A 57076-nucleotide genomic window follows, 5' to 3' on the forward strand; every position below is an offset into this window, starting at 1 on the left:
GTCATTGCTAACCTGTTCAAGCTCTATCCGTGGGAATTCATGCTGCGCGAAATGTTCTCCACCAAGCTGGAAGACGCTGGCGTTCGCTGGCTGGAACCAGCCTGGAAGAGCATCATCTCCAACAAAGCGTTATTACCGCTGTTGTGGGAAATGTTCCCGGATCATCCGAATCTGCTGCCTGCGTATTTCGCCGAAGATGACTATCCTCAGATGGATAAATTCGTCGTAAAGCCGATCTTCTCACGTGAAGGCGCGAACGTTTCCATTATCGAAAACGGTAAAACGATCGAAGCAGTGGAAGGGCCGTACGGCGAAGAAGGTATGATCGTGCAGCAATTCCATCAGCTACCGAAGTTTGGCGACAGCTATATGTTGATCGGCAGCTGGCTAATCAACGATCAACCAGCTGGCATTGGCATTCGCGAAGACCGCGCGTTGATCACGCAGGATCTCTCGCGTTTCTATCCGCATATTTTTGTCGAATGACTGAGAGTGCCGGGTGGTAGCTGCGTCTTACCCGGCCTACAGCACGAACTGTAGGCTCGATAAGCGCAGCGCCATCAGGCGCATTTATCATCCGACCTGCACCGACAACATACTCAAACTTCCCATCTCAATCCCGTCAACAGGAATAGTCACCGGCTCTTTGCCGTCCCAGGCACCTAATACGTACAGCAGCGGCAGATAGTGATCCGGTGTCGGATTCGATAACGATCCCCCTTCATGATCGAGATAGTTCACCAGCGGGTGCTGTTCAACCGGTCCCTGCCATGTCAGGTTTGCTTTAACATATTCGTTGAATGAGGTCGCCCACGGATATGGCGTGTTCTCACCGTGCCAACGCGCAGTGCGCAGGTTATGCACCACGTTGCCGCTGGCTACCAGCATAATGCCCTCATCACGCAGTGCCGCCAGCTTGCGGCCAATTTCAAAATGCCAGGCCGCAGGTTTGGTACTGTCAATGCTCAGCTGCACCATCGGAATATCCGCATGCGGGTACATCTTGATCAGCACGCCCCATGAACCGTGGTCAAAACCCCACGCCTCTTTGTCTAAGGTAACGGGCACTGGGGCCAGCAAGTCAACCAGATGCTGCGCCAGTTCCGGTGATCCAGGAGCCGGGTAATGGGTGTCATACAGCGCCTGCGGAAAACCGCCAAAATCGTGGATTGTTTTAGGCGCTTCCATCGCCGTCACGCCCGTGCCACGAGTGAACCAATGCGCCGAGACCACCACAATGGCTTTCGGGCGCGGCAACGTTTCCCCCAGTTGCTGCCAGGCGCGGGTATAAACGTTATCTTCCAGAACATTCATCGGGCTACCGTGACCCAAAAACAATGCTGGCATACGAGTTGAAGACATGATGATATCCTTACTGAGGGAGTCATTTTGATACCACCACAATACGCTTATTCGGCTGATGAAGAACTCAGATAACCATGATGAAGATCATCAGTTATTTTGACGATCCGACCCGGACAGCAGATTGATAAGGAGTTTTATTTGTCGATGTCAGTACCTTTACTTCTGACTTTACTGGCAGGCGCCGCCACGTTTATCGGCGCATTTCTCGGCGTGTTAGGGCAAAAACCCTCCAACCGCGTGCTCGCCTTTTCGTTAGGCTTCGCCGCAGGGATTATGTTACTGATCTCACTGATGGAGATGCTCCCAGCCGCACTGGCTGCTGAAGGTATGTCGCCGGTATTGGGCTACGGAATGTTTATCGTTGGCTTACTGGGATACTTTGGCCTGGACCGCCTATTGCCGCATGCGCACCCTCAGGATCTGGTACAGAAAACCACGCGGCCTCTGCCCGGCTCCATTAAACGTACCGCGATTTTATTAACGCTCGGCATTAGCCTGCACAACTTCCCGGAAGGGATAGCGACGTTTGTTACCGCCAGCAGCAATCTCGAGCTGGGCTTTGGTATTGCCCTTGCCGTCGCATTACACAATATTCCTGAAGGATTAGCCGTTGCGGGTCCAGTCTATGCAGCCACGGGCTCCAAACGTACGGCGATATTCTGGGCCGGGATCTCGGGCATGGCGGAAATCCTGGGCGGCGTACTGGCGTGGTTAATTCTGGGAAGCTTGATCTCACCGGTAGTGATGGCGGCAATAATGGCAGCAGTCGCAGGAATTATGGTGGCGCTGTCCGTCGATGAGCTAATGCCGTTGGCAAAAGAGATCGACCCGAATAATAATCCCAGCTATGGGGTACTTTGTGGAATGTCGGTGATGGGGTTAAGTCTTGTCATCCTCCAGTCCATGGGGATCGGCTAATTCAGAGGGCGGATGCCACCCTGCTAATTTACAGCATCCGCTCATCCATAGCAGAACGTGAAGGACTATTCCTGTTCCTTAACCGCGCTGTTATCTTCGCCAGAACGACGGAAGAGTTTGTTTCGCGCCTCGAGTAAAGCATCCCGGTCTTGCCGAAATGCCCGACAATAACGCTTCATATGGCAATAATAACCAACTGCAACGAGTGCAATTAATACAATCCAGTACCAGGCGATAAACATTCTTTTACCCTTAAAATTTAACATCATTAAACATTTAACGTTAAAATTTTACACAACCTTATTCTGACATACTCCTATAGTGGCATATTCCAGAAACAAATATATGATTTCGATCATATAAACCAGCAGCTATGCAAATAGTTAACACCGTTATAAAAAATAAAACAATGTCGACAAGATCACACTGCGCAATAATAAATATTGCCCTTAAAATAACGCACTCATACCATCCAAAAAATAATAAAAATTAGCGCCTGCAAAATAATACACCACATCAATATTAATATATTCACCATAAAAGTAGCATCGGCAATACCATTTTTTATTATATTCACATCGTAAAAACATAATATATTCAGCACTGTTATATCTAAAGATAATATAAGGAGATATATCCATGTTTACACAGTACCGAAAAACACTTCTAGCCGGAACGCTTGCACTGACGTTTGGCTTTGTCGCAGGTAATTCATTTGCCGCTGGTTTCCAACCAGCCCAGCCCGCAGGAAAATTGGGTGCGATAATCGTTGACCCATACGGAAACGCCCCTCTTACCGCACTGGTTGAATTAGATAGTCACGTTATTTCGGATGTTAAAGTTACCGTTCATGGTAAAGGTGAAAAAGGAGTCCCAATTACCTATACCGTCGGCAAAGAATCCCTCGCCACCTACGATGGGGTTCCTATTTTTGGCCTTTATCAAAAGTTCGCTAATAAGGTCACTGTTGAATATAAAGAAAATGGCAAGGCCATCAAGGAAGATTACGTGGTGCAAACATCTGCCATCGTTAATCACTACATGGATAACCGTTCTATTTCCGATTTACAGCAAACAAACGTTATTAAGGTCGCACCTGGCTTTGAAGACCGTCTCTATCTGGTGAATACCCACACCTTTACCGCGCAGGGCGCAGAATTCCACTGGCATGGTGAAAAAGATAAAAATGCCGGTATCCTGGATGCTGGTCCGGCCGGTGGCGCATTACCCTTTGATATCGCACCCTTTACCTTTGTCGTTGATACGGAAGGCGAATATCGTTGGTGGCTGGATCAGGACACTTTCTATGACGGTCATGACATGGATATCAACAAGCGCGGTTACCTGATGGGGATACGGGAGACACCGCGCGGCACCTTCACCGCCGTACAGGGCCAGCACTGGTATGAGTTCGATATGATGGGCCAGATTCTGGCCGACCATAAGCTGCCGCGCGGATTCCTCGACGCATCGCATGAGTCCGTCGAAACGGTGAACGGCACCGTACTGCTTCGCGTGGGTAAACGTGATTATCGTAAGGAAGATGGCATTCACGTACAAACTATCCGCGACCAGATTATTGAAGTCGACAAATCCGGTCGTGTTGTTGACGTGTGGGATCTGACAAAAATTCTCGATCCGATGCGTGATGCACTGCTGGGTGCGTTGGATGCGGGCGCGGTATGCGTCAACGTGGACCTCGCTCATGCCGGCCAGCAGGCAAAACTGGAGCCAGATACCCCCTACGGTGACGCCCTCGGCGTGGGTGCTGGTCGTAACTGGGCGCACGTTAACTCCATCGCCTTTGACGCCAAAGATGACGCCATCATTATCTCTTCCCGCCATCAAGGGGTTGTCAAAATCGGTCGCGATAAACAGGTGAAGTGGATCCTTGCACCGTCTAAAGGCTGGAATAAGGCTCTGGCAAGCAAGCTGTTAAAACCGGTTGATGATAAAGGCAACGCACTGAAATGTGATGAAAATGGCAAGTGCGAGAATACCGATTTTGATTTTACCTACACTCAACACACCGCATGGCTCTCCAGCAAAGGAACGCTTACCATTTTTGACAACGGCGATGGCCGCGGACTCGAACAACCGGCGTTACCAACAATGAAATACTCCCGTTTCGTCGAATATAAAATTGACGAGAAAAAAGGGACCGTCCAGCAAATTTGGGAGTACGGAAAAGAGCGCGGTTATGATTTTTATAGCCCTATCACCTCGGTTATCGAATATCAAAAAGATCGCGACACCATGTTTGGCTTTGGTGGTTCGATTAATTTATTTGACGTTGGACAGCCAACCATCGGCAAAATCAACGAAATTGACTACAAAACAAAAGAAGTCAAAGTCGAAATTAATGTCCTGTCCGATAAGCCAAATCAAACTCACTACCGTGCATTGCTGGTTCATCCACGCCAAATGTTTAAATAATTACATTATATTAAGGATTAATTATGTCATCTAAATGGATCACTTCATTATTTAAAAGTGTGGTATTAACCGCCGCGCTTGCCTCACCGTTTGCAGCATCAGCGTTTACTGAAGGCACTGATTATATGGTTCTGGAAAAACCAATTCCCAATGCTGATAAGACGTTGATCAAAGTATTCAGTTACGCCTGCCCATTTTGCTACAAATATGATAAAGCCGTGACAGGGCCCGTGTCAGACAAAGTCGCCGATGTCGTTACTTTCACTCCGTTTCATCTGGAAACCAAAGGGGAATACGGTAAACAGGCCAGCGAAATCTTTGCCGTAATGATTGCCAGGGACATGGCTGCAGGTATTTCATTGTTTGACGCCAAATCACAGTTTAAAAAAGCCAAGTTCGCTTATTACGCCGCCTACCACGATAAGAAAGAGCGCTGGTCAGAGGGTAAAGATCCCGCCTCATTCATCAAAACAGGGTTGGATGCAGCGGGCATGAGCCAGGCTGATTTTGACGCGGCATTGAAGGATCCAGCCGTCCAGCAAACGCTGGAGAAATGGAAAGCAGCATATGATGTCGCCAAAATCCAGGGCGTTCCGGCTTACGCCGTCAATGGTAAATACCTGATCTACACCAAAAATATCAAATCTATTGATTCCATGGCTGAGCTTGTCAGAGAGCTCGCGAAAAAATAAACAGGGACCCGGCTATGGCTTTCATAAAAGGATCGTGGCGAGACTTACGCAATACACCGGTTGATACCCTGGTGAGATGGCAGGAACAGCGCTTTCTGTGGCTGTTGATGGCTTGCGCAATGGGTGGATTGATTATTCTGGCGCACTCGTTCTTCCAAATCTATCTCTACATGGCCCCCTGCGAGCAATGTGTCTACATTCGTTTTGCCATGCTGGTGATGGTTTTTGGCGGATTGATTGCGGCAATCAACCCCAAAAATGTTGTTCTGAAGCTCATCGGCTGTATTGCGGCATTTTACGGCAGCATCATGGGCATTAAGTTCTCCATCAAACTTAACGGCATTCATTATGCTGTACATAACCCGGACCCGGATTCGCTGTTTGGCGTACAGGGATGCTCCACCGATCCGACATTCCCTTTTAATTTGCCTCTGGCCAACTGGGCACCGGAGTGGTTTAAACCCACAGGAGATTGCGGCTATGACGCTCCCATTGTTCCCGACGGCGTGGCGCTCAGCAGTACGCAAAAGTGGTTTGTCGATCTGTACCAGCAGTCAGAAGGCTGGTATCTGATCCCGCCTTGGCATTTTATGAACATGGCGCAGGCCTGTTTGTTGGCCTTTAGTTTGTGCTTACTGTTGCTCGTCATTATGAGCGCCGCATGGGCATTAAAGCGGGTGAGAACCAAATAATCGGAGCAAGAAACAAAAAAACCGAAGCCTGGAAGATGGCTTCGGTTTTTTATACTTACCGCGACTAACGTGGTAATTTGCGATTAGCTGGCTTTGCGCTCATGCGCCTGACGATAAGCCACCAGGTCTTCGATAGTAACTACCGCCATATTATGCTTGCCGGCAAATTCGATACATTCTGGCGCACGCGCCATGGTGCCATCGTCATTGGTCAGTTCGCACAGCACGCCTGCCGGTTTAAACCCTGCCAGCGTCATCAGGTCGATGGTTGCTTCAGTGTGACCACCGCGGGTCAACACGCCACCTGCCTGAGCACGCAGCGGGAAAACGTGCCCCGGACGGTTAAGATCGGAAGGTTTAGCGCCATCCTGAATTGCCGCACGCACCGTAGTAACACGGTCCGCAGCGGAAACGCCGGTGGTCACGCCTTCTGCGGCTTCAATGGTGACGGTAAAACCGGTACCGTAAGCGCTGGTGTTATTTTCCACCATCATTGGCAGATCGAGCTGTTTGCGTCGGTCTTCAGTGATGCACAGGCATACAATACCGCTGCCGTGACGAATGGTCAGAGCCATCTGTTCAACGGTCATGGTTTCTGCCGGGAAAATCATATCGCCTTCGTTTTCACGATCTTCGTCGTCAAGCACCATCACACCGCGTCCTTCACGCAGCGCAGACAGCGCAAGTTCAACACGTTCGAAAGGCGTACCAAAAGAGGAAAGTAGCGTCTGATTCATGGTAAAAAAACCTCACTAAAATTATGGTTACCAGAATCAGGGCAGTCTTAGGAGTACCGTCTAAGCGGCAAAAAAATAACGTGAGCGGGTCCATGCCCGACTGGATCGTTACTCTCTCCCATCCGGACTCTAACCGTCGGCCCCGGAATTACACCGGATCTGCTGACCTTTGAGTTTGCACCCAAAGCGCTCGCGGGCTTTCAACCTGAGTTGATTTACCGCCGGTGGGGAATTTCGCCCCGCCCTGAGAATAAGCGGGTTAACTATAACGCTATTGATTACCTTCATCAACGCCTTTGCTCGTCTTAGCTTCACACAATTCTGGTTTATGCCTGTGCCAGTTCGCACTACAATAGGCAACAACACGTACCAGTTCAGGGAAACCACAATGATTGACCCGAAAAAAATTGAGCAGATTGCTCGTCAGGTTCACGAGTCGATGCCGAAAGGGATCCGCGAGTTTGGCGAAGACGTCGAGAAGAAAATTCGTCAAACGCTGCAGTCACAGCTGACCCGTCTGGATCTGGTAAGCCGTGAAGAGTTTGATGTACAGACTCAGGTTTTGCTGCGTACCCGTGAAAAGCTGGCGCTGCTTGAGCAACGTCTGACTGAGCTGGAATCGCGTGAAAAAACGGCAGAAGTTAAACCTGCTCCCGCGATCCCGTCAGTCGATCCGCAAGAGTAAAAACGACAACGGGCCGCAAGGCCCGTTTTTTCTGTTAGTGTTCCAGTTCTAGCTTCCTGGCCTCCGTCGCCTGCTGGCAGTACAGCGCATAGCGTTTGCAAAACCAGCTACGATGTTCTTCATCCATATTCCCAGTTATCGCCTGGATATCTACGGGATGGCCCTCAGCTTGCATCCTGGCAAAACTACGGGCCAGGAAATCGAAATTGTTCATTGAATACATATTGCTGTTCATGAGCATACCCTCCAGTTATTGAATATCTGTTAAGGCCATATGCTTTTTCTAATTTCAGTATTTCCCTGGATGCGAAGTTATTCTGTACATATTGTGCGCAAAACCACTGCGCTGGTTCACAGTTTCCCACGAAATCTAAGAGGGGTCGGATTTAAGGTCAGCGTGACGCACGCTTATTGTAACGTCATGTAAAAGTAAATCGGGGGGAGAAATCCCCTCTCCCCTTATTCCTTTACTCTGGGTTGAAGAAAACAGCAGCATCAATAGCAAGAAACGTATCGCATCCAAAAGTTCGATACGTTTCCAGCATTTGTTATTTATCGCTGTCTTTTTGGATCTTCTTGATGATATTGGTCGTTGAGCAGCCATCTTCAAAGTTCAGCACCAGCACTTCACCGCCGTTCGCCCACACTTCTTTGCTGCCCGCAATATCTTCCGGCTTATAGTCGCCGCCTTTTACCAGCAGATCCGGCAGGATGCCGGCAATCAGACGCTGTGGTGTGTCTTCTTCAAAAGAGACCACCCAGTCGACGGCTTCCAGCGCGCCCAGCACGATCATGCGCTGTTCCAGCGGGTTGACCGGACGCGTTTCGCCTTTCAGACGTTTGGTCGAAGCATCGCTGTTTACCGCCACGATCAGACGATCGCCCAGCTTGCGCGCATTCGCCAGATAGGAAACGTGGCCAGCATGTAGGATGTCGAACACGCCGTTGGTCATCACCACTTTCTCACCGCGCTTGCGGGCGCTGGCAACGGCCTGTTTCAGCTCAGACTCGCTCATCACGCCAAAGCCAGTGTCGGCCCGACCGCGCACGGCGTTTTCCAGTTCAATCGGGGAAACGGTGGAAGTCCCCAGTTTACCGACGACAACACCCGCTGCGGCATTAGCAAAATAGCACGCCTCTTCCAGAGTGTTCCCCGCCGCCAGCGTCGCTGCCAGCACGCCGATCACCGTATCGCCCGCCCCCGTCACGTCATACACTTCCTGCGCCTGCGTCGGCATATGCAGTGGCGATTTGCCCGGTTGCAGCAGCGTCATACCCTGTTCGGAACGCGTGATCAGCAGCGCGGAAAGGTCGAAATCTGCAATCACTTTCATGCCGCGCTCAACCAGTTCATCTTCGCTTTTGCACTTACCGACCACCGCTTCAAATTCAGACAAATTCGGCGTCAGCAGCGTTGCGCCACGATAGCGTTCAAAATCGGTCCCTTTCGGATCGATAAGCACCGGCACCCCAGCCTTACGCGCCAGAGCAATCATCTGCTGCACGCTTGCCAGCGCGCCTTTGGCGTAATCGGAGAGCACCAAAGCGCCAATGGAGCCCAGAGCCTGGTTAATACGCTCATGCAGTGGCTGCGGATCCACGCCTTCAAAACCTTCTTCGAAATCCAGGCGAATCAGTTGCTGGTTGCGGGAAAGCACGCGCAGTTTGGTGATCGTCGGATGAGTTGGCACAGAAACGAAGTCACATTTTACGTTCACATCCGCCAGCGTTTTGCTCAGCGCACGCGCCGCGTCGTCAATCCCAGTCAGGCCAACCAGACGCGAATTCGCTCCCAGAGAGGCAATGTTCATCGCCACGTTTGCTGCGCCACCGGGACGTTCTTCAATGGTATCAACCTTCACCACCGGAACCGGCGCTTCAGGTGAAATACGGCTGGTAGGACCGTACCAGTAGCGATCTAGCATCACATCACCGACAACCATGACTCCTGCACGTTCAAACTCTGGCAGCGTTACTTTCATTCCTGTCTCCTGAGAGATTCTCTGAGGGTCTTAAAATTTGCGCGCGATAATAGCACACTTCACTCGGCAACCAGCCACTTCTGCCAGCTGTCACGCACCAGCGTACGTTCAGCGTCGAAGTGCTCCGGCGCCACATGGCCCGGAAGTTCCTGCAATGCAAGATGATGAAGTTCATCGCGCAGCGTCGTATAAGCACGGGTAAGCGCCAGCGCTTCCTGCTCATCCATAATGTCGTTTTGCGCCAGTAACTCCAGAATGCGCACGTTATCCGACCAGCGCGTCAGCTTCGGTTTTTCATGCGCATAGCGCAGCACCAGGTATTGCGTAATAAACTCAATGTCGGTGATGCCGCCTTCATCCGCTTTGATATCAAAACGATCGCGATGCTTATTGCCCAAATGGGCCCGCATTTTCTCACGCATTTCGCGCACATCGGTCTGCAAGGTTTTCGCATCGCGGACGAGGGTCATGATATCGCGACGAGTCGCATCAAACTGAGAGGTCAACCGAGGGTCGCCGTACACCACTCGAGCGCGCACCAGCGCCTGATGCTCCCACGTCCAGGCTTCGTTGCGCTGGTAATCAGCGAAAGCCTCGGTTGATGTCACCAGCATTCCCGCCGCGCCGGACGGACGCAACCGCGCATCCACTTCATACAAAATACCGGATGAGGTGCGGGTGCTGAAAAGGTGCATAATGCGCTGCGACAGACGCAAATAGAACTGTCGCCCGTCAATCTCACGCTCACCATCCGTCATCACGTCCATAGGACAGTCATGCAGGAAGATCAAATCAAGATCCGAACTGTAGCCCAGCTCCCAGCCGCCCAGTTTGCCATACCCGACGACGGCAAAACCGCGCCCCTCGCGCCCGTCAAGATGAGTGGGTTGCCCGTAGCGAGCGACCATCTGCATCCACGCCTGCTGGACTACCGCATCAATAATAGCTTCCGCCAGCCAGGTTAAGTGGTCGCTCACCTTCATCACCGGCAGCGTACCAGCGATATCTGCCGCGGCAATGCGCAACAGCTGCGTTTGCTTAAACTGACGCAGCGCTTCCAACTGCTGCTCTTCGTCATCTTCCGGCACGCGCAGCAAATACTGGCGCAGTTCATCACGGTAGGCATCCGTCGCGGTGGGTTGATACAGGGTGTTCGGATCCAGCAGTTCATCGAGCAACAGCGGATACCGCGCCAGTTGGCTGGCGATCATCGGCGAAGCGGCACATAACGAAATCAGATGCTTAAGCGCTCCGGGGAATTCGCTCAGCAGCTCCAGATAGGTCGTACGGGTCACAATGCCTACCAGCAGCGGTGTGATACGCGACAGCGGGACTGAGGCGTCGTCACGCGAACAGACATCGCTCAGCAGATGTGGCATTAAGTGATCCAGCACCTGGCGTCCGCGTGGGCCAATGGTGCGTTTATCCAGCTCTTTGCGAAAATCGGCAATCAGAGACAGCACGCGCCGGCGATCGTCATCCGCCAGATGCGTCAGCACCGGCGTGGTGTCATCTTCCTGTAATGCGTCCTGCCACAGTTCACGCCACTGTTCTGAGAGCGACTCTTCCTGGGTTTCTGCTTCGTCATCGCCAATCAACTCGTTAAACACCCGGCGCACGTTGTCCATATGACTGGCCAGCACATCGGTTAGCTGCTGCCAGTCATCGACGTTCATCCCCCACGCCAGCCGCGCGCGGTTCAGTTCATCGCCTGGCAACGTCTGGGTCTGCTCATCATTGATACTTTGCAGCAGGTTCTCCAGACGACGTAAATAGAGATAGGCTGCTCGCAGTTGTTCCGCGTCGGTGTCTGACAGCAGGTGCAACGCATTGATGGCGCTGAGCGTGGGTAACAGCGAGCGGGATTGCAATGACGGCTCGCGCCCACCGCGAATAAGCTGGAATACCTGCACGATAAATTCGATTTCACGAATACCGCCCGCGCCCAACTTAATGTTGTCTTTCAGACCACGGCGGCGCACTTCGCGGGCAATCATTCCTTTCATGTTACGCAGAGACTGGATCACACTGAAATCAATATAGCGGCGGAAAACAAAAGGCCGCAGCATAGCGCGAAGCTCACTGACGTAGGTACCGTCGCAATCGCCCATAATGCGGGCCTTGACCATCGCATAGCGTTCCCAGTCGCGCCCTTGTTCCTGGTAATAATCCTCCAGCGCGGAGAAGCTCAGCACCAGCGGGCCGCTGTCGCCAAACGGGCGTAAACGCATATCTACCCGATAGACAAATCCATCCATTGTGGGCTGATCCAGCACTTTGATGAGCCGCTGGCCCATACGGGTAAAGAACTGCGCGTTATCCAGCTCGCGACGTCCGCCCTGCGTACTACCGTGCTCCGGCCAGGCAAAAATCAGATCGATATCAGAGGAAAAATTCAGTTCGCCGCCGCCCAGTTTCCCCATACCTAAAATCAGCAGCGGTTGCGCAACACCTTGTGGATTACAGGGCGTACCCCATTCACGACAGCAGGCGGCGTATAACCAGTCACGCGCGGCGACGATCAGCGTTTCAGCCAAATGGCTTAGCTGCTGCAAGATACTCTCTTCCGTCACCAGCGACAGCGTCTGCGCCCAGGCGATACGCACCATGATGCGACGGCGAAACAGGCGCAGCTCACGCATCAGCGTGTTTTCGTCGCTAACGTCGACCAATGCTTGCTGTAACCAATCAGCATAGTGTTGCCATTCATCCGCCTCGGATGGCGTGCTTTCCAGTTCGACCAGCCATTCGGGATGGGCAATAATGCTGTCGCGAAAAAAATCACTGAATGTAAGCACTGACTTCGCCTGAATGCTAAGCGAGGACTCAGATATTGCTGCTGGCAGCCGCTCAACAACGGTCGGCCAGTAATGCTGTAACGGTGAAGAGAGCTGCTTCATTTATGGATTATCCTTTGAATAGTACCGGGCAGCGGCATGTTGCCTTATCCAGCCTACATGACGCTTCCGCCCATCGCGTAGGCCTGATAAGCGCAGCGCCATCAGGCATCCCGGCCTCACCCTGATTATCGTTTTCCGCTGTGCAACCAGAACGGTTCCAAAGCGATCGCCTCGTTGCGGAAGTGTTCAATTTCAATGTATTGGTTGGCCGCAATGGCGTGACGTAAACCCTGCCAGGTGGCGATCCATTCCGATGCGACCTTTTCGTCGTAGTATCCCGCCAGCATCAGCATGCTATCAATGTTGCGCGTCAGGCGCGGAAGTTGATCGGCGTACTGATCGCCCAGCGGCTGAGCAAAAGCTGTTTTCAGTTCAGCAGCATGGCGCGAGAGATGGGTATCTGAGAAACGCTTAAAGGAGTCGGCTATTTTACCCTGCGCCTTCGCATCAAGGAACGGCTGCCACCCTTTGGTCACCAGCCATTCGGTCAGCGCCAGCTTGGCCATCGCCGTTTGCGTGCTGTAAACCGCGGAAACGGCAGAAACGTCAGACGCAATGATCGCTTCCGACTGGGTAAGCAAATCACGTAAGTGAGCACTCGCTTTTCGCGGCACATTACCGCCAAACAGCATCAGAATGTGACGCACCAGGCCCATCGCAGCCAGCACCTCGGCTTTCGCCCCTTTGACGCCACGCACCCACAGCTCTTCATGGTACTGCCACTGTGATAATGCCAGCTCCAGCGCCGCTTCCAGCCCTTGCTCAATACTCGCTTTTGCCGGAACCTTCAAAATGCGCGTCGGTTTGAGTTCACGCGGCGCATTCCCCTGAGCCAGATGATAGCCGCGCGCCGCTTTACTCAGGCTGCCCTGGCGTAAACCGGTTTGCGATACCAGCTGGTTTGCCAGCTTCAATACCGCACGGGTATCGCCGCTTAACAACTCCAGTTCAAGCTCACAGATAGGTTCAGCCAACTCGCCCGCTTTCACTTCCCCGAGATCGAGGGCCATTTCAATGCGGCTACCGTCGATATCAAGGTGCCATTTCTCACGGTAAAAATCGGTGCTGAAGAGCGGCTGTACCTGAGAGGCAAGTTCAGCGGGCAGTTCGCCATCAGGCCAGACTTCCGTTGGAAACAGGGAGAGATCCAACTCTGGCGCGTTCAGCGCAACGTTAAACTCCGGCCGCTGATGCAGGCCACCCGTCACTCGTCCGGCAATTTTCATGGTCATTTCGTAATGACCGTTCTCACCGCGAATACGCAGCCCCATATCGTGACCACGCAGCCACGCATCGGGCGTTTCGTAGTAGATATTCAGCAACTGGCTGGGCGCATGATGCTCTCCCCCCAGCGTATTCAGACGTTCACGTAGCGCATCTACAGCGTCACTATTGACGATAAATTTTAATTCGATTTCCTGGGCCATGGTCTTGTACTTATGGGTTATGTCACAGTTGAGAAAACTGACTGCGAACTAAGCTCGTTCTTTATGGTCAGTAGATAGTATTTTGCGCCAAATTGCCATGCAACGAGCAATTTGACGGGCGTAAAAGTTTCGAGTGGTGGCAAAAAGGACACAGATGATTCCGATTGATGTCGAATGCTTTGCGTAGAGACACTGATGCCACTACTATCGTTCCACTTTCTATGACAATAACGACAGCCTGATGCCAAAATTACGCCTGATTGGATTAACTTTACTCGCACTTAGCGCCACTGCAGTCTCTCATGCCGAAGAAAAGCGCTATGTTTCTGACGAACTGAACACCTGGGTCCGCAGCGGTCCGGGAGATAATTATCGCCTCGTGGGTACGGTTAACGCCGGCGAGGAAGTCACGCTATTACAGACCGATGCCAACACTAACTACGCCCAGGTGAAAGACAGCACCGGACGTACCGCCTGGATCCCACTGAAAGAGCTGAACAGTACGCCGAGCCTGCGTACCCGCGTTCCCGATCTGGAAAACCAGGTCAAGACCTTGACCGATAAGCTCAATAATATCGACACCACGTGGAATCAGCGCACCGCCGATATGCAGCAAAAAGTGTCGCAAAGCGACAGCGTAATCGACGGGCTGAAACAAGAAAACCAGAAGCTGAGGAACGAGCTTATCGTGGCGCAAAAGAAGGTCAGCGCAGCCAACCTTCAGCTTGATGACAAACAGCGCACCATCATCATGCAGTGGTTTATGTACGGCGGCGGCGTGCTAGGTCTTGGTTTGTTGCTCGGCTTGGTTCTGCCACACATGATCCCCAGCCGTAAACGCAAAGATCGCTGGATGAACTGAATCGCCTTCTCCGCCACACTGACATATGATTAAGGGATCATAATTTCAAAAGGAAAGTGGTGTGAAGATTTATCTGGTCGGTGGTGCTGTTCGGGATGCGTTATTAGGGCTACCGATTAAAGATAAAGATTGGGTTGTTGTCGGCGCCACGCCGCAAGAGATGCTCGACGCGGGCTACCAGCAGGTAGGCCGCGATTTTCCCGTGTTTCTGCATCCGCAAACCCGGGAAGAGTATGCGCTGGCGCGTACCGAACGCAAATCAGGCTCGGGGTATACCGGATTCACCTGTTACGCCGCGCCGGATGTGACGCTGGAGGCCGATCTTCAGCGTCGCGATCTGACCATCAACGCAATGGCCCGCGATGACGACGGCGAGATTATCGATCCGTATAACGGACGCGACGATCTGGAAAACCGTCTGCTACGCCATGTGTCCCCCGCCTTTAGCGAAGATCCATTGCGCGTGCTGCGCGTGGCGCGCTTTGCTGCCCGCTATGCGCACCTCGGTTTTCGTATCGCTGAAGAAACCATGACGCTGATGCGCGATATGAACGCCGCAGGGGAACTGGAGCACCTGACGCCAGAGCGGGTGTGGAAAGAAACAGAAGGTGCTTTAACCACCCGCAACCCACAGGTATTTTTTCAGGTCCTGCGCGACTGCGGCGCACTGCACGTCCTGTTTCCGGAAGTAGATGCCCTGTTTGGCGTTCCCGCGCCCGCGCAATGGCACCCGGAAATTGATACCGGTATTCACACGCTGATGACGCTGTCGATGGCGGCCATGTTAAGTCCGGAGGTCGACGTGCGTTTCGCCACGCTGTGCCACGATCTTGGCAAGGCATTGACGCCAAAAGCACTGTGGCCACGCCACCACGGTCACGGTCCGGCTGGCGTGAAGCTGGTCGAGCAACTGTGCCAACGCCTGCGCGTGCCGAATGACATCCGTGATTTAGCCAAACTGGTAGCCGAGTTCCACGACCTCATTCATACCTTCCCGATCCTGCAGCCGAAAACCATCGTTAAGCTGTTTGATTCCATCGATGCCTGGCGCAAACCGCAGCGCGTGGAGCAAATCGCCCTGACCAGCGAGGCCGATGTGCGTGGGCGAACCGGTTTTGAAGCGGCGGATTATCCGCAAGGCAGGCTGTTGCGTGAAGCCTGGCAGGTTGCGCAGGCGGTACCAACGAAAGACGTCGTTGAGGCGGGATTCAAAGGTCAGGCTATTCGCGAGGAACTGACCCGGCGTCGGATCGCGGCGGTGGCCGCCTGGAAAGAACAACGTTGCCCAAAAGCATAGACAGTGCATTGCCGGATAAGCGTTAACGCCGCTATCCGGCAAGCTAGCAAAATCAGAAGAACACGACGTAAACGGCTGCCGCCACAATAAAGCGGTAAATCGCAAACGGAATAAACGAGATGCGCTTAATCAGCTGCAGGAAGGTTTTGATCGCCACCAACGCCACGATAAACGCCGTCACGAAACCAACTGCAAACATCGGAATATCTGATGCGCTGAGGAACGTCCAGCTTTTGTAGAGATCCAGCGCCGTTGCGCCCATCATCATCGGCACGGCCAGCAGGAAGGAGAATTCGGAGGCCGCGTAACGGCTTACTCCCATCAGCATACCGCCAGAAATCGTCGCCCCGGAACGAGAAAAACCCGGCCACAGCGCCAGACACTGGAAACAGCCAATCATAAACGCCTGGCGATAGGTCATATCATCCAGACCCGGCGCACGCGGCTCTTTCGGCTTCAGGCATTCTGCGGCAATCAGCAGCACGCCCCCTACCACCAGCGCATACATGACGTTGATCGGGTTAAACAGCGATTTAATGATGTCGTGGAAAATCAGTCCCAGTACGACGGCAGGAACCATCCCCAACAGGATATGGCCCAGCGTCAGCCGACCTTTGCCAGTGCCTTCATGTGGGACCTTACCGAAGTGAATGCCAATCAGGCCAAACAGACGTCGCCAGAACATCACCACGACCGCCAGGATAGAGCCCAACTGGATAACCACCTCAAATGTTTTTGCGGTGTCACCCTCAAAACCCAGCAAGTGGCCAACAATAATCATATGGCCGGTACTGGAAACGGGTAAAAACTCCGTCAATCCTTCGACCACACCCAAAATTGCCGCCACCAGCAGCGAGTGCATATCACTCATTAATGAACCTCTAGATAGATAAACCACGGCGAAAACGAGCCGACATAAAGACCCTTTTATACCCGTTTGGTTTAGATATTATTATTTTAATTATTTTCTTTCAGATTATTGCCACGCTCAATGATAACCCCGACGTTCGCCGCACGGGCTACCGCGCCAGGTTTACTGAGTTTGATCCGCACCCATGGAGAATTAAAACGGCTCAGCAGCAGATCCGCCACCTCTTCCGCCACGCGTTCGACCAGCGCAAAGCGCCCGCCTTCCACATGATTAACAACCGTTTGAGCAATATCAGCATAGCTCAGGCAATCAGCCACATCATCGCTTTTAGCCGATTTACGGTTGTCCCACGCCATTTCGATATCGAACACCAACTGTTGTTCGATCGTTTGTTCCCAGTCGTAAACACCAATAGTGGTGATTACAGAAAGTTGCTCTATAAATACAATATCCATCACGACCTGCCTGCTTTTTGGCTAACCCGGATACCACTTCCGGCGAAATATGCGTATTATCCACAGAAGTAGCGTTTTACACGACATTTTCAAAACGGAACAGCTTATGAGTGCAATCGCGCCTGGAATGATTATCTTCGCGTACCTCTGTGGCTCAATTTCCAGTGCTATTCTGGTATGCCGCCTTGCTGGATTACCGGACCCGCGTGACAGCGGATCTGGGAATCCGGGCGCGACAAACGTATTGCGCATCGGTGGCAAAGGAGCCGCCGTCGCGGTGCTGATTTTCGACGTCCTGAAAGGTATGTTACCCGTCTGGGGTGCCTATGCGCTAGGCATTAGCCCCTTCTGGCTGGGATTGATCGCGATCGCCGCCTGTCTGGGTCACATTTGGCCGGTCTTCTTCGGCTTTAAAGGTGGGAAAGGCGTTGCCACCGCCTTTGGCGCAATTGCGCCGATTGGTTGGGATTTAACCGGCGTGATGGCCGGAACCTGGCTGCTGACCGTCTTATTAAGCGGCTATTCATCACTAGGCGCTATCGTCAGCGCGCTGATCGCCCCCTTTTACGTCTGGTGGTTCAATCCCCAGTTCACTTTCCCGGTGTCCATGCTGTCGTGCTTAATTCTGTTACGCCACCATGACAACATTCAGCGTCTGTGGCGTCGTCAGGAGCCAAAGATCTGGACCAAGCTGAAGAAAAAACGCGAAAGAGACCCAGAGTGATTTTAATGTCGGATAGCGACGCAACAGCGTCTTATCCGGCGTGGGGAATGTGATACCCCTCTACCGGTTTGCCTAATCGGTGCTGGCACCACGTCGCCAGAAACTCCACGCACACCCGAAGCTTCACGCTGCGATACAGCGGCTCCTGATAAACCGCCCAGATATTGGCGCTTTGCGCATAGTCCGGCAGCACGCGCACCAGTTCACCGCTTGCCAGAAACGGCTGCAGGTCCCATTCGGAACGCAGCATAATCCCTTTTCCCTGTAGCGCCCACTGCAACACAATCTCGCCGCTGTTAGAGGAAAGATGTCCCGCCACCTTGACCGACTTTTTCTCCTGGCCGTTATCCAGCTCCCACACCCCGTGGGTCATATCGCGTTCTTTAGTGACCAGGCAATCATGACGACTTAATTCCTGCAGCGTTGTCGGCTCACCGTATTTTTGTAAATACGTCGGCGCTGCACATAATATTCTTCTATTTTTCGTTAACAAATGCGCAATATAATAATCCGGAATCTCGTCATTAATACGAATATCCAAATCGATATTATCCTGCGCCAAATCAATTTGCCGATCATAAAGTTCAAAATGCACCTGTAATTCAGGATAGCTATGCATCAGTTCGGTAATAGCCGGTGCAATATAACTGCGCCCAAAGCCAAAGCTACAGCCGATACGAATCATCCCTGCCGGGCGCGTTTTGAGTTGCGTGACGTCATCGACCAGATGCTGATAGCCCGCAAGAATAGCCTGCGCATGTTCATAACAACGTTGACCACTCTCCGTGAGTATCACGCCGCGCGCGGAGCGGCTTAGCAGCGTCGTCCCCAGCGTGGACTCAAGGATCTGAATGCGTTTCGTCACAAACGCGGGTGTTTGGCCCAGCGCCGCGGCGGCGGCACTGAAGCTGCCGCTATGAACAATTTCAACCAGGACCTGCAGGTCTTTCGCGAGGGGATACGTGTTCAGCATGATAGGTATATCCGTAAAGTTGTTAACCGCAGTGTAATTCCCTCATGCGTATTAAACCCTGCCTTTGCGCAATTTTTATTGCTTATCTGAACATCATTCACGATCTGTTAATTGGATATTCACAGTGGCAAATAATATAAACCCACATTTTTAGTGGTAGTTTGTGGCGGAGAATTTATTTCCAGACAAATAAAAGAACTGGAGTTAACAAGATGAGCAATCAAAATAACCAAAATGCGATAACTACGCTGACAAACATTGTCGCCGATTTTACCGCCATGATTTCTACCCGCATGCCTGACGACGTCGTAGATAAATTAAAACAGCTGCGTGAAGGCGAAACTTCACCGATGGGTAAAATCATCTACCACACCATGTTTGACAACATGCAGAAAGCTATCGACCTGAACCGTCCGGCCTGTCAGGACACCGGCGAGATTATGTTCTTTGTGAAGGTCGGCTCCCGTTTTCCGCTGCTGGGCGAACTGCAAAGCATCCTGAAACAGGCCGTTGAAGACGCCACGGTAAAAGCGCCGCTGCGCCATAACGCGGTCGAGATTTTTGACGAAGTGAATACCGGCAAAAATACCGGTACCGGTGTGCCGTGGGTCACCTGGGACATCATCCCTGATAACGACGACGCGGAAATCGAAGTCTACATGGCAGGCGGCGGTTGTACGCTGCCGGGACGTTCAAAAGTGTTAATGCCTTCTGAAGGCTACGAGGGCGTGGTGAAATTTGTCTTCGAAAATATCTCCACGTTGGCAGTCAACGCTTGTCCGCCGGTGCTGGTGGGCGTAGGTATTGCCACCTCTGTGGAAACCGCCGCCGTCCTTTCTCGTAAAGCGGTGCTACGTCCTATCGGATCACGTCATCCGAATCCAAAAGCGGCCGAACTGGAACTGCGTCTTGAAGAAGGGCTGAACCGTCTGGGCATTGGCCCGCAAGGGTTGACCGGGAATAGCTCGGTGATGGGCGTGCATATCGAATCCGCCGCACGCCATCCGTCGACTATCGGCGTTGCCGTTTCTACCGGCTGCTGGGCACACCGTCGCGGCACACTGTTAGTTCATGCTGACCTCTCCTTCGAAAACCTGTCTCACACCCGGAGCGCGTTATGAAAAAGATCCTCACAACCCCGATCAAAGCCGAAGATCTGGCCGACATTCGCGTTGGCGATGTCATCTACCTGACCGGTACGCTGGTGACCTGTCGTGACGTGTGTCACCGCCGCCTGATCGAACTGAAGCGCCCGATTCCTTATGACCTGAACGGCAAAGCCATTTTCCACGCGGGGCCCATCGTACGTAAGAACGGTGAAAAATGGGAGATGGTCTCCGTTGGCCCAACCACCAGCATGCGTATGGAAGCGTTTGAGAAAGACTTTATCGAGCAGACGGGCGTCAAACTGGTGGTCGGCAAGGGCGGCATGGGACCGCTAACGGAAGCAGGCTGCAAACAGTTTAAAGCGCTGCACGTAATCTTCCCGGCAGGTTGTGCGGTCGTGGCGGCAACCCAGGTTGAAGAGATCGAAGAGGTACACTGGACCGAACTTGGCATGCCGGAGTCCCTGTGGGTATGTCGGGTTAAAGAGTTCGGCCCGCTGATCGTTTCCATCGACACCCACGGCAATAACCTGATCGCCGAAAACAAAAAGCTGTTCGCTGAACGTCGCGATCCTATCGTCGATGAAATCTGCGAGCACGTGCACTACATCAAATAACCCTCCCGGAGAGGCGCTGCGCCTCTCCCTTTTCGTAGGGATACAACAATGGCACCTTTAGCTGGTTGGTGGCGATACCTGGCTCCGCTGGTGGTCATCGCCATTATTGCTGTACTGCCCGTCCCCAACGGCCTTGAGAGCCACACCTGGCTCTATTTTGCCGTTTTTACCGGTGTGATTGTGGGGCTGATTCTGGAACCTGTACCGGGCGCGGTGGTAGCGATGATTGGCATTTCGATCATCGCCGTCCTTTCACCGTGGCTGCTGTTCAGCCCGGAGCAACTCGCGCAGGACGGTTTTAAATTTACCGCCAAATCGCTGTCATGGGCGGTCTCTGGTTTTTCAAACTCGGTAATCTGGCTTATCTTCGCGGCCTTTATGTTTGGTACCGGCTATGAGAAAACCGGGCTCGGTCGACGTATCGCGCTGATGCTGGTGAAAAAGATGGGGCACCGGACGCTGTTTCTCGGCTATGCGGTGATGTTCTCTGAACTTATCCTCGCTCCCGTCACGCCGTCCAACTCCGCGCGCGGGGCCGGAATAATCTACCCGATTATCCGCAACCTGCCGCCGCTGTATAACTCGCAGCCCAATAGCGCCAGTTCTCGCTCCATTGGCTCGTACATTATGTGGATGGGCATTGTCGCCGACTGCGTCACCAGCGCCATTTTCTTAACGGCGATGGCGCCGAACCTGCTGTTAATCGGTCTGATGAAAGGCGCGTCCCACACGGCGCTGAGCTGGGGAGACTGGTTCTTAGGCATGCTGCCGCTGAGTATTTTACTGGTGCTGATTGTGCCCTGGCTGGCGTACGTGTTGTATCCACCGGTACTGAAATCCGGCGATCAGGTTCCGCGCTGGGCGGATACAGAGCTAAAAGCAATGGGACCGCTCTGCGCACGCGAGAAAAAGATGTTGGTGCTGATGGTCGGCGCACTGGTGCTGTGGATCTTCGGCGGCGATTACATTGACGCCGCGATGGTCGGATACAGCGTAGTGGCGTTGATGCTGGTACTGCGCATCATTAGCTGGGATGACATCGTCAGTAATAAAGCCGCGTGGAACGTCTTTTTCTGGCTGGCCTCGCTGATAACGCTGGCGACCGGGCTCAATAACACCGGTTTTATTACCTGGTTCGGCAAGCTGCTGGCAAACGGGTTGAGCGGCTATTCGCCGATGATGGTGATGGTGGCGCTCATTGTGGTGTTCTATTTGCTGCGCTACTTCTTTGCCAGCGCCACGGCGTATACCTCCGCCCTGGCACCGATGATGATTGCCGCCGCGCTGGCGATGCCGGAAATCCCACTCCCGGTCTTCTGCCTGATGGTCGGCGCAGCCATTGGTCTCGGCAGCATTCTGACCCCGTATGCCACCGGTCCTAGCCCTATCTACTACGGCAGCGGCTATTTGCCGACGGTAGATTACTGGCGACTCGGTGCTATTTTTGGCCTGATTTTCCTTGTGCTGCTGGTGATTACCGGTCTGGTCTGGATGCCCCTCGTTTTACTGTAAAACCCCATTGGGGCGGCATATTGTCGCCCCTTTATCCATAAGCTTCTCATATGATCGATTTCCCGATGTGCTGAGGCATACTTTTTTGTATGCAAACACCCTCATGCTGATAAGGGAAACGCTCTGGACACGGTTGCGCACGAGACACTCACACGGGGCTGGCAGGCCGAACTAGATCTGCATTTCACCCGCACTGGGCACAACACGGTGCTCGCCTCGGCGCGTCATCATGGTCCATTGACGGTTCAGCGTCCGTTTTACCCGGAAGAGGGCGTCTGCCACCTCTATTTGCTTCATCCACCCGCGGGGATCGTCGGCGGGGATGAACTACACATTGCCGTAACTCTCAACGAAAACAGCCATGCGTTAATCACCCAGCCCGGCGCGGGAAAGTTTTATCGCAGCGGTGGGCCGCAGGCGTTGCTGCGCCAACATTTCACGCTCGCCCCGCACGCCACGCTGGAGTGGCTCCCCCAGGATACGATCCTCTTTCCTGGCGCCAACGCCACTATCCAGTCCGTCTTTCACATCGCGTCGGAGAGTCGACTGCTGGCCTGGGATCTGCTGTGCCTCGGGCGACCGGTTATGCAGGAGTCCTTCAGCCACGGCACGCTGCAAAACCGTCTGGAAGTGTGGCGAAATGGGCAGCCGCTGCTGATAGAGCGCTTGCAGTTGCAGAAGGGGGAGCTGAGCGGCGTCGCGCACCATCCCTGGGTAGGCACGTTGCTGTGTTATCCGGCCACTGAAAACATGCTGGAAGGCACGCGCGAGCGGCTGACGCCGCTTGGCGATTACGCCGGGGCAACGCTTAACGACTCACTGCTGACGATCCGCTTTCTTGCCGACGACAACCTGATTGTTCAGCGCGTTATGCGTGGCATTTGGCAATTTCTGCGCCCGCTTTTGACACACAAACCACCCGTACTACCGCGAATCTGGCAAACCTAAGAGACCCCGTATGGAACTGACCCCCAGAGAAAAAGACAAGCTGTTGCTGTTTACCGCCGCGCTGGTGGCAGAACGTCGCCTGGCCCGCGGGCTGAAGCTGAACTATCCGGAATCGGTGGCGCTAATTAGCGCTTTCATCATGGAAGGGGCACGCGATGGTCAAACTGTGGCCTCGCTGATGGAAGACGGGCGTCACATCCTGCGCCGCGATCAGGTGATGGAAGGCGTTCCGGAGATGATCCCAGATATTCAGGTTGAAGCGACGTTTCCGGACGGATCAAAGCTGGTCACCGTCCACAACCCGATCGTTTAAGGAGCGGCAATGATCCCTGGTGAATATCAGATAGCCAAAGGCAATATCGCGCTCAATCAGGGGCGGGAAACCTGTACGATCGTGGTGGAAAATCATGGCGACAGACCCATCCAGGTGGGATCGCACTATCACTTTTCCGAGGTGAACCCGGCGCTGCGCTTTGACAGGCGGGCTGCACGCGGCTTTCGTCTAAACATTCCTGCGGGCACGGCGGTACGTTTTGAGCCGGGACAAAAACGCGAAGTCGAACTGGTGCGCGTCGCTGGCGCACAAAGGATCGTGGGTTTTCGCAGCGAAGTGATGGGCGCGCTGGAGGCAAATGATGAGTGAAATTTCACGGCAGGCGTACACCGACATGTTTGGCCCAACCACCGGCGATAAGGTACGTCTGGCGGATACCGAGCTGTGGATTGAGGTGGAAAAAGACTTCACCACCTACGGCGAAGAGGTCAAATTCGGCGGCGGGAAAGTGATCCGCGACGGCATGGGTCAGGGACAAATGCGCGCGCAAGCGTGTGTGGATCTGGTGATAACCAACGCCCTGATCGTCGATCACTGGGGGATCGTGAAAGCGGATATCGGCATCAAGGACGCCAGGATCTTCGCCATCGGCAAAGCGGGTAATCCTGATATTCAGCCCGACGTCACGATCCCGATAGGCGTGGGAACTGAAGTCATCGCCGGGGAAGGCAAGATCGTCACCGCGGGCGGCGTGGATACGCATATTCACTGGATCTGCCCACAGCAGGCACAGGAGGCGCTGGTTTCCGGCGTAACGACGATGATCGGCGGCGGCACCGGCCCGGCAGCAGGAACTAACGCCACCACCTGCACGCCGGGTCCGTGGTACATCGCGCGCATGCTGCAGGCGGCAGACGCCTTGCCGGTTAACATCGGTTTGCTCGGCAAAGGCAACGGCTCAAACCCTGACGCCCTGCGCGAGCAAATCACCGCGGGCGCCATTGGCCTGAAAATCCATGAAGATTGGGGCGCTACGCCAGCCGCCATCAACTGTTCCCTGGAAGTGGCAGAGGAGATGGATATCCAGGTGGCGCTGCACAGCGATACGCTCAATGAGTCCGGTTTCGTTGAAGATACGCTGGCGGCGATTGGCGATCGCACCATTCATACCTTCCACACCGAAGGCGCGGGCGGCGGCCATGCGCCGGATATCATCACCGCCTGCGCGCATCCGAATATTCTGCCCTCCTCCACTAACCCGACGCTGCCCTATACCGTCAACACCATCGACGAGCATCTCGACATGCTGATGGTTTGCCACCACCTCGATCCGGATATCGCCGAAGACGTGGCCTTTGCCGAATCACGCATTCGCCGGGAAACGATCGCTGCCGAAGATGTGCTGCATGACATTGGCGCGTTTTCCCTGACCTCGTCCGATTCACAGGCGATGGGGCGCGTGGGCGAAGTGATCCTGCGCACCTGGCAGGTGGCGCACCGCATGAAGGTTCAGCGTGGTCCGCTGGCAGAAGAAACAGGCGACAACGACAACCAGCGCGTTAAACGCTACGTCGCCAAATACACCATCAACCCGGCGCTAACCCACGGCATCGCCCACGAAGTTGGCTCCGTTGAGCCTGGCAAACTGGCCGATCTGGTGCTGTGGTCCCCAGCCTTTTTTGGCGTAAAACCAGCGACGATCGTAAAGGGCGGGATGATCGCGTGTGCGCCGATGGGCGATATCAACGCCTCGATCCCCACCCCGCAGCCGGTGCATTACCGCATGATGTTCGGCGCACTTGGCGCGGCGCGGTATCGTACTCGGCTGACCTTTATTTCGCAGGCCGCTAACGCGCAAAACATCCCGCAGCAGCTCAATTTGCAAAGCGCCATCGCCGTCGTCAAAGGCTGTCGGACGGTGAAAAAGGCCGACATGATCCACAACGGCCTGCAACCCAATATCACCGTCGATGCTCAGACTTATGAGGTGCGCATTGATGGCGAACTTATCACCAGCGAACCGGCAGACGTTTTGCCGATGGCGCAACGCTATTTCCTGTTTTGAGGAGTGACGATGATCTACCTGACCCAACGCCTTGACCACGCCCACCGCGTCACCGCAAGCGTCACGCTACCCATTGATATTCGAGTAAAAAGCCGTGCCAGAGTGACGCTGAACGACGGTCGCGAAGCCGGGCTAATGCTTCCGCGCGGTTTGCTGTTACGCAGTGGTGATCTGCTGACCACCGAAGATGGCAGCGAGGTGATCGAAGTGATCGCCGCGCCGGAGTCGGTTTCCGTGGTGCGCTGCGCCGATCCTTTCCTGCTCGCCAAAGCCTGTTATCACCTCGGCAATCGCCACGTTCCGCTGCAAATTCTGCCGGATGAGTTGCGCTACCATCACGATCATGTGCTGGACGCCATGTTGCGCCAGTTCAGCCTGGAGGTGACGTTCGCTCAACTACCGTTTGAACCGGAAGCAGGCGCTTATGCCAGTGAATCACACGGGCATCATCACGCCCATGCGCACTGATGCATAACATCCAACAGCTGCGTCTGATGCAGCTCGCCAGCAGCGCTCTCCCGGTGGGGTCGTTTACCTGGTCCCAGGGTCTGGAGTGGGCGGTTGAAATCGGCTGGGTGAAAAGCGCCGATGACTTCTCTAACTGGCAAATCCAGCAGATGGAGCAGAACTTCTTTACCGTCGACCTACCGCTACTGGCGAGACTGTATCGCGCCTGCGAGCAGGACGATCTCGCTGCAGCACGCCGCTGGAGCGCTTACCTGTTGGCCTGTCGGGAAACCCGCGAACTACGGGATGAAGAACGCAGTCGGGGCACGGCGTTTACGCGGCTGGTCACCGACTGGGAAGCAGATTGCTCGCGGGAGTGGCGCGCGCTCTTTGTCGACAGCCAACTCTGCGGTATGGCCTGGCTGGGCGTGCGCTGGAAAATCCCCCTGACGGAGCTGGCATTAAGCCTCGGCTACAGCTGGATTGAGAGCGCAGTGATGGCTGGCGTCAAACTGGTTCCATTTGGGCAGCAGGTGGCCCAGCGTTTGATCATTGCGCTCTGCAATCGGTATGCGCAAGGTCTGGCACAGGCGCTGGCGTGTCCTGACGCCAGCCTCGGCTCCGCAACGCCGTTGGCGGCCATCGCATCTGCCCGGCATGAAACCCAATATTCCCGATTATTCCGCTCCTGAGGAGAAAAAATGAGTAACAACAAGCATCCCCTGCGCGTGGGCGTTGGCGGCCCGGTTGGCTCCGGCAAAACGGCGCTGCTGGAAGCGTTATGCAAAGCCATGCGCAGCAGCTATCAACTGGCGGTGGTAACCAACGATATCTATACCAAAGAAGATCAGCGCATTCTCACCGAGGCAGGCGCCCTGGAGCCAGACAGGATCGTCGGCGTGGAAACCGGCGGTTGCCCGCATACCGCTATCCGTGAAGATGCGTCGATGAATCTGGCCGCCGTAGAGGCGCTGAGCGAGAAATTCGGCAATCTGGATCTGATTTTTGTGGAAAGCGGCGGCGATAACCTGAGCGCCACCTTCAGCCCGGAATTAGCGGATCTGACGATCTATGTGATCGACGTTGCCGAAGGTGAGAAGATCCCGCGTAAGGGTGGCCCGGGGATCACCAAATCTGATTTTCTGGTGATCAATAAAACCGATCTGGCCCCTTACGTGGGCGCCTCGCTGGAGGTGATGGAGCGCGATACCCTACGCATGCGCGGCGAGCGTCCGTGGACGTTTAGTAATTTAAAATCCGGAGAGGGTCTGGAAAAAATTATCGCGTTTCTGGAAGAGAAAGGGATGCTGCGGGAGTAGAGTATTGCCCGGTGGCGCTACGCTTACCGGGCCTACAATATTATGTGCTTATGCCGCCGGTAATTCCGCCAGCGGCCAGCGAGGACGCACGGTCACGCCAAGATCCGCCGTTGCACCCGCTTTAAAACGCACCATGCCCGCGTAGGCGATCATCGCCCCGTTATCGGTGCAAAATTCCGGACGCGCGTAAAACACTTCGCCACGACGCTTTTGCATCATCTCGGCCAGTTTTGCGCGCAGCGTACGGTTAGCGCTCACGCCCCCCGCCATCACCAGACGTTTAAAACCGGTTTGATCCAGCGCGCGTTTACACTTGATCATCAGCGTATCAACCACAGCATCTTCAAACGCACGGGCGATATCTGCACGCGTCTGATCGTCATTTTCATTATTACGAATGGTATTCGCGGCGAAGGTTTTCAGGCCGGAGAAGCTGAAATCCAGACCCGGACGGTCGGTCATCGGGCGCGGGAAGACAAAGCGTTTTTCAACGCCTTGCGATGCAAGCTTTGACAACATTGGGCCGCCAGGATAATCCAGCCCCAGCAGCTTGGCCGTTTTATCGAACGCTTCACCGGCGGCATCATCTATCGATTCACCCAGCAATTCATACTGCCCAATACCGGTGACGCTGATCAGTTGCGTGTGACCGCCGGAAACCAGCAGCGCAACGAACGGGAAAGCAGGGGGATTATCTTCCAGCATCGGCGCCAGCAGATGCCCTTCCATATGGTGCACAGGAATTGCCGGTACGCCCCAGGCGAACGCCAGCGAACGTCCTACGGTTGCGCCGACCAGCAGCGCGCCAACCAGACCAGGACCTGCGGTATACGCCACCGCATCAATCTCTTTTGCCGTCAGTCCCGCTTCTTTCAGCGCGGCCTGGATCAGCGGTACGGTTTTACGTACGTGATCGCGCGAGGCCAGTTCTGGCACTACGCCGCCGTAGTCAGCGTGTAATTTCACCTGACTATACAATTGGTTGGCTAAAAGACCTTTTTCATCGTCGTAAATGGCGATGCCGGTTTCATCGCAGGATGTTTCAATACCCAGTACACGCATGACTTGTTTTACCTCGCTCTATTACCGCGCAGTGTAGGACCAATGCGGGTTGATGTAAAACTTTGTTCGCCCCAGGAGTTCCGCTCGTGTATACTCCTTATCCTTATAAAAGTCCCTTTCAAAATCGCGTCGGTGCTTTACAAAGCAGCAGCAATTGCAGTAAAATTCCGCACCATTTTGAAATAAGCTGGCGTTGATGCCAGCGGCAAACCGAATTTATAAAGGTGAGAGTTACATGCCGGTAATTAAAGTACGTGAAAACGAGCCGTTCGACGTAGCACTGCGTCGCTTCAAGCGTTCATGCGAAAAAGCAGGTGTTCTGGCGGAAGTTCGTCGTCGTGAGTTCTATGAAAAACCGACTACTGAACGTAAGCGCGCTAAAGCTTCTGCTGTGAAACGTCACGCGAAGAAACTGGCTCGCGAAAACGCACGCCGTACTCGTCTGTACTAATCCATTGAGAGCCAAGGCTCTCAATTCAGACAGAGTTGTAGTTGTAAGGCCGTGCTTCCGGAAGGAATGCGCGGCTTGTTTTCGTTTATACGCGTCATCATTCAAGCTGCCTCTGCGTTGGCTGCAGTCGTTCCCTCCAGTCACGTACTGATGTACGCTCCTGAGGATTCGCTCTCTTGCCGTCTTGAAGCATCTTGAATGATTTTGTGTATATAAGTCATAAAAAAATAAACGGGGCATATGGCTGGACGAATTCCACGCGTATTTATAAATGACCTGCTGGCAAGAACCGACATTGTCGATCTCATCGACGCGCGGGTAAAGCTGAAGAAGCAGGGCAAAAATTATCACGCGTGCTGTCCGTTCCATAACGAAAAAACCCCCTCTTTCACCGTAAACGGTGAGAAACAGTTTTATCACTGCTTTGGGTGTGGCGCACATGGCAACGCCGTCGACTTTCTCATGAACTACGACAAGCTCGAGTTTGTGGAAACCGTCGAAGAACTGGCCGCAATGCACAACCTTGAAGTGCCCTATGAAGCAGGCAGTGGCCCTAGTCAGATAGAGCGCCATCAACGGCAAAGCCTTTATCAATTGATGGACGGCCTGAACACTTTTTATCAACAGTCTTTGATGCAACCCGCCGCAACCCCCGCGCGCCAGTACCTGGAAAAGCGAGGATTAAGTAGCGACGTTATCACCCGTTTTGCTATTGGTTTTGCGCCCCCCGGCTGGGACAACGTCCTGAAACGGTTTGGCGGCAATGCTGAGAATCGTAAATCGCTGGTCGATGCGGGAATGTTGGTCACCAACGATCAGGGACGCAGTTACGATCGCTTCCGCGAACGGGTGATGTTCCCCATCCGCGACAAACGTGGTCGGGTCATTGGTTTTGGTGGACGCGTGCTGGGCGATGCCCTGCCGAAGTATCTCAACTCCCCGGAAACCGATATTTTCCATAAAGGTCGCCAGCTGTATGGCCTTTATGAAGCCCAGCAGGATAACGCCGATCCGCAGCGCCTGTTAGTGGTAGAAGGCTATATGGATGTGGTGGCGCTGGCGCAATACGGCATTAACTACGCTGTGGCATCCCTTGGGACGTCAACCACCGCCGATCACATCCAGTTGTTGTTCCGCGCGACGAACAACGTAATTTGCTGTTACGACGGTGACCGTGCCGGACGCGACGCAGCATGGCGCGCGCTGGAAACCGCACTGCCCTATATGACAGACGGACGCCAGCTACGCTTTATGTTTTTACCTGACGGCGAAGACCCCGATACGCTGGTGCGTAAAGAAGGGAAAGAGGCCTTTGAAGCCCGGATGGAGCAGGCGCTGCCACTCTCCGCGTTTTTATTTAACAGCCTGATGCCGCAGGTGGATTTGAGTACTCCAGACGGACGCGCACAGCTCAGCACGCTGGCATTACCGCTGATTACTCAGGTACCAGGCGAAACGTTACGCATTTATCTGCGACAGGAGTTGGGAAACAAGCTCGGCATTCTTGATGACAGCCAGCTTGAACGTTTAATGCCAAAACTGGCAGAAAATGGGGCTTCCCGCCCTGTTCCACAGCTAAAACGTACGACCATGCGTATACTTATAGGGTTGCTGGTACAGAACCCGGGTCTCGCCCCGCTGGTTCCGCCGTTAGGCGCACTGGATAGCAATAAACTGCCTGGACTTGGCTTATTCAGAGAACTGGTCAACACTTGTCTGGCTCAGCCAGGTCTGACCACCGGACAACTTTTAGAACACTATCGTGGCACAAATGATGCTGCGACCCTTGAAAAACTGTCGATGTGGGACGATATAGCAGATAAAGATATCGCAGAAAAAACCTTCACCGACTCACTCAACCATATGTTTGATTCGATGCTTGAGCTGCGCCAGGAAGAGTTGATAGCTCGTGAGCGCACACACGGTTTAAGCAGCGAAGAACGCCGGGAACTCTGGACGCTGAACCAGGAACTGGCCAAGAAATAACAGAAAGACAAAAGTATTTAACGGCTTAACTGCCGAATATCGCTCGGGAAGCCCCCGACAGCCGCACGGAGAGGCAGCGGCAAAATATAAGTATGCCCTCGTTTTGCCGTTGGCGGTTTTACCGCCCAACACCAATCAAACGAATTAAGTGTGGATACCGTCTTATGGAGCAAAACCCGCAGTCACAGCTGAAGCTACTTGTCCAACGTGGTAAGGAGCAAGGCTATCTGACCTATGCCGAGGTCAATGACCATCTGCCGGAAGATATCGTCGATTCAGATCAAATCGAAGACATCATCCAAATGATCAATGACATGGGTATTCAGGTGATGGAAGAAGCACCTGATGCCGATGATCTGCTGCTTGCTGAAACCTCCAACAGCACCGATGAAGACGCGGAAGAAGCGGCTGCCCAGGTTCTGTCCAGCGTTGAGTCCGAAATCGGTCGTACAACTGACCCGGTCCGCATGTACATGCGTGAAATGGGTACCGTTGAACTGTTAACCCGTGAAGGCGAAATCGACATCGCTAAACGCATCGAAGACGGGATTAACCAGGTTCAATGCTCCGTTGCCGAATACCCGGAAGCCATCACCTACCTGCTTGAGCAATACGATCGTGTAGAAGCTGAAGAAGCGCGTCTTTCCGATCTGATCACCGGCTTTGTCGATCCGAACGCGGAAGAAGACATGGCGCCAACGGCGACACACGTCGGTTCTGAGCTCTCTCAGGAAGAGATGGATGACGATGCAGACGAAGATGAAGAAGATGACGACGACAGCAGCGATGACGACAACAGCATCGACCCTGAATTAGCGCGTGAAAAATTCGGTGAACTGCGTACTCAGTACGAAATCACTCGCGACACCATCAAAGCGAAAGGCCGCAGCCATGCTGCCGCGCAGGAAGAAATTCAGAAGCTGTCTGAAGTGTTCAAACAGTTCCGCCTGGTGCCGAAGCAGTTCGACTACCTGGTAAACAGCATGCGCGTCATGATGGACCGCGTGCGTACTCAGGAACGTCTGATCATGAAGCTCTGCGTTGAGCAGTGCAAAATGCCGAAGAAAAACTTCATCACCCTGTTCACTGGCAACGAAACCAGCGAAACCTGGTTCAACGCGGCAATCGCGATGAACAAACCGTGGTCTGAAAAACTGCACGACGTGGCAGATGATGTTCACCGCGGACTGCAGAAACTGCAGCAGATTGAAGAAGAAACCGGCCTGACCATCGAGCAGGTTAAAGACATCAACCGTCGCATGTCCATCGGTGAAGCGAAAGCCCGCCGTGCGAAAAAAGAGATGGTTGAAGCGAACTTACGTCTGGTTATCTCTATCGCCAAGAAATACACCAACCGTGGTCTGCAGTTCCTGGATTTGATTCAGGAAGGTAACATCGGTCTGATGAAAGCGGTTGATAAGTTTGAATACCGTCGTGGTTACAAGTTCTCTACCTATGCAACCTGGTGGATCCGTCAGGCGATCACCCGCTCGATCGCGGATCAGGCACGTACCATCCGTATCCCGGTACATATGATTGAGACCATCAACAAGCTCAACCGTATCTCCCGTCAGATGCTGCAAGAGATGGGCCGCGAGCCGACGCCGGAAGAGCTGGCTGAACGCATGCTGATGCCGGAAGACAAGATCCGTAAAGTGCTGAAGATCGCTAAAGAGCCTATCTCCATGGAAACGCCGATCGGCGACGATGAAGATTCGCATCTGGGTGATTTCATCGAGGATACCACCCTCGAGCTGCCGCTGGATTCTGCTACCACCGAGAGCCTGCGTGCCGCAACTCACGACGTTCTGGCAGGCCTGACCGCCCGTGAAGCGAAAGTTCTGCGTATGCGTTTCGGTATCGATATGAATACCGACCACACGCTGGAAGAAGTCGGTAAACAGTTCGACGTTACCCGCGAACGTATCCGTCAGATCGAAGCGAAAGCGCTGCGTAAACTGCGCCACCCGAGCCGCTCTGAAGTGCTGCGTAGCTTCCTCGACGATTAATCTCGCCGCATAAGCATAAACGCCACCGCAAGGTGGCGTTTTTCTTTATAGTCCCCGTCTGGCCAGGGCGTCATTCACTTCCTGATACGCCTCCACCAGTTTATCCAGCGTAATCCGACTTAACCCGCTGGGATTCGGCAAAACCCATATTTGCGTCGCGCCAATAGTCAGCGTTTGTTTTCCCCACTGCGCCCCACGCTGGCTGAGGCCCTGCTCAAATGCCTGCTTCCCAAGGATTGCGAGTGCAGCAGGCTGATACTCTTCTATTTTCTCAATGAGCTTACGACCACCGTTGCGCATCTCTTGTAGCTTCACTTCATTGGCTTGCACCGTCGGTCTGTCGACAAATTTAGTCACGCCACAACGGAAGTCCAGCAGGTGTTGTGCCTCTTCGGGTTTGAGCTGGCGATCGGTAAATCCCGCCTGATGGATGACCTTCCAGAAGCGATTAGCGGGATGTGCAAAGGGGAATCCTGTACCTGCGGAAGACAACCCCGGATTGATGCCGCAAAACACCACCCGCAGCCCCGGCGCCAGTATGTCCTTAACCATAATTACTCCCATCAATACATCAGAGGAACAAGTATAACGGACTGAAAATACATTGTTTATAAAAACAGCATCCGTACGCTTATGTCTGGATTGCAACGCGGAGTTACTTTATAATCCACCGCCACGGCCCCTTAGCTCAGTGGTTAGAGCAGGCGACTCATAATCGCTTGGTCGTTGGTTCAAACCCAACAGGGGCCACCAGATAAAACAAGGAGTTAGATGAGAAATCGTCTAACTCCTTTTTCTTTGGATGCAATTTGGGTCAGGTAATGGGTCAGGTAAGGAATTGCTACCCTGCCCTCTTCATCTCGCTGCCAGCATCCCCGGATAGTGATGAAAGCCAGTAGCACTGCCTGTAATATTCACCGTACCAAATTTTTACGGCTTTGCCGCAACAAGCCAGTTGCCTGCCGTGCTCGCAGAATGTCTACAGCCCGGAGATAAGGGGATTGTTCCTGCCAGCTAAACCCCTTCCTGTCGATACGCACCAGTTCGTATTTTTCCACCAGAAAATTCACGGCATCAGCCAGCGAGATCCCGGCATCGATATGTTCCTGTATAACACGTTCCTTACTGAACGGTGTGTCGTTGAGGGTGAGACCATAGTGCTGTTCCAGCAGGCGTGTCAGTAACATTTTCCAGACAGCCACGGGTGACAGGCAGGGCTTCACCACCCGCAGAGTTGTTGCAGGTAAAGTTTTCATGTTTGCTCTCGTGAAGGTAATTAACGCTGAGTGGGGTAAATGGCGATGTATACGTAGCCGCAACTGCCAAGGGTGTCGGCTTCACAGGTAAAACCGTTGTGGTACAGGGTGACGCAGTGTGTATGGCGAGGATTCAGATCGCCAGTGGTCAGCATCAATTCCATCTGACGGACAAAGTGCGGGAATGCTTCATCCAGCCTTAGACATTCAACGTCACTGAACTTACCGGTGATACTGGCCCGGTCAGACAGATAGTGCAGTCGGTTGCTCTCCTGCACCAGCCGGACACCGAAGCGTGGTGTGACGTCACGCTGCAGGCCCCAGGTCATTTCATTCACTAATGTTCTCCTTTAAGGTAAATGCATCTCACAACAGACCGTGTTCAGCGAACGACAGTATCTGGTTACCACCGACGATAAGGTGGTCCGGAACACGTATGTCCACCAGCGCAAGTGCCTGCACCAGACGCTGCGTAATGGCTTTGTCAGCCTGACTGGGTGTGGTGTCCCTGGAGGGGTGGTTATGCGCCAGTATCACTGCTGCTGCATTGAAATACAGGGCGCGTTTGACCACCTCCCGAGGATGTACCTCGGTGCTGCTAATTGAACCGGTGAACAGGGTTTCGTGGGCAATCAACTGGTTCTGCTGGTTCAGGTACATCACCATGAACTCTTCGCGCTCCAGTCCCGCCATTCTCAATTTCAGCCAGTCACGGGCAGCCTGGGCGGACGTGAATGCCACGCCAGTTTCGCGCAGGTGGTGATCAAGCAGCGTTAAAGCGCGTTTTATCGTGCGTTGTGCAGTCAGCGGAAATGCCGGAGTCTGTGTGGAAAGTAGTTTTTCCATAATGAGTTTCCTTAATCAATAATGCGCAGAATGGCCTGTGACTCGGGGTGTTGCAGGGTGTAGTCCCGCAGGCGGTAATAGTGTGCGGTCATCGCGTCACATTCTGTACGGCAGGCATGGTGGCTATACGCAATCAGGCAGACAGCAATACCTGCTGCTTCTGCACTCATTTGGGCATCGTTACCGTTCAGGCAGTTAAACAGACGCCATGTCTCATCGTTGTCAGGCTCGGGGGACATAAATGCGCCGCCATTGCTGAGGGTGTAGAACGACCAGATACCACCGCTGTAGCCCTCACAGAAGCGGTCCATCCAGGCGAAGATATGCGGCTCCAGGAGTAGCCACTGCGGGATAGCGCCAAAGTACTGTGGCCAGAAATCGATACGCTGTTCATCGGGGACCGGCGTGACGGTCAGTTCAAATTCGGGTTGGTTAGCGGGTGCGAGGTCGTACTGCGTCTGTGTTGTCATGGGCATGTCTCCGTTAATAAAAAACGCCAGCGGCGATGGCTGGCAAATGGGGGAATAAAGCGTGTTCGGGGAGGTGAAATGTGCGGGTAAATGCTTCGCGGTCAGCGGGTGGAGGTGCCTGTACGGATGCCAGAGGTGCGGATGTAGCGGTTAAGACTTTCAGCGGCATCGGGTTCAAAGTTCCATGCCCGCCAGACCATCCGGCCTTCAGTGTCACGAACCACAAGGCGGAAGTGACTGCCCTGGTCGTCTTCGAGGGTGATATTGCTGTACGTGGTAGTGACCGCTTGCGCATGTCTTCGGGTGAAGGGTCCCGGTGGCAGTAAGTGAGATTCAGGCATATGCCTCCTTAAATGCAAAAAGCCCCTGTTGCCAGAGCAACAGGGGCTGTGAGGACTACTGATACCACTCTGGTTAGAGTGGCAGGATTATCAGAAGGTGACTTTCAGTGTGGCCTGACCGTTGTAACCGTCAACGCTGTTACCGCTGACGCTGCGGGTATAACCGCCCTGCACGCCCAGTGTGACATTCTGCCGTACTCGTGCGTCAATACCCGCCTGCAGGTCAAGCGACGTGCCTTTCTGAGACGGGGTGAAGCTGACATTGCTGCCTGCAGTCGCCGTGCCCATGCTCATATCGCCATCGGAACTGAACGTGCGGATGACCGACGGACGTACCCACCAGTTCACCGGAAGCTCACTTGCGCTGCGCTTCATGCTGTCAGCAAACCCTGTGACCGCAGAGGTACCCTGACCGAAGTCCATTTCAGACGAACTGCCAAAACGGATACCGGCGCGGACATGCTGCGCACTGCCGTCACCAAAGTTCACGTAACCGCCGTTGTCATGCCCATCATCCAGAGACAGTCCTTGCCAGATGTACTGCAGTTGTGGCTCCAGCACCAATCCCTGACTGATGTTAAACGGTAGACCGGTTTCCACAGAGGCCAGCCAGCCAGTGCCGTCAGTATCAAAACGGTTATCCGAAGAGTTGGCTTTCAGGCTGTGACGGGAGCCTTGTGCCACGATATCTGCCCACAATCCACTGGCATCATGAACTGCTGTCAGATAGCCGCCGATGCTGTACACCGTGTCACGCACGCTGCCTGCTGCAGAGCGATCGTCGTTTTTCACATCCACCGACGATTGGCCTACTGCGCCATACAGACCAGTGGTTAGGGAAAGTGTACCGGTATCATGCTTGAACAAGTCACCACCAAGCTGCATAAAACCGTAGCTGCCGCTGCTTTCCGGGGTGTCGCCCTGTGCAATGCCGCCGTTACCATCACGCCCGGTATGCCCGCCCTGAATACGTCCCCAGATCCCTTGGTCGTTCACGGCGCTGCTGCGCTGACTGTATGTTCCCGCCAATGCACGGTCGTAATCCATACTCTGCGCAAACAAAGAGGCGTACAGCGCCACTTCGGCACGGTAACCCGCTTCACTGGTGAGGTACCAGTTTTCATCGGCACTGCCGTGGCTCAGGGTGTAGTTGTACGCCCCGGCCTGCAATTTGCGGCCCAGCGCAAAGGCTCCGGCTTCAGTGGTGGCTCCGTTAATCGCATCCACCACTTTGATGCCGTTGCCGGTTGTTGCTAGGCCCAGCCCTGCATCACCGGTATGGGTGAAGTTCAGCCAAGTTTTGCCGGTTGCCTGTCCGCCGTCAATGACCAGCATATCGGTCGGGAAGGCCGGGTCATCAAGACGAATCGACATGTTGATGGTGCCGTTACGGCCCGTCAGATTGGTGACCGTCAGTGTTTCCGGGACAAATTGACTACCGGTGGCTGGAGTAAAACTGATGGTTCCGGCGTTATCGAGGTTATCGAGCACCGATTTCACTGCCGCCCCACGCTGAATATTCCAGCTGGCAGCGCTGTCGAGGGTGACGTCAGTCGGGTCAATCGCGCCGTTCATCACCGAGTTGCCAGTCAGGCGCACTTGGGTACCAGACTGTGCGATGATATCGCTGTTGATGATCGCATTGTTCAGCGCCAGCGTTCCCTGATTCAGGGTTACCTGTGACTGAGACAACGTGCCATTGCTGACCGTCAGGGTACCGTTACCCTCTTTGAGTAATTGCCCGTCACCACTTACCGAACCGCTGATGGCTGCGTTACCGTTGCTGAAGTGCAGTTGTCCGCTATTGGTGGCACTCCCTGTCAGCGATGCACCGTCGCCAAATGTGGTGGTACCAGTAAGCGTGCCACCTTGGGCCACATTCAGTGTACTGCCTGCACCCACTGTGGTGTTATCCGCACTGCCGTTACCCAGTACCGTGAACTGACTGCCGTTATCAAGACGCAGGTTGCTGGCCTTACCGGTTGCGCCGTCAATGCCGAATGCGCCGGTGGTGTTCGTACCGCTGACCGTTGCACCGGTATCGGCAATCAGCACACCGCCGTCATGCATTACGATGTTCTGCGCCTTACCACCGGTCGCGACGGCCAGAATACTGCCCTGATTAACCGTAGTGGTATCGGCGATGCCATTGCCTAGTACATCAAGACGCCCGCCGTTTTCCAGCAGGACATTGGTAGCGATATGCGTGGTGCCATCAATGAAGAAATCCCCAAGACTGTTCGTCCCGGTAACCGTGGAATCGGTGGTCGCCCATAATGCACCGCCCTGTTTGATGACCACATCCGTCGCGGAAGTGCCCGCATCCACCGACAATATGCCATCCGCTTCCACTGTGACGTTATTCGCCGACCCGGCCACTGCCGTTTTCCCGGCAACAGGTTCATCCTGCCAGATGGACACTTCCAGCCGACCACCACGATTCACGACCGAGCCGATAGCTGTACCACCGGCAAAAACCGACTGTACCCCGCCATTATTGATGGTGGTATTTTCCGCACGTCCACCATCCACCATCTGATACGACAGGTCGGTCAGCAATTCGCCGGAGGGTGAATCATCACCGATAGTGGTGTTCAGGGCAGAGCCACCAGCCTGCACACTCTGCGAGGATGCGCTGTTGCCGTTTGCCACCTCGGTGCCAGTACCATTAAGGATAGTGGTATCCGTTGCCGTCGCTCCGTTCTTCACCACCTGCCAGCCGTTCTGGCTAATCACTGTACCTTCGGCGCTGGCACCTTCATGAACGTACTGGAAGCCACCTTCCAGCAGGGTATTAATTGCCGAACCGTGCACACTCTGGTCGCCGTCCGCTTTAATCACTGTGCTGGTAGCGAGGCCACCAGCGGCAATAATCTGACGACCATCGTTATTAATGGTGGTATCAGTTGCGGTACCGGCAACCCACTGCCCGTCGTTGTTCTCTGCATCGGGACCACCCTGTGCTCCGGTATTCACCACACTACCGGTAGCCTGCGCTCCAGCTTTTACCAGCTGAGCCCCGTCTTTATTAATGATCGTGCCGGAGGTAATACCGCCGCTGTGTACCCACTGTGTACCACCGTCAAGCGTGGTATCTGAAGCTTGACCATGCACGCTCTGACCACCACCGCTGTTGACTGTGGTGTCTGTGGCGCTGCCGCCAGCCAGTACACCCTGCAGCCCGCTATTATTAATGGTGGTCTGGTTTGCCACGCCCCCCGTCTGTACCCACTGACCACCGCTGTTGTCATCATTATCAGCACCGAACTCCAGGCCTGTGTTGATGACTGTGTTGTTTGTCTTACCGAAAACGATCTGTGAGTCGTGATTGCCGATCACCGCACCATTGACTACCTCACCGGCCGCTACCGTACGGGTGTTTCCCGGCGCATCATCAGCCAGTGCCGCAGGGCTTGCCACCAGTCCGGCAACTGCCAGCGCGAGAACAGCAGTGCTGCGCTTTCCTTTTGCTTTTGCCAATTCTGAGACAACAACAAATGCTCCCAAAACTTCGTTCCATACCAGCCGGTAGCTGGTGTTCAGGTTTCGCTTCATCATAAATACCTTGTTGTGTGTAGAATTTCCCCTAAAAGGGTATCGGCAAGAAGCTGATTTCCTTTAGGTTGTAGTTATGTTGGTGATTGCCTGTTGAATAAACTGAAAATGCGGCAGTGCTCGGATAAAACTTAAATCTTCTGTCAGTCGGTAAAAGCGCTCGTTGCGTTTAAAACTCTCAGTGAGGGGCTGCACAAGGTGAATATCACTGAGCGAAAACACCACCGGACGGTCGTGATGCTCCGCAACCAAGTACCAGTGGCTCTGCTGGGCAATCAGCCTGTAAGGGGCCAGTCTTTCGCAACGATTTCCGTCAGTCAGCAACGTGACGCGCTGGCAGGTGGTAATAGCCTGTACCAGCCGGTAAAAGGACAGCTGGGTCGCAGGTGAGCCCACAGAAACCGCATCTCCGGTCAGGCAGGGGGCACCCTCGCAGTTCAGCAGCAGGCTCACCAGCCGACGGTCCAGCCCCGGAAAGAGGCCGGCGATGCCGGTACGGTGGGCAAACGTCAGGACATCCAGCTCGCCCTGCGGCCCGGCCCCTGTCCGTAGGCGATAGCAGCCCTGATGGCATTCGAGATCCAGATAAATCAGCCGTTCACGAAAGTCTCTGTAGAGGGTGCGGACTGACACGTCAAACTCGGTCGCGAGCTTTTGCATATCCAGCGTTTCACCCGCTACGAGGCGGCTGATAATCAACGACAGCCTGACCGCCAGTCTGTCGTAGCGACGCTCTGTCGGTGGCATGATGGTTCCTCCGTGCAGGTTAACCGGTTGAAAGACATGAGATTCTAAAGGAGGGGGTTGTCAGGATATGTCTGTTGGAGCCGCTATTTTGAGGGAGGCCTGAAGCCTGAATCTGTCAGGCCTGCGCCATTTTTCGGTGAAATACTCGGCAAAAATTCCCACCAAAAATGACAGGGAGTGTCATTTATTAACACCGCCGTAACGTTATCTGATGCAAAGTGTGAACTCACGCAGGCCGAAAACCACTGAGCATCGCTTCCGCCATCACCCACAGTGCCCGGTTAAGCTTCACATCACCGTCTATGCCCCGCACGGCACGGGTATGCGTGCGCCCGCCTTTTGCGCTACGACCACTGAGCCCGCCCTTAATCAGGTTCTCCTGAATACGCTGGTACGTGGTCCACAGGTCGTTACTCTCATCCTGCCAGCGGCGCGGGGAGAGCACCTGTGACGGCGCAACCGGCTGGTGGTCCTCCCCGAACCGGTACGTCAGTGCAGCCTGTGCCAGTGCCTGTTGCGCAGGAGGCTGCAACAGCAACGACTGCATCGCATCCCGCTTCTCCTCCACACGGTCAAAAATGCCCAGTACCTCATACGCGCCTTCAATTACCTGACTCACCACGTCCCCCTTGTGCGGCACCCGCACCTCGCCAAACGACTCACCACAGACGAGCCCGTTCTGACAAACTGCGCGAAATAGTCCCGGCAACATCTGGTACGAACTGGTGCCATCATGTGAATTCAGCAAAATGATTTCCGGCACCTGCTTACCGGTAATCTGCCCCTCCCGACGAAGGCGCAGCATATGCTTTGTATGTTCACGACGACCCGGGTCACGCACGCGGGTCTGACAGGCAAAGAATGGCTGGAAGCCTTCTCGCTGTAGGCTGTCGAGCAGGGAGATGGTGGGTATATAGGTATAACGCTCACTACGGGACTCGTGTTTGTCCTCACTGAATACACTGGGCACTACGCGAAACAGCTCTTCACGGGTTAACGGACGGTCGCGACGGATAAGGTTTGCTGCGCCAAAGCGCGAAGCCAGACGGGTCATAAGCAGACTCCTCATAATGGGAAAACAAATAAAAGAAATCCCCGTCGCATCGGCGACAGGGGCAGGGAAGTAACAGGGATGGGTTAAATACTCAGAAGAAGAAATCCCAGACGGCACGGGCCACTGACACCACGGTGGTGCGCACGGCCTGAATGACGGCCCGCACCGGGGCGGGTATCAGGGGAAAGGCACTGATGCTATCGAGTACGGCCCCGACGGTTTCACCAAAATCGCTACGAGCCTGTTCCCGGACTACCGTCGTGCGAAAGGAAGGATGGAGTTGCGACACCACCGGGCTGGTGGCCTCACGTGGCAGGCACTTAATCATCCGCTCGGCCATCACCTTAAGCCCCCATTGTAGACGGACCGACACAGCACACACCGGATGGACGGGCTGGAACAGCTCATGCAGCAGGCAGATTTTGCGGCTGATATTCTTCTTCTGCGCCGTGGACAACTGTCCCCCACCGCTGGTAGGTTCGGCCTTATCCGACTGGCTGATAACAAACAGCACCTTATGCCGGTATACCTCTCCAATCACCTGATGATAAAAATGTTCATCCACCGTCAGCGCCCGGTCATCGGCCTTAATCAGCCACAGTACCAGGTCGAGGCGAGGAAGCTGTTCGCGGTACAGCGCAGCATACTCGGTATCGCGAGCGCCACTTTCGCCCACGCCGGGCAGATCCATCAGCGTTATATAGCGGTCGCCGACTTGCAGGCGAAAGCGCAGTGACTCACGTGTACAGGCCGCCACATCGCTGACCGGTGATATATCTCCGGCAAACAGGGCATTGCACAGACTGCTCTTCCCAACACCGGTTTTACCCATAATGCCGATCACTGGCTCGTAGTTAGTTAACTGGTTAATTTGCTGCAGAAGCCGCTCTGATACCCATTGCGGCAGATCAGCAAGCGATTGCTGAAACGACTTCAAACCTTCAGAATTATTCATCACTACTCCTCTGAAAAATAATAAAAAACGGTAGAATCGTGAGATTCCGCCGTTAATTGCGTATGTTCAGAGTGATGATATATATCTGAAGATTTTTTCAATCCTCTGCGCTTGAGGCAGCTGCGCGACTGCTGGCTCAGGCAATGAATGAGTTATAATAGCAGCATTTACTAACAGGGATTTATTGAGAGTATGAGCCGCCGTGATACACCTTAAAATCTCAACCCAGCAAAGTTTCGGAGCCGCGAGCAAAAGTGAGAGCCTTCACAAAATAATGCTTAGTAATAAAGTTACTTTGAATTCAGAGCCCCGATTAATGTGAACATGATCAACGAATTTTACCCAGATTGAGTTCATTCAGTAGCCAGGTTTTGAACACATCAAGCGCAGAATGCATGTGCTGGTGCTGGGGGAAAACCAAATAATGACCGATGTAATGTATTTCGCTGGTACTGTTTACAAGTGGGCATACCAGTTTACCGCTAGCGATTTCACGTTCAGCCAGTAGTTTTGATTCAAGCACAACTCCCAAGCCGTCAACTGCGGCAGCAATCGCCATAAAGCTACGGTCAAATCGAAGGCCATAATTATTGGGTGGCGTCATCTTATTCGCCTCAAACCATCCTTTCCACTGGTACAACTGCACATCGCAGGTAATGACTCCAACTTATTGATAGTGTTTTATGTTCAGATAATGCCCGATGACTTTGTCATGCAGCTCCACCGATTTTGAGAACGACAGCGACTTCCGTCCCAGCCGTGCCAGGTGCTGCCTCAGATTCAGGTTATGCCGCTCAATTCGCTGCGTATATCGCTTGCTGATTACGTGCAGATTTCCCTTCAGGCGGGATTCATACAGCGGCCAGCCATCCGTCATCCATATCACCACGTCAAAGGGTGACAGCAGGCTCATAAGACGCCCCAGCGTCGCCATAGTGCGTTCACCGAATACGTGCGCAACAACCGTCTTCCGGAGCCTGTCATACGCGTAAAACAGCCAGCGCTGGCGCGATTTAGCCCCGACGTATCCCCACTGTTCGTCCATTTCCGCGCAGACGATGACGTCACTGCCCGGCTGTATGCGCGAGGTTACCGACTGCGGCCTGAGTTTTTTAAGTGTCGTAAAATCGTGTTGAGGCCAACGCCCATAATGCGTGCACTGGCGCGACATCCGACGCCATTCATGGCCATATCAATAATTTTCTGGTGTGTACCGGGCTGAGAGGCGGTGTAAGTGAACTGTAGCTGCCATGTTTTACGGCAGTGAGAGCAGAGATAGCGCTGATGTCCGGCAGTACTTTTACCGTTACGCACCACGCCTTCAGTAGCTGAGCAGGAGGGACAACTGATGGAGATGGAAGCCACGGGAGCACCTCAAAAACACCATCGTACACTAAATCAGTAAGTTGGCACCATTACCGACAAGCCGTACCCTTGTTTGTAAATAAACACGGTTTTTATCTGAATGGAGATAAAGCCAGCTAACATTGCGCGTGGAAAAGTACAAGCTATTAATTCTGGTATAGCAAACTCGTTGAGGTTGTGTATAAAAGCCGCTTATGCTAAAAAGCAGGGAAAATAAATACAGTCCCCGACATTGCAAATGTCATCGTACCCAAAATCGGTGCCCGTCCGGTGCCGGGGTATTTTTTGCATTCCTACAAAAAGGCTGGCAACGGCGTGGTGCAAACCCAACCGGTTGCTGTGGCGGTGTGCCTGCAAACTGTGGTCCGGATACCGTCACTTAAAATTTACCAACAGGCTAGAAGATGGATTTTAACTTGAAGACGGAAACAGAAGAGCAAACGCTGATCGATAGCGTGCGCAATACGTTGACGGAGCAAGGTGATGCCCTCCGCCATCTGGCAGAAGTGATTGATGCAAACGAGTACAGCACCGCCTTATCGCTGATGCTGAACTGTAAAGGTCACGTTATTGTCTCCGGTATGGGTAAATCCGGGCATGTCGGGCGTAAAATGTCCGCCACGCTCGCCTCGACCGGTACCCCCAGCTTCTTTATTCACCCGGCGGAAGCTTTCCACGGCGACCTCGGCATGATCACCCCTTATGACGTGCTGATCCTCATCTCCGCCAGCGGGGAAACCGACGAAGTACTGAAACTCGTCCCCTCTTTAAAGAACTTCGGCAACAAAATCATCGCTATTACTAATAATGCTAACTCCACGCTGGCAAAACATGCTGACGCCACGCTGGAACTGCATATGGCGAACGAAACCTGCCCGAATAACCTGGCGCCGACGACCTCAACAACGCTGACTATGGCGATTGGCGATGCGCTGGCGATTGCGTTAATTCACAAACGCCATTTCAAACCTGATGACTTTGCCCGCTACCATCCGGGCGGTTCACTGGGCCGCCGTCTGCTGACGCGCGTTGCCGACGTAATGCAGGTTCACGTGCCCAATGTCGATATTAACGCTACTTTCCGGCAGATTATTCAGGAATTGACCAGCGGCTGTCAGGGTATGGTCGTAGTAAAAGAGAACGGCAAACTGGCCGGGATCATTACCGATGGCGACCTGCGCCGCTATATGGAAAAATGCGAAGACTTCGTTAACGGCACCGCTCAGTCGATGATGACCCGCAATCCGATCACCATGCCGCTTGATAGCATGATCATCGATGCGGAAGAGAAGATGACTAAGCACCGCATTTCCACGCTGTTGATCACTGATAGCACCCAGGATGTCATTGGTTTAGTTCGTATTTTCGACTAGATCCTGGCTATACAGAAATATAAGTAACCCCCCAGCGGTCTGTTGCCGGGGGGCTCAACGTTGAAAGTGACATGTCTACACACAAAGTAAAGTTGCTGGCTTCCTCGCTACGTGCGCGTACGGCCAAATTTAATCTTGCCTGGATCCAGCAACACCTTGCATGGATTGTAATTGCCGCTCCGATGGCGCTGCTGATCGTCTACCTGGTGATCTTCAGCCAGCCGCGTTATATGAGCGAATCCAAAGTCGCCGTAAAGCGCCCCAGCGATATTGAAGGCGCCAGCCTCAACGTCGGGCTGCTGCTTGGCGCGTCAAACCCCAGCTCCGCGGAAGATTCGCTGTATCTGAAAGAGTACATTAACTCCGCAGACATGCTGCGCGTACTTGATAAACAGCTTAATTTCCACGACGCGTGGAGCAAAAGCGGGCTGGACTTTATCTATCATCTCCCTAAAAACACCACCTCGGAACAGTTCCTCAACTATTACCGCGACCGTGTTTCCGTGGTGTTTGATGATAAAACCGGCCTGCTGACTATTCAGACTCAGGGGTTTAACCCGCAGTTTGCCCAGCGCTTCAACCAGGCGGTATTAAAAGAGTCCGAGCGGTTTATTAACGAACTGTCGCATAGCATTGCCCGCGACCAGCTGAACTTTGCCGAAGACGAACTGCGCCAGGCGCGCGCGCGTCTGGATAAGAGCAAAGCGGAGCTGCTGGCTTATCAGAACAAAAATAACATTCTCGACCCGGAGGCCAGCGCCACTGCGGCGACCTCGCTGGTGATGACCCTGCAAGGCAAGAAAGTGGAGCTGGAAGCCGAACTGCGCAACCTGCTCACTTATTTGCGTGAAGACGCGCCGCAGGTCATCAGCACCCGCAACGCCGTTAAAGCGCTGCAGGCGCAAATTGACGCCGAGCAGAGCAAAATCACCGCGCCGGACGGCAAACAGCTGAACAGCATGGCGGCGGATTTTGACGAAATTAAAGCGCGGGTAACTTTCGATACTGAAATTTACTCTATGGCCATTAAGGCAATTGAGAAGACCCGCCTTGAGACGGCCCGCAAATTAAAAGTGTTGTCGGTTATCAGTTCGCCACAGCTCCCTGAAGAGTCCAGCTTCCCGAACAGCGGTTACCTGCTGGCAAGCTGGCTGCTGGTTTGCTGCCTGCTGTTTGGCACCATTAAACTGCTGCTGGCCGTAATTGAAGATCACAAAGACTAATTTTTGACGCACGCAACGTTACAGAGTTGAACATGAAATTACTGAAATCGGTACTGCTCCTTCTGGTCTGCCAGGCGGCATATGCGGCAAGCCCGACCGACATCACGGCCGATCCCAATCTGACAGGGGCGGCCCCGCTGCCCTCGCTTATTTCCGGCAAAACGGAAGAAACCCAGACCGCATCCGGCTTTGACGACACGCCGCCGCCGGTGGCCGCCGCGCAGCCAAGCCGTATGTTCGGCGCGCAGCTGTTTACCTCTATCAGCGCCGCTTCCGGCGCGGGCCTGGGCTTTAACCCCGGCTATGTCATCGGCCTTGGCGACACCATTCAGGTGCGTCTGTGGGGCGCTTTCCAGTATGACGGCGCGCTGACCGTTGACCCGAAAGGCAATATTTTCCTGCCTAACATTGGCCCGCTGAAAGTCGCCGGCATGACCAACGCACAGCTGAACAACACGGTGACCAATAAGATCAAGGAGGTTTACACCTCTAACGTCAACGTTTATGCCTCGCTGCTGCAGGCGCAGCCGGTGAAAGTGTTCGTTACCGGCTACGTGCGCAGCCCCGGCCTGTATGGCGGTGTGGCGTCTGATTCGCTGCTCTCCTACCTGAGCAAAGCAGGCGGCGTGGACAGCGAGCGCGGCAGCTATGTTGATATCACCGTCAAACGCGGCAAGTCGGTGCGCTCAAGGGTGAACCTGTATGATTTCCTGCTTAACGGTAAGCTGGGGCTGTCACAGTTTGTCGACGGCGACACCATCGTGGTTGGCCCGCGTCAGCACACCTTTAGCGTGGAAGGCGACGTCTTCAACAGCTACGATTTTGAATTCTCCAACAGCACCATTCCGGTAACGGAAGCGCTGAGCTGGGCGCGTCCTAAGCCGGGCGCGACCCACATGACGATTATCCGCCAGCAGGGTGCGATGAAGCGCAGCGAATACTACCCGCTGAGCTCCGCGCCGGGCCGCTCGTTGCAGGATGGCGACAAGCTGATCATCAGCACTGACCGCTTCGCAGGCACTATTCAGGTGCGCGTTGACGGCGCCCATTCCGGCGAACATGCCGTGGTACTGCCGTACGGCGCAACCATGCGCCAGGTGCTGGCGCAAATCCGCCCGAACAGCATGTCTCAGCTCAGCGCGATTCAGCTTTACCGCAAATCGGTTGCTACCCGCCAGAAAGAGATGCTGGACCTGTCACTGCAAAAACTGGAAGAGGCTTCGCTGTCGGCGCAATCCTCCACCCAGGAAGAGGCGCGTCTGCGTATGCAGGAAGCGCAGCTGGTGAGCCGCTTCGTAGCGAAAGCGCGTACCGTGGTGCCAAAAGGGGAAGTGGTGCTCAATGAGAGCAACATCGACTCCGTGCTGCTGGAAGATGGCGATGTCATCATGATCCCGGAGAAAACGTCTCTGGTGATGGTGCATGGCGAAGTGCTGTTCCCGAACGCCGTAAGCTGGCAGAAAGGGATGGATGCTGACGACTACATCAAAAAATGCGGCGGCCTGACGCAGAAATCAGGTAATGCGAAAATCATTGTCATCCGCCAGAATGGCGAATCGATAGATGCCGACGACGCCGACGATCTGCGTCCCGGTGATGAAATCATGGTCCTGCCGAAGTACGAATCGAAAAATATCGAAGTTACCCGTGGCATTTCGACCATTCTTTACCAGCTTGCCGTTGCCGCCAAAGTGGTGCTGACGCTGTAACAAGCCGGTTCTTAAGTCTTTCCCCGGCACAGGCCGGGGAAAGCTATTTATCCATTCCGGATTTTTTCTTACTGAACAATGTATTGATTGAGCGAATGAACAGCGTACTGGGCGTTTATTCTGGCGGCATCTGGCGTATTCCCTATCTGGACAGTTTCCTGCCCGGCGAGCGTGTCCGACTCTCGCCTTTTAAAGCCATCCCGGCCAATGTCAACGCTATCGCCGTCTGGGGCTATCGCCCGAGCGCGCAAAAACCGGCTGCGCTGGCGCAGGCTGCGGGCCTGCCCGTTATTCGCCTGGAAGATGGGTTTATTCGTTCTTTAGGGCTTGGCGTACAGGACTGCCCTCCCCTGTCGATAGTGATCGACAGACTGGGTATCTATTACGATGCCTCTACCCCCAGCACGCTGGAAACACTGGTACAGGACCGCGAGGGAAATCGCCCGCTGGCAGATGAAGCCCACGGGTTAATGCGCGCTATCGTGGATAGCGACCTGTCGAAATACAACCAGGCGCTGCCGTTTATTCCTCCCGCCGTGATGCCGGACGCGGTGTTGGTCGTCGACCAGACTTTTGGCGATATGTCCGTTGCGAAAGGCAACGCCAGCGCCGACAGCTTTCGCCTGATGCTGGAGACCGCGAAAGCGGAAAACCCCAATGCTGAGGTGTGGGTGAAAGTGCATCCGGACGTATTGTGCGGCAAAAAAGCAGGCTACTTTACCGGCCTGCAAAACGATCCGCGGGTAAAACTGTTTGCCGAAGACGTTAGCCCGCAGTCGCTGCTGCGCCACATGCAGAAGGTCTACGTAGTGACCTCGCAGTACGGCTTTGAAGCGCTGATGGCGGGTAAACCGGTTATCTGCTTTGGTCAGCCGTGGTACGCAGGCTGGGGGCTGACGGATGACCGTCATCCCCAGGCTGCGATGCTTGCCAAACGCCGCCAGCCCGCTACGCTTATCGAGTTATTTACCGCCGCCTACCTGCGCTATTGTCACTACCGGCACCCGGTCAGCGGCGAGCCGACAGGCCTTGCCGAGGTTGTCGACTGGCTGGCGTTACAGCGCAACCACACGCTGGCGCGCCAGGGCACGCTGTGGGCGCCGGGGCTGAGTCTGTGGAAGACGGCCATCCTTAAGCCGTTCCTGAAAACCGCAGGCAACCGGGTGCGTTTTGCCGCTAAATGCCCACAGGCCAGCGCGCTTATCGCCTGGGGAACGCGGGGTGAAGCCCGATGGCAGGCACAGGCCGCCCGGCAAGAGATCCCACTCTGGCGCATGGAAGATGGCTTTATTCGCTCATCCGGGTTAGGGTCTGACCTGCTGGCGCCGCTTTCGCTGGTGCTGGATAAGAGCGGGATTTATTACGACGCCACCAGGCCAAGCGATCTGGAGAACCTGCTGAACGCCAGCAACCTGAGCGAACGCCAGCGCGCCCGTGCGCAGGCGCTGCGTTTGCTGCTGGTACAGAGCAAGGTCAGCAAGTACAATCTTGGCCAGGACTGGCATTTGCCGGCTGGAGCCGCGGGTAAAAAAGTGTTGCTGGTGCCCGGCCAGGTGGAAGACGACGCCTCTATTGCCACCGGCGCGCTATCTATTCGCACCAACCGCGACCTGTTGCGTACCGTGCGCGAGCGTAACCCGGAGGCGTTTATCGTTTTTAAGCCGCACCCGGATGTGCTGGTCGGTAATCGTAAAGGGATGGTTGACGTCGAGGATGTCGCCCGCTGGGCTGACTGCCAGGCGCTGGACGCGGACATCATTCAGTGTATTCAGCACGCTGATGAGCTGCATACCATGACGTCGCTTTCGGGTTTTGAAGCGTTGCTGCACGGCAAACGCGTATTTTGTTACGGCATGCCGTTTTATGCCGGTTGGGGCCTGACGCACGATGAGCATTCTATTGCCCGGCGTTCACGCTCGCTTAGCCTTGATGATTTAGTCTGGCAGACATTAATTGCCTACCCGACCTATATCCACCCGCAGCGCCTTGAGCCGATGCTGGCGGAAGAGGCGGCATTATGGCTGAGCGCCGCACCGCGCGGTGAAATGAAAATATCAAAAAAGAATATTGGCCGTTTAGCCAGACAGTACCGTAAGTTATTGATGTTTTATAAAGTTAGATTTGGTTAGCCTGCTCTCTGGATACATGGAAGATGATGCAAAACATAACCGTTAAGACATTACTCGCAGGGAAAAAATATCTGCTGCTGCAAGGACCTATGGGGCCTTTCTTTAATGATGTCGCTAACTGGCTGGAAACGCTGGAGCGCGAAGCGGTAAACGTTGTCTTTAACGGCGGCGATCGCTTTTACTGCCGCAATCGTCCTTATCTGACCTTCACCCAGACGCCAAAAGAGTTCCCCGGTTGGCTGAAAGAGACGTGGAAGGATTACCCTTTCGATACCATTCTCTGCTTTGGTGACTGCCGTCCTTTGCATCAGGCGGCGCGGGCCTGGGCAAAAGCGAAGGGCATTCGTTTCCTGGCATTCGAAGAGGGCTACCTGCGCCCGCATTTTATTACGGTGGAAGAAGGCGGCGTTAATGCCTACTCTCCCCTTCCCCGCGATCCCGATTTTTATCGTCATCTGCCCGATATGCCCCCCGCAGAGGTTCAGCCGTTAAAGCCGTCTGCTGGTCGCCGTTATATTCACGCGACCTGGTATTACCTGGTGGGCTGGCGCTATCGTCACGAGTTCCCCCGCTATCGTCACCACAAGTCTTTTTCACCCTGGTACGAGGCACAGTGCTGGGTACGCGCCTGGTGGCGCAAGCAGTGGTACGGTTTTAAGCAGCGTAACGTGCTGGAGACGCTGCAAACGACGCTCGATCAGCGTTACTATCTGGCAATCCTGCAGGTTTATAACGACAGCCAGATTCGTAACCACAGCCCGTATGCCGACGTGCGCGATTATATTAACGATGTGATTTTCTCGTTTTCCCACAAAGCGTCGCTGAGCCATGTGCTGGTGATCAAGCACCATCCTATGGATCGTGGCCATCGCCTGTACGGACCGTTGATTAAGCAGTTGAGTAAGAAGTATGGCGTGACAAGCCGGGTGGTTTACGTTCACGACCTGCCCATGCCGGAGCTGCTGACCCATGCGAAGGCGGTGGTAACGATTAATAGTACGGCGGGGATTTCAGCGCTGGTGCATAACAAGCCGCTGAAAGTGATGGGCAGAGCCCTGTACGACATCAAAGGCCTGACGTACCAGGGGCATCTGCACCAGTTCTGGACCGCGGACTTCAAGCCAGATATGAAGCTGTTCAAGAAGTTCCGCGCGTATTTGCTGGAGAATACACAGATTAATGCTGTGTATTATGGGGATAAATCTCATACCTTGCAAAAAAAATGGGAAAGTCAAGTGGATCTTCAGCAAAATTCGGGCTTTGTTGAATAAATCGAACTTTTGCTGAGTTGAAGGATCAGATCACGCATCTTCCCGACAACGCAGACCGTTCCGTGGCAAAGCAAAAGTTCAAAATCACCAACTGGCCCACCTACAATAAAGCCCTCATCAACCGTGGCTCCATAACTTTCTGGCTGGATGATGAAGCTATTCAGGCCTGGTATGAGTCAGCAACACCTTCTTCACGAGGCAGACCTCAGCGCTATTCTGACCTTGCCATCACGACTGTGCTGGTCATTAAACGCGTATTCAGGCTGACCCTGCGCGCTGCGCAGGGCTTTATTGATTCCATTTTTTCTCTGATGAACGTTCCGCTACGCTGCCCGGATTACAGCTGTGTCAGCAGGCGGGCAAAGTCGGTTAATGTCAGTTTCAAAACGCCCACCCGGGGTGAAATCGCACACCTGGTAATTGATTCCACCGGGCTGAAGGTCTTCGGTGAAGGCGAGTGGAAAGTCAAAAAGCATGGCCAGGAACGCCGCCGTATCTGGCGTAAGCTGCATCTCGCCGTTGACAGTAAAACACATGAAATCATCTGCGCTGACCTGTCGCTGAACAACGTTACGGACTCAGAGGCCTTCCCCGGGTTAATCCGGCAAACCCACCGGAAAATCAGGTCAGCCGCCGCCGATGGCGCTTACGATACCCGGCTATGTCACGATGAACTGCGGCGTAAGAAAATCAGCGCGCTTATCCCTCCCCGAAAAGGTGCGGGTTACTGGCCCGGTGAATATGCAGACCGTAACCGTGCAGTGGCTAATCAGCGAATGACCGGGAGTAATGCGCGGTGGAAATGGACAACAGATTACAACCGTCGCTCGATAGCGGAAACGGCGATGTACCGGGTAAAACAGCTGTTCGGGGGTTCACTGACGCTGCGTGACTACGATGGTCAGGTTGCGGAGGCTATGGCCCTGGTACGAGCGCTGAACAAAATGACGAAAGCAGGTATGCCTGAAAGCGTGCGTATTGCCTGAAAACACAACCCGCTACGGGGGAGACTTACCCGAAATCTGATTTATTCAACAAAGCCCCATTCAATAAGAAAACCGGAAAAGATATATCAGGCATTGTCCGATGCATGATAAAACCAAATATAGTTAGCAAAACCATCAGATGAGCCGCAGGCTCAAGTATTGCCCACAAGTACCCTAACCGATACTTACCAAAACGCGTCTTTATCTCGCGTAAGAACAGCGCTTTCACCGCTGCTTGCTGCACTTCTAAACCACTTCTGGCCATGGGTGATCTCACCTTGACGTCTTAGGACACGCTACCGCCCCTGGCTATAGCTACCAGAGCGCTCAGTGCGTAAAATATGAGTATGCCAATAATTAGGCAGCTAACTGTAACAAAAAGCAGGAAAACGCTTTTCGATGAATTGTGTTGTTTGTAGGAAGGTGAAGTAATTAGCGTAAATAAGCGGAAATCTTCCTGACGCAAACGTCCTTAAGTCTAAATCGGCTCTAAATGTAACGGGGTATCAGGACAAATCCTATAAGTTCTAACCTATCAATTGAACATTATTAATTATCATTAACTATTTATAAGATAAATCCATGGAATGAAGCAGAATTTTTATGTGAGATCATGTGGTTATAATCTGTTCGTTTTTCTGCCCATTTCTCAAATTACGTTTCTATAGAAGAATTTTTATGGAAACTTAAGCAAAACGCTTTGTATCACTGCTGGGAGATTTTTTCAATTCAGCCTCGGTTAACCCCTTAAAAGAGGTAGTATTGCGAAAAGCGATCTCGTCATAAAGGCAGGCTGTTAGTGTGGATATCCTCGACATCATCAGCGATATGCCGAGTTATGGTTATCGACGCGTGTGGGGCATCCTGCGCAAGCAACGTCGCACAGAGGGACAGCCACCTGTGAACGCCAAACGGCTTTACAGGATAATGAGCGAGCATAACCTGTTGTTGTTGCATGACAAACCAGAGCGACCGAAGCGTGAACATAAGGGCAAGATAGCGGTGGCAGAAAGCGATATGCGCTGGTGTTCAGATGGCTTCGAGTTCGGCTGCGACAACGGCGAAAAACTGCGGGTAACGTTCGCGCTGGACTGCTGCGACCGTGAGGCCATAGACTGGGCAGCAAGCACGGGAGGCTATGACAGTTCGACCGTGCAGGATGTGATGCTGAGGTCGGTGGAAAAGCGCTTCGGCGACAGGCTACCGGAAACACCAGTGCAGTGGCTGACGGATAACGGTTCAGCGTATACCGCGTATGAAACGCGGAAGTTCGCGAGAGAGCTGAATCTGGAGCCCTGCACAACAGCGGTGAGCAGCCCGCAGAGTAATGGCATGGCCGAACGGTTCGTGAAAACGATGAAAGAAGACTATATCGCGTTCATGCCAAAACCGGATGTGAGAACAGCACTGCGAAACCTTGCAGTAGCGTTCACGCATTACAATGAAAACCACCCGCACAGCGCGCTGGGATATCACTCCCCGAGGGAATACCGGCGGCAGCGGACATCGTTAACTTAAGATACAAAAGCTGTCCGGAGATGGAGGGTCAAGATCACACGATTATCATGGAAGTCTTACGTGATTACGGCTACGTTGATTTTAGGGGGATGGGGGTTAGGACAAAGATTATACCACTTACACAGGCAATGAGTGGTCAACCCCCTGAGTTTACTGCAACAGATGATTACTTGAAAACCATACTTTATCGCTCGCCATCGTCTTGATATATAAGATCTGGCCTTTCCATCCATAAGAAAGGCCATCGTTGTAAAAAATAAATTACCCGCGACTGCAGCCGAAATTACGGTCCCCATCACCGACTATTTTAGATCTTACTTTGGTCATGTAATCTACCCTATTCATCAAGTCGTTATAAGTTTGCTCAAAGTTGATTCGTTTACGATTGAGGAGATATTTTCCATTTAATGGGTAATTAACTAACTTCCCAGAGTCATCTATCGGGATGCCAAGTGCACTGTACCAAGCTGTTGTTATCATTGTTCTTATCGTATTACGGTTTAAATCGTAATCACCTACATGATAATAAGCATCCTGATTGAAGCACAGTATCAAATGGTAATGCCGCTTTCCATTTTTGGTATATTCTCGGACCCATGCGTAACGTAAGGTTGAATGTCGGGTATCAGGCCAGTCTTTCCGTTGAGTTTTAATATGCTTATCGTGTTCAAGCTTTGCTTTTAACGCACTGGTAAAGCGAGATATAGCAGCAGAGTCAACCCTAGGTTGAAAGAATGGGTTATCTATTTCTTCTGTATCAATTGGGTCATGCAGATCAACACGAAGAATCATTGAGTTAGGATGTTCATTGAGGGAGTCTTCAATAACCTGTTTGATTCTATCCCGATATAGGGATATGTGTGATCCGAATTCACTATCGTATGTCATATAGCATCCTGTTTGATGATATTGGAGTAAGTGATGGATTTAATATATATTACCTATCATGACAACAAACCATTAACTGAACTGGGCTAATTATTCATTTTTGCTCTTGAATTAAAAACAATTAATCAGAATGAAGTTGAGGAGTTCAAGCCAGCGATAGCTATTAATGTGGTTTTCCCCTTTTTTCCTACAAGGATTTTATTTTGAGAGAATAATGTACTGAGTAATTCATTTGCTTTACTACGATTCCTGAATTTATTAGGACCATATTGAAGTATGGTGTTTTTCGTAATAAAAGGTTTACAATAACGAATGCAATAGTTTTTTATCCAGCAGTAAAGCTCATCTGTTTCCGCAACATCTAAAGAAAACTTTTCTTTTTTGGAGAACAAACGGATGTATTCTTCAATATACCAGGCCATTATATCCACTGCTGCTTTTACAGCGGCAATAGATATATCGCCCTCATCACCACTGAAGTAATGTAGTAAGGCAGCAAGCCTCGCCATATTCTCCGCCATTTTAGATGCATAATCCTTAAAATCAGACAGGAAGCCAAGCAACCCCATTTCTGACTCGACTTTGTTATAAAATTCGAGCCAGTGTTTTTCTGCTTCGGGAGAGAAACGCAGACACTGACGCTCATTTTCCTCATTTCTCGCAATGCTCTCATTAACAATGTCTATCAGTCGTTGATGAAATACCGGCAGATGCTCATTTGAGACAACCGGACTGGTAATTTGCCTGTTGCCCTGTGTTGAACCCGGTTGACATATCAAACATCGGGCGAAGAATCCGATCCCTTTCGCGGCATCGCCTTTTCGTTCCAGATACCCTTTTTTAAACACATCAGGCTGAATCATCAACCCCAGCGTCATTCTGGCATCTTTGATTAATTTATCTGGCTCGCTTTTTCTTTCCACGGGAAACATTGCGCCATCCCACATTTTATTGATGAACGGCAGTTCATTCAGCGCATAGCCGTCAAAAATAGTGCCAGCTTCATCAGACATAAGTCCTATGGACCGCCAGCGTCCACAGAGAGAGTCTTTTATCGCCGCAGGTGTGGCATCGTTGTATATCTGCCTTAACCGGACCGGTGCTTTTGGAGACGCAGCCAGTAACACTTTCAGCCGTTCATTCGTTGTGGAGTGATCTTTATTACGGCGAATATCGGATTTCAATTTTGACATCAGTGCTTTCTTTTCAATATTAAAAACCGTTTCTTCATTCCTCCAGACAATTAGGTCTTGGGTATATTTTTTAGACCATTCTTCTTCCAGTTGATACATTGGCTTCATCAGTAGTTTGTCCACAGTGCTTTTGCGCTCACCAGAATCAGCCAGTGTCAGTAAAAAAAGCGATACAGGGCTGCGCAGATTATTCAATCTGCACACATCAATCCGGTTCTGGCAGGCAAGCGAAATTACTCCCAATACCGATGCAGCAATCAAAGCTTGGGGAGCCTGGGTCTGCTGCTCCGCTTCATATACAGCATTTCTGATGATCTGCGGGAACACATGCACAGGGAAAGGACGACCGTTAAACATATAACACCTCTAATACAATTCACGTTAAAAATTCCCGCACAATTTGCTATTCCGCTATTAATAGCGGAAGTAGCAGGGTTAACGCGGGTCACTCAGAAAATGATCTCCCTTGAAACTAACGTTCATTGATCCAATAGAGCAGATCACTTAATAGCCATCCGCAGGATTTCAGGCCAATAGGCTTACGTAGCGGAAACTTACCAACCTGTTCCAGTTTCCACGCGGTAGAGCGGGAAATTGAAGTAATATATTGCCGTTCTTTTTCTCGTACTAATCGATCGCAAGTCTCACCATAATCTCTTAATACTTTTATACGTTGTTCATTTGTTAACTTGAAAGGCATCATTTGAGTTTCCTTGTTGATAGCGTGAAATTATAATGGTCGAGCCAAGATACGTGCGCAACATTCACGATTCTCATTAAGGAAAAGAGAACTTAAAACAAAATAAAAAACTTTACTATCAACAGGTTATGCCATGCATGCATTTTCCCTTATTAAGGGGTGCTATGATATGACTGAGATAAATTGCACACAGCAAACCATATATCACAGAAATAATATGTGAAAGATTCATGCTGGAGAAGAGCTGAAGGATGATTGCTGAAACGACTTTCAATAAATTCAAGAACCTTGTATTACCTGAGAATTACAAGCGTACTGATTAGTAACTCTCAGATTTAAAGAGATTACTGTTTAGCATCCATTTTTTTGAATTCTGTACACCAAGACTCAACAGTCTTTAATTGGAAGGAGTAAACAATATCATGTGACCTTGCTATGGAATCGAATTTTTTAATTAAATCCTTTGCAACAAACTTATCCATTCCATAGTGAGCTTTAATGAGAAGATAAATTGCATTTACTGTTGCCTTTCCTGCTCTTGGGACAGAGCTTTTAACTTTTGATGTCGCGCCATTATTTGACAACCCTTTTTTCAACTCATTATTTTCACTTCTAAGCATTTCAATATCTTTGATGAAATTCCCTCTATCAACAAGGAAGTTTTCCATATCTTTATGATACTTTT

General features: G+C 53.0%; 55 protein-coding genes, 1 tRNA gene, 2 pseudogenes and 1 riboswitch (2 of these 59 running past the window's edge). Of the genes and pseudogenes, 30 read left to right on the forward strand and 28 right to left on the reverse strand.

The window, feature by feature from the left end:
* A protein-coding gene (locus GPJ68_RS21195; RefSeq protein WP_104651866.1) for a glutathionylspermidine synthase family protein crosses the window boundary here: on the forward strand, nucleotides 1–486 show its end. It extends 675 nt beyond the left edge of the window; the window shows 486 of its 1161 coding nt (coding positions 676–1161); its start codon lies beyond the left edge, outside the window; the stop codon is at nucleotides 484–486.
* An 87-nt stretch (nucleotides 487–573) separates the two neighbouring features.
* Here the strand turns inward: GPJ68_RS21195 and ygiD are convergent, their stop codons facing one another.
* Nucleotides 574–1362, reverse strand: a complete 789-nt coding sequence (gene ygiD, locus GPJ68_RS21200; protein WP_016154523.1) for a 4,5-DOPA dioxygenase extradiol — start codon at nucleotides 1360–1362, stop codon at nucleotides 574–576.
* 147 nt (nucleotides 1363–1509) lie between these two features.
* On the opposite strand from ygiD, the gene zupT reads away from it, so the two are divergent.
* Nucleotides 1510–2283, forward strand: a complete 774-nt coding sequence (zupT, locus tag GPJ68_RS21205; RefSeq protein WP_016157488.1) for a zinc transporter ZupT — start codon at nucleotides 1510–1512, stop codon at nucleotides 2281–2283.
* 65 nt (nucleotides 2284–2348) lie between these two features.
* Here the strand turns inward: zupT and GPJ68_RS21210 are convergent, their stop codons facing one another.
* A complete protein-coding gene (locus tag GPJ68_RS21210) occupies nucleotides 2349–2525 on the reverse strand; it encodes a hypothetical protein (protein ID WP_016154525.1) in 177 nt (58 codons plus the stop codon).
* A gap of 397 nt (nucleotides 2526–2922) precedes the next feature.
* On the opposite strand from GPJ68_RS21210, the gene GPJ68_RS21215 reads away from it, so the two are divergent.
* Genes GPJ68_RS21215 through dsbI form a run of 3 tightly spaced genes read left to right on the forward strand, consistent with a single transcriptional unit; the run spans nucleotide 2923 to nucleotide 6103 of the window.
* Nucleotides 2923–4719, forward strand: coding sequence for an aryl-sulfate sulfotransferase (locus GPJ68_RS21215; protein ID WP_047414040.1), 1797 nt, complete (start codon nucleotides 2923–2925; stop codon nucleotides 4717–4719).
* Between the two features lie 23 nt (nucleotides 4720–4742).
* Entirely contained in the window at nucleotides 4743–5411 is a 669-nt protein-coding gene (locus GPJ68_RS21220) for a thiol:disulfide interchange protein DsbA/DsbL (protein WP_180836980.1), read from the forward strand.
* Nucleotides 5412–5425: 14 nt separating this feature from the next.
* Complete coding sequence (dsbI, locus tag GPJ68_RS21225; protein WP_104651865.1) at nucleotides 5426–6103, forward strand: protein-disulfide oxidoreductase DsbI; 678 nt, start codon at nucleotides 5426–5428, stop codon at nucleotides 6101–6103.
* 83 nt (nucleotides 6104–6186) lie between these two features.
* Here the strand turns inward: dsbI and ribB are convergent, their stop codons facing one another.
* Nucleotides 6187–6840: a 3,4-dihydroxy-2-butanone-4-phosphate synthase gene (gene ribB / locus GPJ68_RS21230; protein WP_016154529.1), complete on the reverse strand. Its 654-nt coding sequence runs from the start codon at nucleotides 6838–6840 to the stop codon at nucleotides 6187–6189.
* A 106-nt stretch (nucleotides 6841–6946) separates the two neighbouring features.
* Nucleotides 6947–7096, reverse strand: a riboswitch (FMN riboswitch).
* Nucleotides 7097–7228: 132 nt separating this feature from the next.
* Here ribB and ubiK point away from each other — a divergent pair.
* Entirely contained in the window at nucleotides 7229–7525 is a 297-nt protein-coding gene (ubiK, locus tag GPJ68_RS21235; RefSeq protein ID WP_003024618.1) for a ubiquinone biosynthesis accessory factor UbiK, read from the forward strand.
* 34 nt (nucleotides 7526–7559) lie between these two features.
* Here the strand turns inward: ubiK and glgS are convergent, their stop codons facing one another.
* From glgS to GPJ68_RS21255, 4 genes are all read right to left on the reverse strand, one after another.
* Nucleotides 7560–7766, reverse strand: coding sequence for a cell surface composition regulator GlgS (gene glgS / locus GPJ68_RS21240; RefSeq protein ID WP_019077704.1), 207 nt, complete (start codon nucleotides 7764–7766; stop codon nucleotides 7560–7562).
* Nucleotides 7767–8073: 307 nt separating this feature from the next.
* Nucleotides 8074–9507, reverse strand: coding sequence for a bifunctional D-glycero-beta-D-manno-heptose-7-phosphate kinase/D-glycero-beta-D-manno-heptose 1-phosphate adenylyltransferase HldE (gene hldE / locus GPJ68_RS21245; RefSeq protein ID WP_016157492.1), 1434 nt, complete (start codon nucleotides 9505–9507; stop codon nucleotides 8074–8076).
* Between the two features lie 59 nt (nucleotides 9508–9566).
* Nucleotides 9567–12407, reverse strand: a complete 2841-nt coding sequence (glnE, locus tag GPJ68_RS21250; protein ID WP_172860710.1) for a bifunctional [glutamate--ammonia ligase]-adenylyl-L-tyrosine phosphorylase/[glutamate--ammonia-ligase] adenylyltransferase — start codon at nucleotides 12405–12407, stop codon at nucleotides 9567–9569.
* Between the two features lie 125 nt (nucleotides 12408–12532).
* A complete protein-coding gene (locus GPJ68_RS21255) occupies nucleotides 12533–13834 on the reverse strand; it encodes an inorganic triphosphatase (protein ID WP_047414043.1) in 1302 nt (433 codons plus the stop codon).
* Between the two features lie 241 nt (nucleotides 13835–14075).
* Between GPJ68_RS21255 and GPJ68_RS21260 the strand changes: the two genes are divergently transcribed.
* Nucleotides 14076–14696 (forward strand): TIGR04211 family SH3 domain-containing protein, encoded by a 621-nt coding sequence (locus tag GPJ68_RS21260; protein ID WP_016154533.1) that lies wholly within the window; start codon nucleotides 14076–14078, stop codon nucleotides 14694–14696.
* A gap of 61 nt (nucleotides 14697–14757) precedes the next feature.
* Entirely contained in the window at nucleotides 14758–15993 is a 1236-nt protein-coding gene (locus tag GPJ68_RS21265) for a multifunctional CCA addition/repair protein (protein ID WP_047414044.1), read from the forward strand.
* 52 nt (nucleotides 15994–16045) lie between these two features.
* Here the strand turns inward: GPJ68_RS21265 and bacA are convergent, their stop codons facing one another.
* Both bacA and folB read right to left on the reverse strand, forming a co-directional pair.
* Nucleotides 16046–16864, reverse strand: coding sequence for an undecaprenyl-diphosphate phosphatase (gene bacA / locus GPJ68_RS21270; RefSeq protein WP_016154535.1), 819 nt, complete (start codon nucleotides 16862–16864; stop codon nucleotides 16046–16048).
* 86 nt (nucleotides 16865–16950) lie between these two features.
* Nucleotides 16951–17319, reverse strand: a complete 369-nt coding sequence (folB, locus tag GPJ68_RS21275; protein WP_003828442.1) for a bifunctional dihydroneopterin aldolase/7,8-dihydroneopterin epimerase — start codon at nucleotides 17317–17319, stop codon at nucleotides 16951–16953.
* 106 nt (nucleotides 17320–17425) lie between these two features.
* On the opposite strand from folB, the gene plsY reads away from it, so the two are divergent.
* Nucleotides 17426–18043: a glycerol-3-phosphate 1-O-acyltransferase PlsY gene (plsY, locus tag GPJ68_RS21280; protein ID WP_016154536.1), complete on the forward strand. Its 618-nt coding sequence runs from the start codon at nucleotides 17426–17428 to the stop codon at nucleotides 18041–18043.
* 31 nt (nucleotides 18044–18074) lie between these two features.
* On the opposite strand, the gene GPJ68_RS21285 is transcribed toward plsY, so the two are convergent.
* Nucleotides 18075–19016 (reverse strand): LysR family transcriptional regulator, encoded by a 942-nt coding sequence (locus GPJ68_RS21285; protein WP_016157496.1) that lies wholly within the window; start codon nucleotides 19014–19016, stop codon nucleotides 18075–18077.
* A gap of 212 nt (nucleotides 19017–19228) precedes the next feature.
* On the opposite strand from GPJ68_RS21285, the gene ttdA reads away from it, so the two are divergent.
* The 10 genes from ttdA (at nucleotide 19229) to ureG (ending at nucleotide 27304) form a co-directional block, all read left to right on the forward strand.
* Nucleotides 19229–20137: a L(+)-tartrate dehydratase subunit alpha gene (ttdA, locus tag GPJ68_RS21290; RefSeq protein ID WP_016154538.1), complete on the forward strand. Its 909-nt coding sequence runs from the start codon at nucleotides 19229–19231 to the stop codon at nucleotides 20135–20137.
* Nucleotides 20134–20739 carry a L(+)-tartrate dehydratase subunit beta gene (ttdB, locus tag GPJ68_RS21295; RefSeq protein ID WP_016154539.1) on the forward strand — a complete coding sequence of 202 codons (606 nt, stop codon included), beginning with the start codon at nucleotides 20134–20136 and terminating at the stop codon, nucleotides 20737–20739. Before ttdA ends, ttdB begins: the two co-directional genes overlap by 4 nt.
* Before the next feature lie 48 nt (nucleotides 20740–20787).
* On the forward strand, nucleotides 20788–22251 hold the full coding sequence (locus tag GPJ68_RS21300) for an anion permease (protein ID WP_049283285.1): 1464 nt from the start codon (nucleotides 20788–20790) through the stop codon (nucleotides 22249–22251).
* A gap of 123 nt (nucleotides 22252–22374) precedes the next feature.
* On the forward strand, nucleotides 22375–23199 hold the full coding sequence (locus GPJ68_RS21305; protein ID WP_197710786.1) for an urease accessory protein UreD: 825 nt from the start codon (nucleotides 22375–22377) through the stop codon (nucleotides 23197–23199).
* Nucleotides 23200–23209: 10 nt separating this feature from the next.
* Entirely contained in the window at nucleotides 23210–23512 is a 303-nt protein-coding gene (locus GPJ68_RS21310; protein WP_019077709.1) for an urease subunit gamma, read from the forward strand.
* A gap of 9 nt (nucleotides 23513–23521) precedes the next feature.
* Complete coding sequence (locus GPJ68_RS21315) at nucleotides 23522–23842, forward strand: urease subunit beta (protein WP_016154543.1); 321 nt, start codon at nucleotides 23522–23524, stop codon at nucleotides 23840–23842.
* Nucleotides 23835–25538 (forward strand): urease subunit alpha, encoded by a 1704-nt coding sequence (gene ureC / locus GPJ68_RS21320; RefSeq protein ID WP_180836983.1) that lies wholly within the window; start codon nucleotides 23835–23837, stop codon nucleotides 25536–25538. Before GPJ68_RS21315 ends, ureC begins: the two co-directional genes overlap by 8 nt.
* A gap of 9 nt (nucleotides 25539–25547) precedes the next feature.
* A complete protein-coding gene (gene ureE, locus GPJ68_RS21325) occupies nucleotides 25548–26006 on the forward strand; it encodes an urease accessory protein UreE (RefSeq protein WP_016157501.1) in 459 nt (152 codons plus the stop codon).
* On the forward strand, nucleotides 26006–26677 hold the full coding sequence (locus GPJ68_RS21330; protein ID WP_180836984.1) for an urease accessory protein UreF: 672 nt from the start codon (nucleotides 26006–26008) through the stop codon (nucleotides 26675–26677). Before ureE ends, GPJ68_RS21330 begins: the two co-directional genes overlap by 1 nt.
* A gap of 9 nt (nucleotides 26678–26686) precedes the next feature.
* Nucleotides 26687–27304, forward strand: a complete 618-nt coding sequence (ureG, locus tag GPJ68_RS21335; protein WP_016157503.1) for an urease accessory protein UreG — start codon at nucleotides 26687–26689, stop codon at nucleotides 27302–27304.
* Nucleotides 27305–27352: 48 nt separating this feature from the next.
* On the opposite strand, the gene tsaD is transcribed toward ureG, so the two are convergent.
* Nucleotides 27353–28366, reverse strand: coding sequence for a tRNA (adenosine(37)-N6)-threonylcarbamoyltransferase complex transferase subunit TsaD (gene tsaD / locus GPJ68_RS21340; protein ID WP_003024694.1), 1014 nt, complete (start codon nucleotides 28364–28366; stop codon nucleotides 27353–27355).
* A 235-nt stretch (nucleotides 28367–28601) separates the two neighbouring features.
* Between tsaD and rpsU the strand changes: the two genes are divergently transcribed.
* The 3 genes from rpsU to rpoD all read left to right on the forward strand — a co-directional run bounded on the left by rpsU (nucleotide 28602) and on the right by rpoD (nucleotide 32812).
* Nucleotides 28602–28817, forward strand: a complete 216-nt coding sequence (rpsU, locus tag GPJ68_RS21345) for a 30S ribosomal protein S21 (RefSeq protein WP_001144069.1) — start codon at nucleotides 28602–28604, stop codon at nucleotides 28815–28817.
* A gap of 240 nt (nucleotides 28818–29057) precedes the next feature.
* Nucleotides 29058–30803, forward strand: a complete 1746-nt coding sequence (gene dnaG, locus GPJ68_RS21350) for a DNA primase (protein ID WP_019077713.1) — start codon at nucleotides 29058–29060, stop codon at nucleotides 30801–30803.
* A gap of 164 nt (nucleotides 30804–30967) precedes the next feature.
* Nucleotides 30968–32812 (forward strand): RNA polymerase sigma factor RpoD, encoded by a 1845-nt coding sequence (gene rpoD / locus GPJ68_RS21355; RefSeq protein ID WP_016154549.1) that lies wholly within the window; start codon nucleotides 30968–30970, stop codon nucleotides 32810–32812.
* A gap of 45 nt (nucleotides 32813–32857) precedes the next feature.
* Here the strand turns inward: rpoD and mug are convergent, their stop codons facing one another.
* On the reverse strand, nucleotides 32858–33364 hold the full coding sequence (gene mug, locus GPJ68_RS21360; RefSeq protein WP_080859510.1) for a G/U mismatch-specific DNA glycosylase: 507 nt from the start codon (nucleotides 33362–33364) through the stop codon (nucleotides 32858–32860).
* Nucleotides 33365–33489: 125 nt separating this feature from the next.
* Between mug and GPJ68_RS21365 the strand changes: the two genes are divergently transcribed.
* Nucleotides 33490–33565 (forward strand) — tRNA-Ile (locus GPJ68_RS21365).
* Nucleotides 33566–33726: 161 nt separating this feature from the next.
* On the opposite strand, the gene GPJ68_RS21370 is transcribed toward GPJ68_RS21365, so the two are convergent.
* The 11 genes and pseudogenes from GPJ68_RS21370 to GPJ68_RS21420 form a co-directional block, all read right to left on the reverse strand.
* Nucleotides 33727–34068, reverse strand: a complete 342-nt coding sequence (locus tag GPJ68_RS21370; protein ID WP_014641112.1) for a TA system toxin CbtA family protein — start codon at nucleotides 34066–34068, stop codon at nucleotides 33727–33729.
* Between the two features lie 20 nt (nucleotides 34069–34088).
* A complete protein-coding gene (locus GPJ68_RS21375) occupies nucleotides 34089–34406 on the reverse strand; it encodes a type IV toxin-antitoxin system YeeU family antitoxin (RefSeq protein ID WP_001004647.1) in 318 nt (105 codons plus the stop codon).
* A gap of 28 nt (nucleotides 34407–34434) precedes the next feature.
* Complete coding sequence (gene radC, locus GPJ68_RS21380; protein ID WP_180837426.1) at nucleotides 34435–34917, reverse strand: DNA repair protein RadC; 483 nt, start codon at nucleotides 34915–34917, stop codon at nucleotides 34435–34437.
* Nucleotides 34918–34925: 8 nt separating this feature from the next.
* A complete protein-coding gene (locus GPJ68_RS21385) occupies nucleotides 34926–35384 on the reverse strand; it encodes an antirestriction protein (RefSeq protein WP_000211839.1) in 459 nt (152 codons plus the stop codon).
* Nucleotides 35385–35485: 101 nt separating this feature from the next.
* Entirely contained in the window at nucleotides 35486–35725 is a 240-nt protein-coding gene (locus tag GPJ68_RS21390) for a DUF905 domain-containing protein (protein ID WP_001115184.1), read from the reverse strand.
* A gap of 90 nt (nucleotides 35726–35815) precedes the next feature.
* Entirely contained in the window at nucleotides 35816–39283 is a 3468-nt protein-coding gene (locus GPJ68_RS21395; RefSeq protein WP_001618787.1) for an AIDA repeat-containing protein, read from the reverse strand.
* A gap of 60 nt (nucleotides 39284–39343) precedes the next feature.
* Nucleotides 39344–40027, reverse strand: a complete 684-nt coding sequence (locus GPJ68_RS21400; RefSeq protein WP_001135318.1) for a YafY family protein — start codon at nucleotides 40025–40027, stop codon at nucleotides 39344–39346.
* 226 nt (nucleotides 40028–40253) lie between these two features.
* Complete coding sequence (locus GPJ68_RS21405) at nucleotides 40254–41081, reverse strand: DUF932 domain-containing protein (protein WP_000197390.1); 828 nt, start codon at nucleotides 41079–41081, stop codon at nucleotides 40254–40256.
* 91 nt (nucleotides 41082–41172) lie between these two features.
* Nucleotides 41173–42036, reverse strand: a complete 864-nt coding sequence (locus GPJ68_RS21410; protein ID WP_001065554.1) for a GTPase family protein — start codon at nucleotides 42034–42036, stop codon at nucleotides 41173–41175.
* A 328-nt stretch (nucleotides 42037–42364) separates the two neighbouring features.
* Nucleotides 42365–42697, reverse strand: a pseudogene (locus GPJ68_RS21415) (LysR substrate-binding domain-containing protein); the annotation flags it as partial.
* Nucleotides 42698–42703: 6 nt separating this feature from the next.
* Nucleotides 42704–43401, reverse strand: a protein-coding gene (locus GPJ68_RS21420) for an IS1 family transposase (RefSeq protein WP_244606946.1) whose coding sequence is annotated in 2 segments (ribosomal slippage) — nucleotides 42704–43152 and nucleotides 43152–43401 — 699 coding nt in all. Because the reading frame shifts where the segments join, the coding sequence is not laid out codon by codon here.
* Between the two features lie 416 nt (nucleotides 43402–43817).
* On the opposite strand from GPJ68_RS21420, the gene GPJ68_RS21425 reads away from it, so the two are divergent.
* The 6 genes from GPJ68_RS21425 to GPJ68_RS21450 all read left to right on the forward strand — a co-directional run bounded on the left by GPJ68_RS21425 (nucleotide 43818) and on the right by GPJ68_RS21450 (nucleotide 52092).
* A complete protein-coding gene (locus tag GPJ68_RS21425) occupies nucleotides 43818–44774 on the forward strand; it encodes a KpsF/GutQ family sugar-phosphate isomerase (RefSeq protein WP_167776861.1) in 957 nt (318 codons plus the stop codon).
* 71 nt (nucleotides 44775–44845) lie between these two features.
* The gene (locus GPJ68_RS21430) at nucleotides 44846–45997 is read left to right on the forward strand and encodes a capsule biosynthesis protein (RefSeq protein ID WP_042111153.1); all 1152 of its coding nucleotides are present in this window, start codon (nucleotides 44846–44848) and stop codon (nucleotides 45995–45997) included.
* A gap of 32 nt (nucleotides 45998–46029) precedes the next feature.
* A complete protein-coding gene (locus GPJ68_RS21435; RefSeq protein WP_023294593.1) occupies nucleotides 46030–47706 on the forward strand; it encodes a polysaccharide biosynthesis/export family protein in 1677 nt (558 codons plus the stop codon).
* A gap of 95 nt (nucleotides 47707–47801) precedes the next feature.
* Complete coding sequence (locus GPJ68_RS21440; protein ID WP_134889211.1) at nucleotides 47802–49835, forward strand: capsular polysaccharide biosynthesis protein; 2034 nt, start codon at nucleotides 47802–47804, stop codon at nucleotides 49833–49835.
* A gap of 26 nt (nucleotides 49836–49861) precedes the next feature.
* On the forward strand, nucleotides 49862–51106 hold the full coding sequence (locus GPJ68_RS21445) for a capsule biosynthesis protein (protein WP_180837428.1): 1245 nt from the start codon (nucleotides 49862–49864) through the stop codon (nucleotides 51104–51106).
* Nucleotides 51107–51123: 17 nt separating this feature from the next.
* On the forward strand, nucleotides 51124–52092 hold the full coding sequence (locus tag GPJ68_RS21450; RefSeq protein ID WP_000654804.1) for an IS5-like element IS903B family transposase: 969 nt from the start codon (nucleotides 51124–51126) through the stop codon (nucleotides 52090–52092).
* A gap of 49 nt (nucleotides 52093–52141) precedes the next feature.
* Here the strand turns inward: GPJ68_RS21450 and GPJ68_RS21455 are convergent.
* Nucleotides 52142–52357, reverse strand: a pseudogene (locus GPJ68_RS21455) (ABC transporter permease); the annotation flags it as partial.
* Nucleotides 52358–52893: 536 nt separating this feature from the next.
* On the opposite strand from GPJ68_RS21455, the gene GPJ68_RS21460 reads away from it, so the two are divergent.
* On the forward strand, nucleotides 52894–53610 hold the full coding sequence (locus tag GPJ68_RS21460) for an IS3 family transposase (protein ID WP_370461161.1): 717 nt from the start codon (nucleotides 52894–52896) through the stop codon (nucleotides 53608–53610).
* Nucleotides 53611–53871: 261 nt separating this feature from the next.
* On the opposite strand, the gene GPJ68_RS21465 is transcribed toward GPJ68_RS21460, so the two are convergent.
* The 4 genes from GPJ68_RS21465 to GPJ68_RS21480 form a co-directional block, all read right to left on the reverse strand.
* Nucleotides 53872–54498 carry an inovirus Gp2 family protein gene (locus GPJ68_RS21465; RefSeq protein WP_000220523.1) on the reverse strand — a complete coding sequence of 209 codons (627 nt, stop codon included), beginning with the start codon at nucleotides 54496–54498 and terminating at the stop codon, nucleotides 53872–53874.
* 125 nt (nucleotides 54499–54623) lie between these two features.
* Nucleotides 54624–56048, reverse strand: coding sequence for a YfjI family protein (locus GPJ68_RS21470; RefSeq protein WP_000481743.1), 1425 nt, complete (start codon nucleotides 56046–56048; stop codon nucleotides 54624–54626).
* Nucleotides 56049–56163: 115 nt separating this feature from the next.
* Nucleotides 56164–56394 carry an AlpA family transcriptional regulator gene (locus tag GPJ68_RS21475; RefSeq protein WP_000982619.1) on the reverse strand — a complete coding sequence of 77 codons (231 nt, stop codon included), beginning with the start codon at nucleotides 56392–56394 and terminating at the stop codon, nucleotides 56164–56166.
* A gap of 341 nt (nucleotides 56395–56735) precedes the next feature.
* Nucleotides 56736–57076, reverse strand: the 3' portion of a protein-coding gene (locus tag GPJ68_RS21480) for a hypothetical protein (RefSeq protein WP_000459847.1). 100 nt of this gene lie beyond the right edge of the window; only the last 341 of its 441 coding nucleotides appear in the window; the start codon falls outside the window, past its right edge; its stop codon occupies nucleotides 56736–56738.

Source organism: Citrobacter sp. 172116965 (assembly GCF_013458095.1).
Taxonomy (GTDB): Bacteria; Pseudomonadota; Gammaproteobacteria; order Enterobacterales; family Enterobacteriaceae; genus Citrobacter; species Citrobacter braakii.

Excerpts from the sequence above, each read along its gene's own strand:
- ygiD (WP_016154523.1), bottom strand. The coding sequence starts at position 1,362 with ATGTCTTCAACTCGTATGCCAGCATTGTTTTTGGGTCACGGTAGCCCG.
- zupT (WP_016157488.1), top strand. The coding sequence starts at position 1,510 with ATGTCAGTACCTTTACTTCTGACTTTACTGGCAGGCGCCGCCACGTTT.
- GPJ68_RS21210 (WP_016154525.1), bottom strand. The coding sequence starts at position 2,525 with ATGTTTATCGCCTGGTACTGGATTGTATTAATTGCACTCGTTGCAGTT.
- GPJ68_RS21215 (WP_047414040.1), top strand. The coding sequence starts at position 2,923 with ATGTTTACACAGTACCGAAAAACACTTCTAGCCGGAACGCTTGCACTG.
- GPJ68_RS21220 (WP_180836980.1), top strand. The coding sequence starts at position 4,743 with ATGTCATCTAAATGGATCACTTCATTATTTAAAAGTGTGGTATTAACC.
- dsbI (WP_104651865.1), top strand. The coding sequence starts at position 5,426 with ATGGCTTTCATAAAAGGATCGTGGCGAGACTTACGCAATACACCGGTT.
- ribB (WP_016154529.1), bottom strand. The coding sequence starts at position 6,840 with ATGAATCAGACGCTACTTTCCTCTTTTGGTACGCCTTTCGAACGTGTT.
- ubiK (WP_003024618.1), top strand. The coding sequence starts at position 7,229 with ATGATTGACCCGAAAAAAATTGAGCAGATTGCTCGTCAGGTTCACGAG.
- glgS (WP_019077704.1), bottom strand. The coding sequence starts at position 7,766 with ATGCTCATGAACAGCAATATGTATTCAATGAACAATTTCGATTTCCTG.
- hldE (WP_016157492.1), bottom strand. The coding sequence starts at position 9,507 with ATGAAAGTAACGCTGCCAGAGTTTGAACGTGCAGGAGTCATGGTTGTC.
- glnE (WP_172860710.1), bottom strand. The coding sequence starts at position 12,407 with ATGAAGCAGCTCTCTTCACCGTTACAGCATTACTGGCCGACCGTTGTT.
- GPJ68_RS21255 (WP_047414043.1), bottom strand. The coding sequence starts at position 13,834 with ATGGCCCAGGAAATCGAATTAAAATTTATCGTCAATAGTGACGCTGTA.
- GPJ68_RS21260 (WP_016154533.1), top strand. The coding sequence starts at position 14,076 with ATGCCAAAATTACGCCTGATTGGATTAACTTTACTCGCACTTAGCGCC.
- bacA (WP_016154535.1), bottom strand. The coding sequence starts at position 16,864 with ATGAGTGATATGCACTCGCTGCTGGTGGCGGCAATTTTGGGTGTGGTC.
- folB (WP_003828442.1), bottom strand. The coding sequence starts at position 17,319 with ATGGATATTGTATTTATAGAGCAACTTTCTGTAATCACCACTATTGGT.
- plsY (WP_016154536.1), top strand. The coding sequence starts at position 17,426 with ATGAGTGCAATCGCGCCTGGAATGATTATCTTCGCGTACCTCTGTGGC.
- GPJ68_RS21285 (WP_016157496.1), bottom strand. The coding sequence starts at position 19,016 with ATGCTGAACACGTATCCCCTCGCGAAAGACCTGCAGGTCCTGGTTGAA.
- ttdA (WP_016154538.1), top strand. The coding sequence starts at position 19,229 with ATGAGCAATCAAAATAACCAAAATGCGATAACTACGCTGACAAACATT.
- ttdB (WP_016154539.1), top strand. The coding sequence starts at position 20,134 with ATGAAAAAGATCCTCACAACCCCGATCAAAGCCGAAGATCTGGCCGAC.
- GPJ68_RS21300 (WP_049283285.1), top strand. The coding sequence starts at position 20,788 with ATGGCACCTTTAGCTGGTTGGTGGCGATACCTGGCTCCGCTGGTGGTC.
- GPJ68_RS21310 (WP_019077709.1), top strand. The coding sequence starts at position 23,210 with ATGGAACTGACCCCCAGAGAAAAAGACAAGCTGTTGCTGTTTACCGCC.
- GPJ68_RS21315 (WP_016154543.1), top strand. The coding sequence starts at position 23,522 with ATGATCCCTGGTGAATATCAGATAGCCAAAGGCAATATCGCGCTCAAT.
- ureC (WP_180836983.1), top strand. The coding sequence starts at position 23,835 with ATGAGTGAAATTTCACGGCAGGCGTACACCGACATGTTTGGCCCAACC.
- ureE (WP_016157501.1), top strand. The coding sequence starts at position 25,548 with ATGATCTACCTGACCCAACGCCTTGACCACGCCCACCGCGTCACCGCA.
- GPJ68_RS21330 (WP_180836984.1), top strand. The coding sequence starts at position 26,006 with ATGCATAACATCCAACAGCTGCGTCTGATGCAGCTCGCCAGCAGCGCT.
- ureG (WP_016157503.1), top strand. The coding sequence starts at position 26,687 with ATGAGTAACAACAAGCATCCCCTGCGCGTGGGCGTTGGCGGCCCGGTT.
- tsaD (WP_003024694.1), bottom strand. The coding sequence starts at position 28,366 with ATGCGTGTACTGGGTATTGAAACATCCTGCGATGAAACCGGCATCGCC.
- rpsU (WP_001144069.1), top strand. The coding sequence starts at position 28,602 with ATGCCGGTAATTAAAGTACGTGAAAACGAGCCGTTCGACGTAGCACTG.
- dnaG (WP_019077713.1), top strand. The coding sequence starts at position 29,058 with ATGGCTGGACGAATTCCACGCGTATTTATAAATGACCTGCTGGCAAGA.
- rpoD (WP_016154549.1), top strand. The coding sequence starts at position 30,968 with ATGGAGCAAAACCCGCAGTCACAGCTGAAGCTACTTGTCCAACGTGGT.
- mug (WP_080859510.1), bottom strand. The coding sequence starts at position 33,364 with ATGGTTAAGGACATACTGGCGCCGGGGCTGCGGGTGGTGTTTTGCGGC.
- GPJ68_RS21370 (WP_014641112.1), bottom strand. The coding sequence starts at position 34,068 with ATGAAAACTTTACCTGCAACAACTCTGCGGGTGGTGAAGCCCTGCCTG.
- GPJ68_RS21385 (WP_000211839.1), bottom strand. The coding sequence starts at position 35,384 with ATGACAACACAGACGCAGTACGACCTCGCACCCGCTAACCAACCCGAA.
- GPJ68_RS21390 (WP_001115184.1), bottom strand. The coding sequence starts at position 35,725 with ATGCCTGAATCTCACTTACTGCCACCGGGACCCTTCACCCGAAGACAT.
- GPJ68_RS21395 (WP_001618787.1), bottom strand. The coding sequence starts at position 39,283 with ATGATGAAGCGAAACCTGAACACCAGCTACCGGCTGGTATGGAACGAA.
- GPJ68_RS21400 (WP_001135318.1), bottom strand. The coding sequence starts at position 40,027 with ATGCCACCGACAGAGCGTCGCTACGACAGACTGGCGGTCAGGCTGTCG.
- GPJ68_RS21405 (WP_000197390.1), bottom strand. The coding sequence starts at position 41,081 with ATGACCCGTCTGGCTTCGCGCTTTGGCGCAGCAAACCTTATCCGTCGC.
- GPJ68_RS21410 (WP_001065554.1), bottom strand. The coding sequence starts at position 42,036 with ATGAATAATTCTGAAGGTTTGAAGTCGTTTCAGCAATCGCTTGCTGAT.
- GPJ68_RS21430 (WP_042111153.1), top strand. The coding sequence starts at position 44,846 with ATGTCTACACACAAAGTAAAGTTGCTGGCTTCCTCGCTACGTGCGCGT.
- GPJ68_RS21435 (WP_023294593.1), top strand. The coding sequence starts at position 46,030 with ATGAAATTACTGAAATCGGTACTGCTCCTTCTGGTCTGCCAGGCGGCA.
- GPJ68_RS21440 (WP_134889211.1), top strand. The coding sequence starts at position 47,802 with ATGAACAGCGTACTGGGCGTTTATTCTGGCGGCATCTGGCGTATTCCC.
- GPJ68_RS21445 (WP_180837428.1), top strand. The coding sequence starts at position 49,862 with ATGCAAAACATAACCGTTAAGACATTACTCGCAGGGAAAAAATATCTG.
- GPJ68_RS21465 (WP_000220523.1), bottom strand. The coding sequence starts at position 54,498 with ATGACATACGATAGTGAATTCGGATCACACATATCCCTATATCGGGAT.
- GPJ68_RS21470 (WP_000481743.1), bottom strand. The coding sequence starts at position 56,048 with ATGTTTAACGGTCGTCCTTTCCCTGTGCATGTGTTCCCGCAGATCATC.
- GPJ68_RS21475 (WP_000982619.1), bottom strand. The coding sequence starts at position 56,394 with ATGATGCCTTTCAAGTTAACAAATGAACAACGTATAAAAGTATTAAGA.